This is a genomic window from Pedobacter sp. MC2016-14 (genome assembly GCF_020991475.1).
Taxonomy (GTDB): Bacteria; Bacteroidota; Bacteroidia; order Sphingobacteriales; family Sphingobacteriaceae; genus Pedobacter.
Window position 1 is genome coordinate 519,043 of sequence record NZ_JAJMPA010000002.1, and the last position, 57,671, is coordinate 576,713.

Here is a 57,671-nt window from a genome sequence, read left to right on the forward strand (position 1 = left end):
GCCTTAAGTTTTATGCTTATGGCAGTGATGGCGATGGGGAGAACAATGAAGAGAATATCAAAAACGATAAAAAAAGGAGAAATGCGTATGTGCTCTGGTCTCCAAATTCAAAATATTTTGTATTAAACAGGTCCGACTCCCGGAAGGTAAAAGACATGTGGGTTATCAATAGCATTGCTGCGGCAAGGCCAACCCTTGAGACTTATAAGTATCAGTTGCCTGGAGAAAAGGAATCTCCTGTTTATGAATTGTGGTTGTTTAACTTTGAGCTTAAAACCGGAAAAAAACTAAATGTGGCTGCTTTTAAAGATCAAACGTTATCAGCATGGTCTGCACCGGTACTAAACAAAGACCGCGATAATGAATTTAGGCCTTCAGTTTGGTTGGGTAACAATAGTAAAATTTATTTTTCACGTACCAGCCGCGATTTAAAAAGAATAGATGTTTGTACGGTAGACATCAGTTCTGGTAAAGTTGATCAGGTAATTGAAGAGCGTTTTAATACTTATGTGGAGGTTAATCGCCCTGGCCTGGTTAATGATGGAAAAGAGCTTATTCATTGGTCTGAGCGTGATGGATGGGGACATTTCTATTTGTTTGATGGCGCAGGAAAGCTGAAAAACCAAATTACAAAAGGCGCATTTCATTGTGAAAATATTGAGAAAATAGACGAAAAAAACAGGGTGCTTTATTTTACGGCCAATGGAAGGGAGGGTAAAGAAGATCCATACTACCTGCATCTTTACCGCATCAATTTTGACGGTTCCGGAATTAAATTGCTCAATGCAGGCGATTTTGACCATGGTGTAAGTCTTAATGACGAGGGACAGTATTTCGTTGATAACTTTTCCAGGGTAAATACGGTTCCAAAATCTGTACTTATAGACCATAACGGAACCAAGGTAATGGATTTGGAAACTACAGATCTTTCTCTGTTGATGGCTGCAGGCTATCAATTTCCTGAGCCTTTTAAGGTGAAAGCAGATGATGGTATCACAGATTTATATGGGGTAATGTATAAGCCCTTTGATTTTGATCCGGCCAAAAAATATCCCATTATTGAATATGTATACCCAGGCCCGCAAACAGAAGCGGTAAATAAATCTTTCAGCAGAAGTATGGACCGTACAGAGCGCCTCGCCCAGTTTGGATACATTGTAATTACTGTTGGAAACAGAGGGGGCAATCCTTCAAGATCTAAATGGTATCACACTTATGGTTATGGAAATTTGCGCGACTACGGTTTAGCAGATAAAAAAGCTGCGGTTGAACAGCTATCCTACAAGTACAATTACATAGACGCCAGTAAGGTAGGCATTACCGGCCACTCGGGCGGTGGATTTATGTCTACTGCCGCAATGCTGGTTTATCCGGATTTCTTTAAAGTGGCCGTGTCTAATGCAGGAAATCATGACAATAGTATTTACAATCGTTGGTGGAGCGAGAAACATCATGGGGTAAAGGAGATGGTGACGGCAAAAGGAGATACAACTTTTACCTATGCCATTGATAAAAATCCTGACTTAGCTAAAAATCTGAAAGGGCAGTTGATGATTATGACTGGTGATGTAGATAATAATGTAAATCCCGCAAATACCATTCGTTTAGCCAATGCTTTAATTAAAGCGGGTAAAAGATTTGAGTTTGTGATCTTGCCTGGACAGCGCCATGCTTTTGGCGACTATACGGAGTATGCTTTTTGGAAACTTGCTGATCATTTCAATAAATACCTCATGGGAGATTTCAGCAATGCAGGGCAGGTAGATATTCTGGAGATTGACCGGGAAATAGAGATGAACGGAAAATCCGGAAGATAAAAAAAGGGCGGCCTTCATGTCATGAAGGCCGCCCTTTTTTACGAGTATCTATTTTTAGAAATAGAACTGAACACCAATTTTTGGTGCAAAGAAGTCCGCGCCGATGTTAAAATCTTTGCTTCCGCTGATTTTGTCACCATTTGCATTTTCTAACTTATTGTCGTTATAGCTAATGCCTTGAACAGCAAACTCAATACCGAAACTTTTAGTTGGAAAGAAAGCAAAACCTGGAGATAAAGCAATACCTATAGTGTTGTTTTTGCCAGTCTTGGTCATGTTGTCACCATTAACATCGCCAACTTTATTATTGCCAAATGACATTGGTACTGACAACTGGCCAAAGAATTTAAACTGATCACTCACACCTTTGTAGGCACGTGCAAAAGGACTTACTACAAAAGCGCTGGTTTGAACAGATGCAACAGTTGTATAATCTTTTGCATATTGGTATCCAATTCCGGTACCCACAGCAATATTGTTAGCCACAAAATAACCTACACTAGGAACAATTTGAAAAGTTTTGTCTGCTTTATTTGCTCCATCTACTTTTTCTGATTGGTACTGAACGGTTCCACCAACAACAAAATTTCCTTTTTCAGTTTGTGCCTGAGTAGTAAATGCAATTGCAGAAACTGCAAGTAATGATAATACTAATTTTTTCATTTTTTTATGATTTAATTTAAATCTGGTCAATGCTCTTTTGGTTTTATTTTCTGACCATTGTTGTCATATAGTCAATGTCAGTGCCAAAGTGTATCTGGGTCAGCGTGCCAAAAAACACACTTTTTCTTAACTTGCTAATTGATAGTAAAATGAGTTTTTGAAAAAATCAGCTTATTATTTTGAGCTGACAATAGCATTAAATTCTTATTAAATTAACTTTTTGATAACACAGACACTTTGACTTTTTTTGCGAATTTGTCAGTATTGTGGATGCGTTTTTTGTCAGTACAGGTGTAAATTGCCGAAATCATCGAGGAGAAGATTTCTTTAACATAATTAAAAAAATATCCTTATTTTCATAAATCAATATATGTCTTTAGTTGTTATAACCTTATGAGATTATCAATAGAGCGAAAACCAGTAAAAGTATATCCAGATCCCAAACGCGTTATTGCCAGATTTTTCTTTAATGGAGAAGAGCGCGCCAAAGAGGTGATTAAAAAGGTATTGGAGTTGTCTGATCAGGAAGTTTTTAGTATCATATCTCCGCTTTTGCAGGAGTATTCTAAAAGACACCGAAATATCACCAAAATCCTTGCGCGCAACTGCAAGCGGATAAAGCCTTGTATGGATCAGATAGAGGTTGATTATGAATCCCTCGACAAATATCAAAGACTGCTGATAGGATCTTATTTTACACATGAATACTCAATTGAATCTGCTGCCTTTTTTAATCCCTCTATTGTGGATGATCCGGATCAGTCGGATTTGGTAGAAGGTGAAAAACGCGTTATTATAAGCTTTAGGGCAGTCGGTGAAGGTCATATTTCTTCAGTGGTTTTCCGTCGTGCACTAATAGACCGGTTCAATAACATTACGGTTATGCCTGCAGGTAATTATATTGATGAGGCAGAAATCATTAAGAATGCTGTATACAACAAGAAGCTTTTTTTAAAGAAAGCCATTGAATCTAATATTGATACCAGGATCGTAAATGAGGTAGGGGATAAGCTGCAGGATAAGTTTGATTATACTGTATTAAGGCGATTGATCCTTGATTCTAAGAACCTTCAGGAAGATGATATTATGAAACTGGAGTACGATAAGGTACTTTGGTTATCAGATACTTATCATGAAATCAGTTTTTCAAGAGATACCGATATTTCAGATCGTGTAATTTTCCCGATTTCGGAATTTGAAAGAAAAGGAATAGAGGATGCCAGGTTTGTAAAATTTGTAAAGGATGATGGTTCTATTATCTATTACGCAACCTATACTGCTTTTGACGGGGCTATGATTATGCCTAAGCTTTTACAAACTACAGATTTTTACGATTTTAAAATCAGTCCTTTGCATGGTACAGGTGCCCAGAACAAGAACCTGGCCTTGTTTCCCCGAAAAATTAAGGGTAGATATGCAATGATGTCCCGGATTGATGGCTGGAACAACTACCTGATGTATTCAGATAAGATTACCGTTTGGGATAAGCCCGTTAAATTACAGCAACCTCAGTTTTCATGGGAGTTTATACAAATTGGTAATTGTGGATCGCCTATCGAGACCAAAGATGGCTGGTTAATTATTACGCATGGGGTTGGTCCTATGCGCAGGTATTGCCTTGGTGCTAGCTTGCTGGATCTTGAAGATCCTTCAATAGAAATAGGTCGTTTAAGTGAGCCTTTGCTCATTCCAAATACAGATGAGCGTGAAGGCTATGTGCCCAACGTATTGTATTCATGCGGTTCAATCATTCATAACAATACCCTTATTATTCCTTATGGACTATCAGATTATTGTTCTTCATTTGCTACGGTAGACCTGCAATTGTTGCTGGATAAGCTTAAGAACTCCAATGCACCCATTCCTATTGTAAACGAATAGGCACTTAAAAGTTTAAAATTTTATGGTAGAGGGCTACATAGTCATCTGCCATTTTTTTTGCTGAAAATTTACCAATCGCCCAGTCAGAACAGTATTGTCTGTTGATATTGGGTAATTCCTTTACCGCTTCAACAGCCTCATGGGTATCCTGAACAAGGAAACCCGTTTTGCCAGATTGAATGAGCTCTGGCATTGAGCCTCTGTTAAACGCAATTACAGGCGTTCCGCAAATCATGGCCTCCGCAACGCTCAGGCCAAATGGCTCGTCAAAATTGATGGGATGTAACAACGCAGAAGCATTTGATAAGAGCTTGTTTCTCTCTTCCGGACCTGCAGAACCTGTAAAAACAATATTTTCATCCAGCTGCGGTTGTATTCGTTCTCTATAGTAGGCCTCATCTTGTATAATTCCTGCAATGATTAGTTTACGACCACATTGCCGGGCAATTTCAATGGCTTCCGCGGTGCCTTTATCAGGGTGGATTCTGCCAAAAAAAAGTAGGTAATCTGCGGGTGTATGGTTAAACTGAAACTCATCTGTCTCTATGCCATTGTACACTGTTGCCAGGTAGTTAAGGTTTGGATGTCGGTTGGCATCACTAATAGATACATAACTGCTGCTCTTATTGTATTTTTGATAAACAGGAATAATTTTTTCGGAAGAGAAGCCGTGGATGGTGGTAATTACGGGTGTTTTAATGAGAGCTGAAAAGCTTAAAGGCAAAAAATCAAAATGATTGTGTATGATATCAAACTGATTTGACTTTTCCATCAGGTTGCTGATGTGCAAACATTCTATCACCTTTGCATCCTGATTTCGGTTTTCTTCGTAACCACTTTCTATTACCGAGTCAAGTTTGGCCTTCGTTAACGAGTCGCCGGTTGCAAAAAGCGTTACCTCATGCCCCGCTTTTACCAATCTCTCTGTTAGGTTTGAAGCCATTTGCTCCCAGGGACCGTAGTGGCGCGGAGGGGTTCTCCACGCCACGGTAGACAATACAGCTATTTTTAAACTCATAAATGAATTAAATAGCTTCTTTTTGCATAGCTGTCAATTCGCTGCTTTGAATGTATTGATATTCCGATTCCAATGCCTGTAATACCATCAGGTGCGAAATCCAATAAGCCAATGTGCTTTCTGCACCCTGGTTGCGGTTTACGCCGTATTCTTGTAGCCCATCTCCACAGCCTTTGGTTTCATGATCGTATAATGGTACCCGTAGACTGTTTTCTCCTAAAAACCACTGATAGCTTAGGTTCATTTGTTTAATGTAAACCAGGTCCTTTGTAATCAGATAAGCTTTAAAGTACATCAGTACCATGGCCATAGTCTCTATCGCTTGCTGATCGTATAAGGCCATGTCTCCACCGTCGCGGTACAACCAGCCATCATTGCCTACAGGATTTAAGTAGCCATGTATCAATGTTTTTTGGGTAAGGAATTCCATGCTTTCTAATGCAATATCCAGTGCTTCCTTGTCCTGGCTCACCTCGTAGTAAGAGAATAATGCCAAAGGCAATATTCCGTTATCATAGGTCATTTTCTCTTCAAACCAATGCCATGAACCAATTTTATTGGTTTTATAAGCATCTTTTAATGGGATAACAAGCATGTCCATTTGCGCCCTGATGTGCTCATCATAAGGGTGTGCTTCCATATATTTAGAAAGCCCGATCATTGTGTTTCCAATTCCCCTCAAGTGTTTCAGGGCTCTAAAGTGTGGTACTGACTTAAGGAAAAGATCGGTGCCAAACTCACGGTAAGAATTGTTGGGCGCATTGCTAATGAGGTAACCTAATGACCAAATGGTGCGGCCAAATGAATCTTCTGAGCCTACTTCATCCAGGTAGTTCCGGTTAAAACTAAGGAAGTTGCGGAAATTACCGTTGTCTAGCTGCATATATTGAATATAGCTGAGGTAAATCGGTAAAAGATCCAGTGCAACCTTGCTTTTATTTTGCTGGTAAGCTAAAATTGCCAGTATTAAAGCTCTCGCATTGTCATCAAGGCAATAGCCTTCTTTAAGGTTGGGGATGCCGTATTTAGCATGCTGTACAATTCCGGTATCATCTGTTAGCCTTTGAATATGTGCCAGGCTAAATGCAGGCATCATATCCGGGTCTATAATCTGCTTTCCGGCTTTTTCCATCTCTATTAGGTATTTAGAAATGGCTTCTTCCAATACATCAATAAAAACCTGCCCGGTCATAGGCCAGCGTAAATGCAAACCATATTCATAGGCATTGGCTTTTAGTTCTTTTAATTTACCGTTGTCGTCCAGCAGTTCATTAATGTTTTCGGCCAGGGCATTAGCATCCCTAAAGTCAAATAAGCGGCCGCGGTTGTCTGCAAGTAGCTCCTGCGCATGCCAATAAGGGGTAGATACCACCGCTGCACCCGCACCAACCGCATAAGATAATGTGCCACTTGTAATTTGCGCTTCATTTAAATAGGGGGTAACGTAAACATCACAAGCTGTCAGGTAATCGAAAAGTTCTTCTTCCGAAACAAATTTATTGATAAAAGTGAGGTTTCTTTCTACATCAAGTTTTTGGGCCAGACGTTTTAAGCTGTCGCGGTATTCCTCTCCCGAATTCCGGATTACGCCGGGGTGTGTAGTACCCAGGATAACGTACATTACGTCAGGATGATTTTTTACAATGGCGGGTAAAGCCTCAATCATTGTTTCCAACCCTTTATTTCGTCCAATTAGTCCAAAAGTGAACAGTACTCTTCTGTTTTTAAAAGGCAAAGACTGTTTTACAGGATTGTTTCTTTTGGCTTCCAAATCTGGTACACCATGTTCTATCAGCTGTATTTTGGAGTAATCTATTCCATAAATACTGGTTAAAAAGCCAACAGCTCTATGGCTCATCACTATAATTCTTGAAGAATGTTTGGCAATCTCACGGATAATGGTGAGCTGCATGTAGCTGGGGTCTTTTAATATGGTATGGAAAATGGTAATGAGCGGTTTTTTTAGTCTCGCCAGTAAAGGCAGGATGTATACCCCGCATTCACCTCCAAAAATTCCGAACTCATGTTCAAGTATACATGCATCTGCAAGACTGGTGTTAATGTAGTCGGCGCCCCTGATGTAATCTTTCTGATTCTCCTGTCGTATAATGTATTCTACTTCTTTAGGGTACTCATACGTGTTAATACTGTCCGAGTCGTTCATTGCCACTACAAAACTATCTTCGGATACAGTAGCTTTATCATGACCAATAGCCCGGAGTAAGTTGTTGTTGAAAGTTGCAATGCCACATTCGCGCGGCGGATAGGAGGAGATGTAAGCTATTTTCATGTGGTAAAATGGTTCTTAAATTAGGATTCTTGTAAAGCTTTAAATAGATAACAAATTTTTATGCTAATTGTTCAGTTCCGGATAAATTCTGGAATTTTTTTACCTGCGGCAAGTTAGAGTTTAAAATTGCATAGATTAGGATTTTTTGTTTTTTAGTTTATCCTATTTTTGTAAACATTTAAAGTTATGTAAATTATTAATTTGCTGTTATATAGTTTTTTATAAATAATAAAATGAAACTTTATTTTTATGATTAGGCTTTAAGTTTTCAAATTTGTAGTTTTGAATTGTTCTAAAATATCTGATAAAACTAATTTTAAAGCATATGAAAATTGAAAATCCTGACGTAGAAAGCAAAATATTCACTTCTGATGAAGCCTATAAAAAGTCACTTGATTATTTTAAGGGCGATGATCTTGCGGCAAGGGTTTGGGTAAATAAATATGCATTAAAAGATTCTTTCGGGAATATTTATGAAGGTAGTCCAGAAGATATGCATCACCGCATAGCAGCTGAAATTGCGCGTGTAGAGTTGCGGTATCCGAATCCGCTTTCCGAAGATGAGGTTTTTGATCTGATCAAAGATTTTAAATACATCATTCCCCAGGGGAGCCCAATGACTGGTATTGGTAATCCTTATCAGGTAGCTTCTCTGAGCAATTGTTTTGTTATCGGTAACGATGGTGATTCTGATTCTTACGGAGGCATCATGAAGATTGACCAGGAACAGGTTCAGCTGATGAAAAGGCGTGGTGGCGTGGGACATGATTTGTCGCACATCAGGCCAAAAGGTTCTCCGGTTAAAAATTCAGCACTTACTTCTACCGGAATTGTTCCTTTCATGGAGCGGTTTTCAAACTCCACAAGAGAGGTGGCACAGGATGGGAGAAGAGGTGCTTTGATGCTTTCTGTGGCTATAAAACATCCGGATGCCGAAGATTTTATTGATGCAAAAATGGAGCAGGGAAAGGTTACCGGTGCAAATGTTTCTGTTCGTATAGATGATGCTTTTATGAGGGCTGTAGAGGCCGGTGATGTTTATCAGCAGCAATACCCGGTGGGCAGTGCTGAACCTGTTTACAAAAAGAAGATCAATCCCGTTGCCCTCTGGAAAAAAATTGTACACAATGCCTGGCGTTCCGCAGAACCGGGTATTCTATTCTGGGATACAGTAATCCGGGAATCAGTGCCAGATTGTTATGAAGATCTTGGCTATAAAACGGTATCTACCAATCCCTGTGGTGAAATTCCGCTTTGTCCTTACGACTCCTGCCGCTTGCTCGCTATAAACTTGTTTTCTTACGTAGAGGCACCATTTACAAAAAAGGCCTATTTTAATTGGGAATTGTTTAGAAAACACATTCATGCTGCTCAGCGGATTATGGATGATATCATTGACCTGGAACTGGAGAAAATAGATGCCATTTTAGAGAAAATTGCGCAGGACCCTGAAAGCGAAGAACTGAAACGTACGGAGAAAAATCTCTGGATCAATATCCGCACCAAAGCAAATGAAGGTCGTAGAACTGGTATCGGCATCACCGCAGAAGGTGATTTACTTGCTGCTATGGGTTTACGTTATGGTAGTGATGAAGGTTCTGCATTTGCCGTTGAAATTCATAAAACCATTGCTGTGGAGGCTTACCGGGCATCTGTAACTGCCGCTAAAGAAAGGGGTGCCTTCGCTATTTTTGATGCAGAACGAGAAAAAAATAATCCATTCATTTTACGCCTTAAAGATGCTGATGCCTCACTTTACAATGACATGCTTGAATATGGAAGAAGGAATATTGCCTTGCTTACCATTGCACCAACAGGTACTACCAGTTTAATGTCGCAAACCAGTTCGGGTATAGAACCAGTTTTTATGCCGGTTTATAAAAGAAGAAGAAAGGTAAACCCTAATGATAAGGATGCAAGGGTAGATTTTGTAGATGAAGTTGGCGATTCCTGGGAAGAGTATGTGGTGTTTCACCACCGATTTAAACAATGGATGGAGGTAAATGGCCATGACATCAGTAGAAATTATACCCAAAAAGAGCTTGATGATCTTGTAGTACAATCGCCTTATTATAAATCTACCTCTAATGATGTTGATTATTTGAAAAAAGTAGAAATGCAGGGCGAGATTCAGAAATGGATTGATCACTCCATCAGTGTAACCATTAATATGCCGGCTGATGTAACCGAAGAGGTGGTTGGAGAATTGTATATGGCTGCCTGGAAAGCGGGTTGTAAAGGAGTTACCGTTTACAGAGACGGCTCACGTTCGGGTGTGCTTATCGCAAATACGGAAACTAAACCAGAGCCTGAAGAAACAGTGGAACTTGTGTTTCCTACTACTCGACCTGCTGTGCTGGAAGCAGATGTGGTACGCTTTCAAAACAGTAAAGACAAATGGATTGCCTTTATCGGATTGATTGACGGAAAACCATATGAAATTTTTACCGGTTTTGCAGATGATGAAGATGGCATCCTGATCCCCAGGTGGGTTAATGATGGCGTAATCATAAAAAACAGAGAAGCTGATGGTGGCTCGCGTTATGATTTTCAGTACAAGAACAAGCGTGGACACAAAACAACCATTGAGGGCTTATCTTATAAGTTTAATCCGGAATATTGGAATTATGCAAAGCTAATTTCAAGTACATTGAGGCATAGCATGCCGATTGAAAAAGTGGTAGACCTGATCAATAGTCTGCAGCTTGATGAATCTATCAATACCTGGAAAAATGGTGTCGCCCGTGCCTTAAAAAGATATGTACCGGACGGAACGGAAACAAAAAAGCAAAAATGTGAGAATTGTAACTCTACAAATCTGCATTATCAGGAAGGCTGCCTAACTTGTACAGATTGCGGATCTTCAAAATGTGGCTAATAAAAAATGGCTGCTTCCAAATAGGAGGCAGCCATTTTTATATACCGTAAAGGTTAAATTAGTGTTTAACTTCAGTAGTAGTAGTTTCAACTTTAACGGCAGTATCTTTTACAGTTGAGTCAGTAACAGTAGTATCAACAGCAGTAGTGTCAGTAACGATAGCTGAAGAATCAGTTAAAGTTGAATCTGCACCTGCTTCTTTTTTCTCAGAGTTACAAGCTGCTACTGATAAAGAGATTGCTAAAGCTAAAAAGCCAAATTTGAATACGTTTTTCATTTTGTTTATGTTTTAATATTTACTACTTAATACAGCTGCCTATAAAAGGTAACCCAACTAAAAGCATTTTTTTTTAATAACTTTGACGCATTAACAAATCTATTCATAAATCAGCTTAATGGGTAACTACGGCACAGTGAGATGGACCTGGCTTAAGCTAAGGCTGCTTAACTTTTTTACAGGTGAGTATGTTACTGATGCACTGCGCAATACCATCACAATAGTTCTTCCTATTACACTGCTCTTCATGGTTGGTAACCCTAAAGCTGCCATAGGCATAGGTGTAGGGACTTTGCTTATTAGTTTAACAGACCTTCCCGGAAATAAAAGAGACAAATTTGGTACGGGAGGCTTAAGTATCCTGGTTTTCTTTCTAACGGCCCTAATCATCTCTTCGGCAATCGGAAAGCCATGGCTTACGGCAACAGCATTTTTTGTGCTTACTTTTTTACTTTCCATGTTGTCTGTTTTTGGTAGCAGGGCAGGGCTCAGTGGTACCATGGCCATCATTTTAAGTACTTTTACACTTGGTCTGCATCCAGATGCACCGCTGTTATTTAGTTTTTATATCCTCATCGGGGCATTGTGGTATTATCTTATCAGCTTTATCCAGATTACCCTTTGGCCATACAGGTCGCTGCACCATGCTATTTTTGAATGTATCAACAGTACCGCATTTTACCTTCAGGCTAAAGCCAAATGTTACAATCCTCAAATCCCACTGGAAGAATGCTATCAGGAAGGTATTGGATTGCATATTGCTGTGAGCGAAAAACAAGATCTGGTGAGGAATCTGCTCCTGAGTGATAAAACAGCCATGAAGCCCTCGAACTTAAAGGGTCAACGGCTGCTGCTTGTTGCACAAAGCGTGATTGGACTGTATGAACAAGTAACGGCAATTCACTATGATTATAACTTTATCAGGCAAACACTTAAACCCTCAGAAAGCCTGCCACACATAGAGCAACTCATCAAAATCCTTGCAGAGAGCCTGGAACAGTTGGGTAGGGTGTTTCTCAACTCTTCTGCTTCTAAATATAAATTTAGTCGCCTGGCAGAATTTAATAAAATTCAGCATGTTCTTCAGCAAATTGCTCAGCAGGAAGATAAAGTTAACGCCACTATCCTGTTCAGGATTATTGAGAATATGGAAGAAATTGCCAGGTATATCCAGCAAATTCGGGAAGAGAAACTAAAAACCAGGTCGCAGTTAAGTCCTCAAAATGATCCTGCGGCCTATGCGCTTTTCTTGTCGCAGCAGCGGGTTAATTTTAGCTTGTTTAAACAGCACCTGTCTTTAAAATCGGCTACTTTCCGGTTTTCTCTCCGCCTGGCCATATCCTTTTTACTCGGATATGCTGTAATCCTGCTGTTCCCTCAAAGTAACTATAGCTATTGGATTCTCCTTACCATTGTTATTGTAGCCCGGCCCAGGTTTGCCATCACCTGGAAAAGAAATAAGGAGCGTTTATCTGGCACCTTTGCCGGCCTTATTGTTGGTTTACTGCTGCTATGGCTCATATCCGATCCTATCCTCTTGCTGATCATAGCAGCCATAATGCTGTTTGGTTTTTTTGCGTTTAACCGAATCCGGTATAGCATTAGTGTAATGTGTATCACACCTGCCGTAATGCTGTGTTTAACTTTATACCATGGACATACAGACCATATTATCACAGAGCGGGTTTATTTTACTGTTGCAGGTTGTGCCATCGCTTTTTTAAATGTCTATCTGTTTCCGATCTGGGAAAACAGTCAGCTAAAAACCTTAATTGCAAGTAATATTGAAGCCAATGTAATGTATTTAAAAGAAGTGCTTGCATGGATAAATGGAGAAGAAGCCAACATGAGTAAATGTGGCCTGGCCCGTAAAAATGCACATTTAAAATTGGCCCGTTTTTCTGAAGCACTCGCATTTACCACTTTTGAGCCTAAAAGTAAGCATGTAAACCTTATTGCCATGCGTGCTGTTCAAACCTTAATCTTTCGGATCAATGCTGTCATCACCTCATTGCAGTTGTCTGCCGCTGTGGAGTTGCAAAAGCAGGAAAATGAGCAACTGGCCGTACAGGTTATGAATAATTTGAATAACTGCCTGGAAGCTGACTTGATTGATGAACCGCCGTCAGGGCAGTACATTTACCGTGACTTTCCTCATCAGCTGGATTATTTACTCAGCCTGTCTGCCCAATTGGAAGCTCAGTTTAAAAAGAAATAAACCGGGCTTTAAATAAGTGCGGCTTTGGCGGCAAGCATCATGTGCGGACTAAAGCAGAGTAATTCCTGATCTGCTTCTGTAAGTTTGAGTAGCTCAAGTAAACGCTGCCTCTTAGCCGGTGTAGCCCAACTTTCAAAATACTTATTGTCCATCCATGCCATTCCTTCTACCGCAAAAAGTGCCAATGGATGAAGCCCGGCTAGTTTAAACTCGCTTAGGAGGGAGCTTGGGCTGTGAAAAAATGCTTGTGCAAGCATTCCCGGAAATGCTGCAGGTGGCTGGTGCTCACCGCTTAATAATTCCTTTTTGCACATGTCAAAGACTTCGGGAAGGTGAATCATGCCACTCTGTAAGGCAGCAACTGTAGAAGCGGCTTTGTTGATGGCGAAGCCAAGTATGGTTCCCCCGGGTTTTAAAACACGGCTTGCCTCCTTTAATGCGGCAATACGTTCATCCAGTTTTTGTAAATGATATAATGGGCCATGAAGAATCACCAGGTCTGCAGACTGGTCTGCCAAAGGCAAAGTACGGGCCTCGCCTAAAAAACTTTGAAACTTAAATTTAGATTGCTTAGATCGTTTTTCGGCCTGTTGTATGTGTTTGGCAACTGGATCTATCAAAACCACCTGATGGCCAAATGTAGAAAGCCAGCTGGCATAATGGCCTGGCCCGCCACCTACATCTGCAATGGTACCGCTTGCAGCAGGGAGGTAGCGGGAAATCAGGTCTTTATTTCTTTCAAATTCAAGAGGTCCCAGACCCAGTTTCAACCTGGATTCTTCTTCACTTTGTGTGTAGAAACTGGAAATTTCTGAGGCAATTAATCCCATAAAAATTGATGAAAGCTGGCTGTAATTTTTTTTAAGCTTTAACGCGCTCTACATACTCACCAGTACGGGTATCTATTTTAATTTTGTCGCCTACGTTTACAAACAAAGGAACCTTAATCTCTATACCATTTTCGGTACTTGCGTATTTCTGTGCCCCTGAAGAAGTATCGCCTTTAACTGCGGGTTCTGCATAGGTAATTTCCAACTCTACAAAATTTGGTGCTTGTGCCATAATAGGTTCTTCACTTTCAAACGAAACGATTACATCCATACCTTCTTTTAAGAATTTTGCAGAAGGTCCAAACAATGCTTTAGGGATGTTGAACTGATCAAAAGTATTGTTGTCCATTACAATGAAGTAATCACCTTCTTCGTAAAGATACTGAAAATCATTGGTGTCTACACGGCAAATTTCAACCTGCTCATCGGTTGCCAAACGGGCCTCCACAATTTTTCCAGTTTTAATGTTGCGCCATTTGCCAAGGTAAAAAGCGCCTCCTTTACCTGGTGTGCGGTGCAGGATCTCAATAACTGTTACCAATTCGCTGTTGAAACGTAAAATATTTCCGACTTTAATTTCAGATGCTTTTGCCATAAAAGATTTTAATTGTAAAATTTGAGCCCAAAGATATGCGCTTTTTCGAGTTTTTAAAGTCTTATGTGTTAAGATATATCTCAAGTTTCTACCAAACCATTCTTTATTTTTTGTAAATTAGGGCATGGAACTAAAACAGGATATTGCCGGTTTGGAAGATATCGTCCTTTTTGTCAATAATTTTTATACAAAAGTACAAGAAGACGAATTGATTGGGCCCGTTTTTAACGGGGTCATTAGCAACTGGCAACCTCATTTAGACCGTATGTATAGTTTCTGGAATGCAGTGCTTTTTGGTGTTCCAGGATTTAAAGGCAATCCCTTTGCCAGGCATGCCCCACTTGCCATTGAGGCCCGGCATTTTGACAGGTGGCTCTTGCTGTTTAATCAAACTATTGATGCTCATTTTTCTGGTGAAATTGCTGAGCTAACCAAAGTAAAAGCTCAACTTATGGCCGCTCTTTTTTTAAGCAAACTACAAAATATGAAAGGCGGGGCCAGCAGGGTTATCGTTTAAATTGTAGATTGCGGGACGAATTTATGATGTATGCCCAATAAGAAAGAAACGTTAACACACCAGGATAAAACCTTTTCAAATGTTGATTATGCCGAAAAGTCTTTGGAAAACAGGGAGTTTATTAAATGTGAATTTATAGGTTGCGATTTTTCAAAAAGCGACTTAAGTTATAACGATTTTATCGACTGCCACTTTAAACAGTGTAATTTCTCGCTTACAGTGGTTACAGGAGCAGGTTTTAGAGATGTAATTTTTACAGGATGCAAGATTTTAGGCGTAGACTTTTCAAAATGTAATAAGTTTTTGTTTTCCTTCTTGTTTGAAAACAGTCATATAGATTATGCTACATTTTACGGTACCAAACTCAGGAAAACGAAATTTATAGCCTGCTCATTAAAGGAAACAGATTTTGAAGCGGCAGATTTGACAGCCGCTGTATTTAGTGACTGTGATCTTACGGGGGCTACCTTTGTGAGGTCTGTACTGGAGAAAGCCGATTTTTGCACCGCCCGTAATTTTAGTATTGATCCTGCAGCAAACCAAATTAAACAGGCTAAATTCTCTGTTACAAACCTTGCCGGCTTGCTGCATAGGTATAACCTGGATATCAATTATGGTGAGTGATGCTGGATTGTCTTTTTGTGCCTATTGAATATAAAGTTATATTTGTACCTACCCAGGCTTATTGGTGTTTTCCTTAAAAATATAGACTTATGCTGAATACAAAAAAAACTTTAGCGCTGCTCCTTTTAAATCTTTCTTTTGCCTTAGCTGGCTCTGCTCAAAACACAATTAACAATTATAAATATGTGTTGGTGCCAGAACGCTTTAGTTTTCTAAAGCAGAATGATCAGTACACGTTAAATACAGTAACCAAAACCCTATTAGAAGATAAGGGCTTTAAGGTGTATTTTGATAATGCCGATCTGCCTTCTGAAATTGCAACCAACAGGTGTACTGCCCTGAACGCAGATTTGTTGTCTAAAAATTCTATGTTTGCCACCAAACTTACACTGGTGCTTAAAGATTGCAAAGGCAATGTCGTTTTTCAGGGTAAAGAAGGCGTAAGCAGAGAAAAAGAATACAACTTATCGTATAACATGGCTTTGCAGGAGGCTTTTAACTCTTTTAAAGAAGTTCCTTACGCTTATAATAGCCCTTCAGCTGCTGTTCCCAGTCCTGTTGCTTCAATTGTTCCCGCTCCTGTTGTGCGCGCAGCTCCTGCCGTTATTGCAGAAGCCTTACCTGCTGCAGGAACGGTATACGCCCAGCCTACGGCTACGGGATATCAGCTTATTGATACTACACCAAAAATCATCCTCAGCTTATTTAAAACCTCAGTTGCCGAGTATTTCATTGCCAGCAATGGTACGGTTAACGGACTTGTATTTAAAAAAGATGCAGACTGGGTTTTTGAATATTATAAAGATACCAAGCTGGTAAGCGAAAAATTACTCATCAAATTTTAAAGATTTGATTCCACATAAAAAAAGCCGCTTAGCGGCTTTTTTTATGTGGATATTATTGAGCTTCTGGTAATTTCCAGTCTGCTCGTTCAAAATGACAAGTGTAGCCGTAAGGGTTTTTCTGCAAATAATCCTGATGTTCCTGCTCTGCATTCCAAAAATCAGTTACAGGCACTACTTCGGTAACAATACTCCCCGGCCATACACCAGACGCCTCCATTTCCGATATCAATTTCCTGGCAGTTTCCCGCTGGCTTTCATTGGCATAAAAAATTGCCGACCGGTAAGATGTGCCGATATCATTTCCTTGTCTGTTTCTTGTTGTAGGGTCGTGGATCTGGAAAAAATACTCCAGTAAACCACGGTAAGTTAACACTGCGGGGTCAAAAACAACCTCAATGCCCTCAGCATGTGTTCCATGATTCCTATAGGTGGCATTAGGAACATCACCACCTGTATAACCAACCACGGTAGAGATTACACCTGGATAATGCCTGATCAATTCTTCAACGCCCCAAAAGCAACCGCCGGCTAAAATGGCTTTTTCAGTATTCATATGTTTTCCTTTTTGATGAGTATAAAGATACGGCTCAAATTTGTAAACAACAATCCTGTTTTTTGCAATCCTATAAGCAAAGCGTCATAATTTATTGTGAATATGAAAACTAATCAGCACATTTGAAACGCTAACCAATTAAACCTCATCTAATACGCTAATTATGAAATCGGCTATATCAAGCGATTCCGGACAGGAAAAAAACACTAAAATACTAAGTGCTGCGGTCATTGTAGCATCTCTGGGTTACTTTGTAGATATTTACGATCTGTTGCTTTTTAGTATCATCAGGGTGCCAAGTTTACAATCGCTTGGGCTCTCGGGTACGGCCCTAACCAATGAAGGGATTACGCTTTTAAATGTTCAAATGATCGGGTTATTGGTAGGAGGAATTTTCTGGGGTATTCTGGGCGATAAAAAAGGACGCTTATCTGTATTATTCGGCTCTATATTTATTTATTCAGTGGCTAATATTGCCAATGGTTTTGCCAATTCTGTTGAATCTTATGGCTTCTGGCGCTTTATCGCAGGCTTTGGCCTTGCCGGTGAATTGGGTGCCGGAATTACCCTGGTTGCCGAACTGATGCCTAAAGAAAAACGTGGTTATGCTACTACGGTAGTAGCTTCTATTGGGGTTAGTGGCGCTGTAGTGGCCTATTTTATTGCAGAGTATTTTAGCTGGAGGACTTCTTACTTTATTGGTGGCGGACTGGGGCTATCCCTTCTTTTACTTAGGGTAGGGGTTTCGGAGTCTGGAATGTTTGGCAAATCTAAAAAGGAGGAACATGTATCTCATGGCAATTTCTTTTTGTTGTTTTCAGACTGGGGTCGTTTTTTTAAATACATGAGGTGTATTTTTATTGGCATCCCACTTTGGTTTGTGGTAGGAATATTGATCACCCTCTCTCCAGAATTTGGTGTCGAACTTGGTGTTCTTGGTCCAGTAAATGGCGGTGCTGCGGTAGCTTGTTGTTACGGTGGACTGGTACTTGGCGATATTGCCAGTGGTTTGTTAAGTCAGGTGTTAAAAAGCAGGATCAAGGTAGTCTATACCTATTTATTTGTAGCCATTATTGCCATTACTATATTTTTCTTTTTAAAAGGGGTTTCAGTCTTCACATTTTATGCAGTATGCGTAGCTTTGGGTTTCTCAGTAGGTTACTGGGTTATTTTTATGACCATTGCTACAGAGCAGTTTGGTACCAACATCAGGGCTACGGTAACTACTACAGCACCCAATTTTGTAAGGGGAATGGTGGTGCCCATCTCTCTTTTATTTCAGTATTTAAGAACGCAACTAAACAATTCTGCCATACAATCCGGTGCCATTGTTGGCGTCATTTGTCTCCTTCTGGCCTTTTGGTCGCTCAGCAAAATGCAAGATACTTTTTCTAAAGATCTGGATTATACGGAGCAATAGCTGCGCTTTCCCAGCCAATTAGGGCTGTTTTGCGGATGTTGCCCCACATGTAACCACCAAAATCCCCTGTGGCCTGTATAACCCGGTGACAGGGGATGAGGAAAGCTACCGGATTACTGCCAATGGCTGTACCTACTGCCCTGGAAGCTGTCGGATTTTCTATCTTGCCAGCCAGGCTGCCATAGGTAGAGAGTTTACCCATTGGGATGTTCAGCAGTGCCTCCCATACCTTGAGCTGAAAATCTGTCCCTTTCAGGTGCAGTTTTATTTCAGGCAGCAGTTGCTGTTTGTTTCCAAAAATAGACAAGGCATTTTGCTGTAAATCCGTTGTCTTTTGCTCAAATGATGCATTGGGGAATTTATTTTTAAGGAGTAAAAGCGCAACAGCTTCCTCCTCTTCATAAAATGCCAGATAACAGATGCCTTTTGCTGTGGAGGCCACCAATACATTTCCGAACTGCGTTGGGGCAAAATGATACTGAATGAGCAGGCTTTTTCCTCCGTTTTTATACTCGGCGGGTGTCATGCCTTCAATATTGATAAATAAATCATGCAGCCTGCTGGTTCCAGAAAGTCCTGTGCCATGCGCTGCATCAAATAATGTAGCCTGTTGCGTTTTTAACAAAGCCTTGGCATGTTCCAGGCTAATGTATTGCAAAAACTTTTTTGGACTGGTACCTGCCCAATCCGAAAAAAGCCGCTGAAAATGAAAAGGGCTCAGGTTTATTTTTTCTGCAAGTTCCTCAAGATTGGGTTGCTTTTTAAAATTGGCTTTTATGTAGGTAATTGCGGCTGCAATTCTATTGTAGTTAAGCAGGTCCTGTTCGTTCATGTGCTGTAATTGATGGTACGAATATCGGCATACTTTTAAGATCTGGAAATCCGAAACTTGCTGAATTTCAAACCTGCATTTTTTCTATCTTTGACGAAATTTTAATTTACACCCCTGTAATGCTGACAGATGTTTTCGATCCATTCTCATGTTAAAGCAGGATATATAGCGCAATGAAAACACAGCAGGAGCGTACGCAATTTACAGGATATCAGGTCATCGTGATCGTGATGTTGGCCATGACCCAGTTTACGGTGATACTGGATTTTATGATTATGTCGCCGCTAGGAGATATGCTCATGAAGTCGCTCAACCTTAAGCCAGCTGCGTTTGGTATTGCGGTATCGGCTTATGCCTTTAGCGCGGGACTTTCTGGTTTACTCACCGCAGGCTTTGCCGATAAATTTGACCGTAAAAAATTGCTGCTGTTTTTCTACACAGGATTCATCCTGGGCACAATTTTCTGCGGGCTTGTACATACCTATCCTTTATTGCTTGCTGCAAGAATCATTACAGGGCTTTTTGGCGGTGTAATTGGTTCTATTTCCATGGCCATTATTGCCGATATTTTCTCCCTGCAGCAACGGGGCCGTGTAATGGGCTTTGTACAGATGGGTTTCGGGGCCAGTCAGGTGCTTGGTGTACCTATTGGATTGGCCATTGCCAATATTTGGGGATGGGAAGCTCCTTTTTTAATGACGGCAGCGCTGGCGGTCATTATTGCGGTATTCATTCTTTTCAAATTAAAACCTGTTACACAGCATCTTTTGGTGCAGCAAGACAAATCGGCTTTAAGCCATTTATGGCATACAGTTGCCAAACGTAACTATCGCATTGGCTTCGCAGCTACGGCTTTACTATCTATCGGAGGTTTTATGCTGATGCCATTTGGCAGTGCCTTTGCCATCAATAACCTGGGGATAAGTACAAAACAACTGCCTACGCTTTTTATGGTATCTGGTATAAGTTCATTGGTGATCATGCCTTTAATTGGCCGCCTTAGTGATAAAATAAGCAAATTTAAAATCTTTACTTTTGCCACCATTTGGTTAATGATAGTTTGTGTATTGTATACCAATTTATCCCTAACCCCATTTTGGCTGGTGCTGATTTTTAATGTTTTAATGATGATGGGTATGCTCAGCAGAATGGTTCCTTCAACAGCTTTAACGAGTGCCGTACCAGATCTGGCAGATCGTGGCGCATTTATGAGCATCAATGCTTCGCTGCAACAAATTGCTGGCGGTGTGGGTGCTGCGGTTTCGGGAATGATTGTGGTACAGCAAACCAAAAACAGCCCTTTAGAACATTACAATATGGTAGGTTATGTCATCGTAGTCATCTCGGCATTGAGTATCTTTTTGCTTTACCGGGTAAGTCAAATTATCAATCAAAAACCATGAAACACCAGTATAAATTATCTATCCAGTGGACAGGGAATAAAGGCCGGGGCACCTCAGATTACAAATGTTACGACCGCAGTTATACCCTGCAAATTGACAACAAAATTGATTTGGCGGGTTCAGCTGATCCAACTTTTCGGGGAGACAAGCATAAACACAATCCGGAAGACATGCTGCTGGCTGCCTTAAGTTCCTGTCATATGCTGTCTTTTTTGCATGTATGTGCAGTGGGCGGCGTAGTGGTGCTTGAATATACGGACCATGCTACGGGAGAGATGCTGACCAGTTCTGATGGTTCCGGTCATTTTACCTCTGTTACGTTAAACCCTGTAGTAGTGGTAGCAGAGGCATCCATGCTCCGAAAATTGGAGGCCTATCATGAAAAAGCAAATCAACTATGCTTTATTGCCAATTCGGTCAATTTTCCTGTACATCATCATGGTATTGCTACAGCCTTAGCTTAGGCAATAGCATTATTCTCCACAGCACAGCGGTAATCAAAACTGAATTTCTATCTTTGCAAAAATCATAAAAAATGAGTCAAATTGAACAATATCCAGTGTTGGAATACACTGTTAATCTGCTTAGCAAAGCAATTGTAGATTCCAAAACTGAAAAGAAATCTGAAAGTGTTTCTGTAATCAAAGATGGCAACAGCATTATTCAGCTAGAGCATGTTGCTGAAGGCGATAATGTTACCCTTATGATCAGCGATAAAAATGAAATCCTGCTGAGTGAAGATTTGTTGGAAGAGTTGCAGGATATTTCTGCCCCTGCCAGCGCAAGCGCAGAACTTAAAGCAGCTTTACAATCTTTGGTTATCGTGGTTAACGAATTGACCATTGAAACCAAGTTTATATTTCAGGCGGTTAAAGAATCTTTTGATACTTTAAGCACCAGTTATGAATTTATTAAAACCACTGCTAAGCATGCCAATGGCTTCAGTGCAAATTTCAAGTTTGGAGACCATAAATTTGAAGTAGTGGTTGTAAACGGAGCAGGCGAAGTTACTGTTGAAGCCAACTGTGATGGTGTTAAAGATCAAAAAGTAGCTGAAACGATTAAAGGAGACGTTGCGAAGGTAGCGTCAGCCTTGAATAAATTGTTTAAATAAGGCGGTTTTTCACTTTATCTAATTTTAGAAAATATCTGCAAGAAGGGGCTATTTTTTCCCTTCTTGCAGGTGCTGGCAATATACTTCCTTATTCAGTAGCTTAAATGCTGATTGTTCTGAACTTTTATTTTTTTTACAGAAGATTGTAAATTATAATAAATTTTATACATTTGTAATGAGAGCGTTAATTTAGATTGCGGGTACCGACTGATGTTTGTGCCCGCTTTTTTATGCCTTATATTTCCTTAGAAATCACCATCCAGTCATCAGAACCACTACCTTTATCAATCCAGGTGTCCATAACTTCGGCAATTGACGGAGTTGTGATTAGGGTTTGACCGCCAGCTTTAGCAGTATCTATCATAAGGCCTGCATCTTTACGGGCCATGGTCAGCTCCCAGGAAGGATTACTAAAATCACCAGCACTCATTTTTTTTATCCTGCCTGTTAAAGAAGTAGCAGGGTTCCATTCACTGAATAAGCTAATGACATCTTCAGGAGAAATATTGGATGCTTTTGCCAGTTGAAGGCTATCTGAAAGGCCTGCCGTTACAGCCAGGATAAAAAGGTTGCCGAGTAGCTTAATACCAGCTGCTTTTCCTTCCATCTCTCCAAAATCCATTACTTTCCCTGTCATTTTTGATAATTCTGGTTTTACAGTGGCAATAAACTCTTGGTCGCCAGATACGAGCATAACTCCAGAACTTTCCAACGCATTTATGGGGCCCATAAATACAGGTGCATGTAAATACCGGAAGCCGGCATCTTTCCAATGTTTTGTTCGCTTAATTGCGCCTTCTGCTGAAGTGGTACTGTGATCTATAATTATGGCTCCAGGTTTAAATCCGGCGGCAGCTTTTGCCAATACCTCATCCACGGCAGCATCATCCTTAAGTGTAAGGTGGATGATATCTGCTCCTTCTACAGCTTTTGCTGCTTCTTCAAATGCTTTGGCACCATCCGCTTCTAATACCAGCGCTTTTTCTGCTGTTCTGTTCCAAACCTGTACCTGCTCTCCTTTGGCCAGCATTGCTTTTACAAAGTTTGAACCCAATAATCCGATCCCTAAAAATGCTTTCATCTTCTATGTTTTATTTGTATTATAGTATAACAACGGTTTGAGGCCATATGTTGATACAATTTAGTTGAAGTTATTTAAGCTATTTATTATTATTTCATAAAATATTATTGAGTTTAATGTGTTGAAGAAGCATTATGGTTTTACCATCCCTAATCTGGCCATCTCCAATCATTTGCATCGCTTTTTCAATATCCAGTTCCAGCACCTCAATATTTTCTTCTTCATCTTCCAGCCCGCCACCTTCATTTACCTTCATTTCTTTTGCGTATTCGGCAATAAAAAAGTATAAAATTTCGGTTACCGAACCTGGTGACATGTAAGCTTCAAATACTTTTTTTACTTCTGTGATTTTGTATCCGGTTTCTTCTTCTGTTTCACGTCTGATGCAGTCCTCTGCATTGTCCCTGTCCAACAGACCGGCGCATGTCTCTATCAGCATTCCTGTTTCATTGCCGTTAACAAAGGTTGGGAGGCGGAACTGCTTTGTAAGAATTACCGTTTTTTGTACTCTATTAAAGAGCAGGATTGTTGCTCCGTTCCCTCTGTCGTAGACTTCTCGGCTCTGGGTTATTTTTGCGCCATTCTTTTTAGTGAACTCGTAGGTTATCTTTCTAAGTACATACCAATTGTCCGATAGGAGTTGGGTATCTATAACTTTTATATTATCAATCATGTAGCAGAATATTGTAAGTAAGTAATCTTTGGATTACAAATTTAGGCTATTTTCAAAATTGACTAACGGCGATAGCATCAATTTCTACCTTCATGCCATCAATTGCCAGGCAGGGTACAGGAATCAGTGTGCTTGCTGGATAAGGTACAACTTTCCAGATTTTCTTTAACTCTTCGTTATAAATTTGTAGTTTTTCCAGGCTGTGGTCGACAATAAGAATGGTGAATTTGGCAACGTTTTCTGGTTTTAGGCCATTAGAATTGAGGATTGTTGTGATGTTTTGGAGTGCGAATTTTACTTGCGTCCTAAAGTCGGAACTCAGCTTGTGGTTTTTATCTTCTGCTCCACTTTGACCAGAAATAAAAAATAGCGTACTATTTTCTGGTACAATTGCAGTGTGACTGAACCCATATGGAGTTGGGTCAAAAAGGTTTTTATCATTAGTAAGATGAAATTTTCTCATTGGTAATTTTTATTTTGATGCAAAGCTAGTGTCGCACTAAATAAAAAACGTTTACATATGTTGATCCTTTCCAGGTTTTTTAACCTTCTTCCTTCCTGATTCTACTTAACTGCGTTGGTGTAATACCCAGATAGGAGGCAATTTGATGTAATTTCAATCTATTGAATAAAGCCTGATTTGCTTTAAGTGAGTGATAACGTTCTTTAGCGGTTTGCCATTTTAAATCAATTTCCATCTGTTCTTTTTTGATTACCCAATTATGTTCAAGGTATTTCAGATAAGCAAGTGCCAAGTCGTGGTATTTTTCGATAAGTTGTCTGAATGCTCTTGCCGGAAATATAACGAGTGCTGATTCTTCTAAAGCGGTAATGGTAAAATTGCTTGGTTGGCCATTTATAATCGAAGCGGTTGAAGCAACAAAACTATTTTCTTCAAAAAAGATCTTGTAAATAATATTTCCCGCATCATCGGAGGTATGGTAACCGAGCAGTCCGCTATGGACAAAATAATAATGCCTTGCAGATTCCCCGGCCTTCAAAATATCCTCATTCTTTAAAAACTTTTCAAGTTTGCAGATCTTGAGCAATTCAACCTTCGTTTGTTCCGCTAGAGGATGATAAAAAGAAATATTTTCAATCAGACTATTCATTGGTAGGTAAAGTTATAAAGTAACTACAAAAAACGGGAACTTCTATACCGGACTGTTCCCGTTTTTTAATGATGAAAACTAATACAGTACAATTATGTTTAGGAAGTATAACTTTAGCTTATGAAGAATGTACTTTGTTTACTTGTCTATATCTTTTCTATAATCATGTTGCAAAGTGCTTGTGTAAGTCTTAAAATACCTAGGCGTAATGATTTAGTGCCATTACAAGCACCCATGTTGATTGGTAAATATCCTGCCATAATTGAAAGAAAGTTAACTTTATATTCTGGTAAAGATACCTTACTGCCAACAATCATCTGGTATCATTTTAAAAACTCCCCGGGTAAAGATTCGGCTGAACTGGCTCAGGCTACACATATGGAATTGATACTTAAGGACGCGAAACATATAAGTTCTACACTATACAAAGATGATGTGGCCTTAAAAACAGATGTCATAAGAGGTCGCCTGAAAAAGGGATATTTTAGGAAAAAACATCAGCTGTCTCTAAGTGGGATACCTCCGTTTTATTGGTCTATATCTTCTAATAAAATGCAATTGGGACTAGGTAAGGAGCATCAGCTGTTTATTGACCATGCCGATGAAACGAATGGCAGTATTCTGATCATAGTTGCGGGAACTCCTGGTATAACCAGCAGCTTAAGCGTTCCGCGCTATGTAAAATAGATTTTACCGCATAAAAAAGGAGCCCCAAAATCATTTGATTTCAGGGCTCCTTTTTTATGGAAAATTTAATGTATTATTTCAATTGGAAAAGCAGTCCGGCATTGAAACCTGACCTGCTGTTTTTAAAGCTTTGATCAACGTCATTCTGTTTAAATACATCTGTGAAGCCTTCTTGTCCATCAAGTTCTAGAATGATTTTAACACGGTTGGCAACAGGAAGTTTAACACCTATTCCGTAACCTAAACCAATGTCTGTATTATGTGTATATGGTTTAAGGTCATTGCTAAAGCGACTATCCTTTGAACTTAGTAGAATGCCGGCATAAGGTCCAAAGTGAAGATACCAGTTTCTTTTACGACCAAAATGCCAGTTTGCCATCAATGGTATACTCAGGTAATCAATGTTGAAATTGGTTTTAAACTCCTGACCGCTGTCAGTATCTCTGACGAAGCCATCAGCCCAGCCTTTTTGGTCATAAGTTAATTTGGTTTTAATACTCCATCTGTCAGAGAAGAAATAGTCGGCAATAACACCAGCGTTAAAACCACTTCTATAACTGCTGTTTGTATTTGTACCACTAGTTACGGTAGCCGCGTTATAACCTACGTTGAACCCGAATTCAAAACTGCCTTTTTCTTGAGAAAGAGCGTTAAAATAACATACTACTGCAAGTAGTACCAAGCTTAATTTTTTCATATATTTTCGTTAAAAGATTTCACGAAAATATACATAGTTTTTAAGAATACATAAAGAGAATTGAAGTAGCAATATTAATAATCAAAGTCTTCCCGATCTGTGTTTAAGCTAAGATCATCCTCTGTATCATGATTTAAATCTAGATCATCATTTTCTACCTCATTATCCTCTTGATCAGGATCTGGAAGCTCATCTCCGTCGGGAAGACCATCTTCTGTACTTCGATCTTCCAGCGCGTTTTCATCCCGTAGTTTATCTTCTTCTTTTGGATCTTTTGATGGTTCAAATTGATGTTTCATATAAATAGGATTTGTGAAAGATTTATGAGTATAACGTCTTTGAATAAAATATGTTTGTAGTTGACAAAACTTACTAAACAATAAATTGTAAAACCTGATTGTTTAGGCGCTATTTTTGTTTAGGTTTATAAATGGAGTCCAGAGACCATTGAAAACGGGGCAGAAGCTGTGCCTTAACAGTCAAATCTAAATTAATTAAATTATGGAGTGGTATTTAAAAGTGCTTAAAAGTTATGGTGATTTCCGCACCAGATCAAGAAGGAAAGAATTTTGGATGTTTGTGTTATTTCAACTTATAGCGTTAATAATTACTAGTATTATTGACAATGTATTAGGTACGACTTTTAAAATGGACACTGGCTTTGGGGTTCAAAGTCTTCCGTATGGATATGTATACATGTTGTATGCTTTAGTGACACTTGTACCAGGCATTGCGGTTACAGTTAGACGTCTTCATGATGTAGGCAAATCTGGCTGGTTCTATTTTATTGCACTTATACCTATTGTTGGTGGGATTTGGCTACTTGTGTTGTTATGTACAGATAGCGAGATTATGGAGAATAAATGGGGACCAAATCCCAAAGGAGATATTTTAAATCCCGATCATTTTGGAACGAATGAAGTTCAAAATTTCTAAATATAAATAAATTAAAGAGGCCACATACGTGGCCTCTTTAATTTAAACTAAGCTGGTAACCAACTCACGTTTCTTTTTCATGTGCCTTTGCAAGGCCGACCCTGCATAATGCGGGTGCCGGCGCAATTCATTTACATTGAGGCGGAGTGCCTGGCCGTTACGCCAAATGTATTTGCCTGCGGTAAGTACTTTTCCATTGATGGCATGGGTAATGCTGCTGTCATCAACTCCTGTTTCAATACCTGCTAAATAGGCATTCTTGAATGATTTGATCCATCTGCCATCCAAATCATACTGAGAAATAGTGGTGTCAGATTTGATTCTTGGATTTACTTTAATTTTCTTTTTGATTTCTTTGCTCCAGATGAAGCCGCCGTAGGTTAAGCCCTCACCACGAATTACTTTTCTTATACCTTGATAATGAAAGCCTACCGCCTTACCTGCCGTTTTTGTATTGGTGTAGGTGTTCAATAGATTTCCTTCAAGGTCATACTGCCCAACAGTGTGTTGTTTTCCGGCAAGGGGAGAACTTGGATGCCAGCGCTCTTTTAATAAAGGAGTAAGGTCAATACTTGGCTCTGCGCCTCGCCTCCAGATATAACCGCATGCAGTAAGTGCTTTTTTGCCCTGGGCTGCGTAGGTAATAAATTGTTGTGAACTGTTCATTGCCTCTGCGGCAATTCTAGCGTTGGGATAAGTTTCTAGTAGGTCTCCACTTAGGTTGTACCGGCTAATAGTTGCAATTAACTTTTTACGTTCTATCATAGCATTTATCCGATTGAGATTGCGAATTTAAACATATGTATTTGGTGAATATTTACATCAATAACTCAAACACACGAAGAATATTATGTGTTTATGAATATTAATTATAAATATATTGATATTTTATATTAAAAAGACCTTTTTAGCAAAATTTATCTCCTTTGAGCTCTGTTTTAAAGTTTGTATCCTAAAGCCTGGGCTGATGTTTGCATGATTGGCAGCATCGGAAACCGTAGTCTGTTTAATTTTATATGTGCCAAAATTAAGCTCGTTGAATTGTACCTTCATCCAGCGGGAAATATTTAAGATCACCTATTTAATTAAGGTTTTCAGTTGTTCAGGAAAACAATGTTGATTTCTAGCTTTTTGAATGGTTTTTTAATTGAGTTCTTTAATAGAGAATTCTATAGGTGGAATTATTGTTAATTAGAAAAGCCCATCCTTTGGGAGATGGGCCTTCCTATTCTTAACAGTGAGCTTGTTATTTGTTGTTCAGAAACACAAACTTATGGTCAAACATGTCTAATTTAATTTTGCTTTCCTTGTCAATTTTATCGGCCAGGATCTCTTTAGACAACTCATTGAGGATGCGTTTTTGAATAACCCGTTTTAAAGGCCTTGCTCCAAACTGAGGGTCGAAACCAAGTTCGGCAAGCCAGTCTAAAGCTTCTGTGGTGGCCTCCATTTCTATGCCCATATCTGCAAGGGTTTGCTGTACTTGTTTAAACTGCAACTCAACAATGTTCCTCACTTCAGAACGGTTGAGTGGTGTAAACATGATCAGCTCATCTATACGGTTTAAAAACTCAGGTCTGATGGTTTGTTTCAACAATTCAAACAGCTCATTTTTAGTTTTAGCAATTACTTCATCTCTATTGTGCTCATCCAGCAACTTAAAGTTATCCTGAATCATGTGTGCACCAATATTGGAAGTCATGATGATGATGGTGTTCTTAAAATTCACCGTACGACCTTTGTTATCAGTTAAACGTCCATCATCCAGCACCTGCAGCAATATGTTAAATACATCTGGATGGGCTTTTTCAATTTCATCCAGCAATACTACAGAGTAGGGTCTGCGGCGTACGGCCTCAGTAAGTTGACCACCTTCATCGTATCCTACGTATCCTGGAGGCGCTCCAATTAACCTGGATACTGCATGCCTTTCCTGGTATTCGCTCATGTCTATCCGGGTAAGTGCGTTTTCATCATTGAACAGGAACTCTGCCAGGGCCTTAGCAAGCTCGGTTTTACCTACGCCCGTTGTGCCCAGAAAGATAAAGGAGCCAATAGGTTTGCGTTTATCCTGCAAGCCTGCTCTTGACCGGCGGATAGCGTCAGAAATGGCTTCAATGGCTTCATCCTGACCTGCTACACGTTTGTGCAGTTCATCTTCCAAATGCAGCAATTTTTCACGCTCACTGGCTACCAGTTTAGTTACAGGGATCCCTGTCCACCTGGCTACCACACCGGCAATGTCATCTGCCGTAACTTCCTCTTTAAGCATCCGGCTCTCGCTCTGCTGATTCTTTAAAGTTTCTTTGTATTGCGCTACTTTGTCTTGGGCTTCTTTTATTTTTCCATAACGGATTTCTGCCACGCGACCGTAATCACCTGCACGTTCTGCCTGATCTGCTTCGAGTTTGTAATTCTCTATCTCTTCCAGCATGTTGTTCATGCCGTCTACCACATCTTTTTCACCCTGCCATTTGGCTTTGAGTTCATCACGTTCTGCAGATAGATTGGCAATTTCTTCGGCCAGGGCGGCTACTTTTTTATCGTCTTTTTCTCGTTTTATGGCTTCGCGCTCAATTTCCAGTTGCATGATCTTTCTGTCCAGCTCATCTACGTTTTCTGGTACGCTGTCCATTTCCATACGCAACTTGGAAGCCGCCTCATCCATAAGGTCAATGGCTTTATCTGGAAGAAAACGATCGGCAATGTAGCGTTGCGACATTTCTACTGCTGCAATAATGGCTTCATCCCTGATCCGTACTTTGTGGTGGCTTTCATAGCGTTCTTTTAATCCACGCAGGATGGAAATTGCATCCAGTGTATCCGGCTCGCCAACCATTACCTTCTGGAAACGGCGTTCTAAAGCCTTATCTTTCTCCAAGTATTTCTGGTATTCATCCAAAGTAGTTGCACCTATAGCACGCAGTTCTCCACGGGCAAGGGCGGGTTTTAAAATATTTGCTGCATCCATTGCACCTTCACCACCACCTGCGCCAACCAGGGTATGGATCTCATCTATAAACAGGATCAGGTCGCCATCACTTTGTGCTACTTCTTTAACCACTGCTTTTAAACGTTCTTCAAACTCACCTTTATATTTGGCACCTGCAATTAAGGCACCCATATCTAGTGAGAAGACAGTTTTAGATTTTAAGTTTTCTGGTACATCCCCTTTAATGATCCTAAAGGCAATCCCTTCGGCGATGGCAGTTTTACCCACACCAGGCTCTCCAATTAAGATAGGATTGTTTTTGGTGCGGCGGGAGAGGATCTGAATAACACGCCTGATTTCTTCATCACGGCCAATAACCGGATCCAGCTTGCCTGATTCTGCATACTCATTAAGATTACGGGCATATTTATTCAGAGCGTTAAAAGTAGCTTCGGCATTTTGATCAGTTACCCGGTTATCACCCCTAAGTTCGGTAATTGCTTTTTTAAGGTCTTTTTCGGTTACGCCCTGTTCTTTCAGTAATTTTGAAGTTTGATCGTTAACGGCTAAAAGTCCCAATAAGAGGTGCTCTACAGATACAAACTCGTCTTTAAACTCTTTTAAATAAGCCTGTGCTTTTTGTATGGCCGAATTGGCACCAGAGGATAAATATACATTGCTTCCGCTAACCTTAGGGAATTTAGCAATTTGTATGTCCAGATTCTGGTTCAGTGTATTAAGGTGGACATTTAATTTTTTTAGTACGTAAGAGACTACGTTTTCATCAACAGTGAGCAGACCTTTTAGCAGGTGTGCTGTTTCAATAGCCTGGTGCTGATTGCCCTGAGCTATTTCAGAAGCCTGTTGAATTGCTTCCTGGGCTTTTATTGTAAAGTTGTTGAAGTTCATATGTGCTTATTCACAAAGTAAATGCCATCCTCTCTTTTAATTAGCAATCGGAAATTCTGTCGCGTTGTTAAGTTTTTGAGTGACTAAATTACTGTTTTGTAGTTGTTTGCACTGAAATTTTGTCGCTCGTAGACGTTTTTTAGATTTTAGGGGGTAACATTTGGGCGTATCGGCTGATATCAATGTAAAATCAATTAAACAGATGAAGAAGTTGATATATGCGTTGGTGAATATTCCTGTTTCAATACTGACGCAACAGTTCCCGGAAGCTCCGATGTGTTTTTACATGTTGAAAAATGCAATTTCTTCATGGCTCGCTACGGCTGGTTATAAAACATTACTGGCTATGGATTTGAAAACACATGCCTGTGAATTTAGAACTAAGCAGCCGATAGTGGTAACTAAGGTGGGGTACAGGGCCTGGCGGGCAGGTATTGTTTACAGCATTTCTTTTTGGGAGCCTAATTGTGAATTTTCGCTAAGTACTTGTATCGTTGAACCAAAAGATATCAAAAACATCCAATTTTTCTCGCTTCAGGAGCCGATATGCCTTAGTCCGGAAAAGACTTATTATATCAGCAGAACTTACCTCAGTGGTGGCCCAAATGATGACATTACAGATTATGTAGGCTGGTTAAGTAATAACGTTGGATCTGCGATTTGTCCATTCATTGAGGGCGTGATTCAATTATCAAGGGGCTTTTTTAGTGATGATATTAACCCGTTTAACAGTGAATGCACTGCTAATATCTCTACAAGTTCTCTGTTGCCTTTATTGGATTTTGAATACCGATTGCTGTAACCTGATGTTATCACTTAAAAGTCATCTCTTTGGAATGAATAGGAATATCGGGAAAAGTCGATATATCTTTGTGGCATGGAACAACTGGAGATTTTCAAAGCCCTGTCTAATAAAAGCCGACTGCAGATTTTGGCTTGGCTAAAAGAACCGGAGCAGCATTTCCCCTCACAGGAGCATGCCGATTTCAGGACTGTTGGGGTATGTGTGGGTCAGATTCAGCAAAAGGCGGGGTTGACACAATCAACAGTTTCAGAATACCTGTCCATATTGCAGCGCGCGGGACTAATAGAATCGACCAGGGTGGGGCAGTGGACCTATTACAAAAGAAATGAGGCAGCTTTTGCTGCCTTGAGCAATTTAATTAAAACGGAAATATAAAATTATCAATATGAGTACAGCAAATTTATTCAGGCCGTTTAACCTGAAATCCTTAAATATTAAAAACAGGATAGTAATGGCGCCCATGACGCGCTCATTTTCACCTGATGGTGTGCCTACAGCCGAGGTTGCCACTTATTATAAAAAAAGAGCAGCCGGAGAGGTAGGCTTAATTTTGTCTGAAGGAACTGTGATTGACCGGCCTTCATCATCTAATGATGCAAACATTCCTCATTTTTACGGTACAGCTGCCTTAGCAGGATGGAAAGGCGTAATTAATAGTGTACATGAGGCTGGCGGGCAAATGGGGCCGCAAATCTGGCATATGGGCGTAATGGAGAATCACCATTCTGGCTGGAAACCTGCTGTTCCTTTTGAGGGACCATCGAGCTTTAACAGACCGGGATTTGAGAATGGTGTAGCCATGACTGATGCCGACATTGCAGATACCATTGCAGCTTATGGACAGGCTGCTGCTGATGCTAAGGCCCTGGGATTTGATACTGTGGAACTTCATGGCGCCCACCAATACTTAATAGACCAGTTTTTTTGGGAAGGTACAAATAACCGTACTGATGGCTATGGTGGTAAAACGCTTGCAGAGCGGACTCGTTTTGGTGTAGAGGTTATTAAAGAAGTGCGTAAAAGAGTGGGTGAAGATTTCGCTTTAATTATTCGCCTGTCACAGTTTAAACCTGCTGCTTATGATTTTAAACTTGCAAAAACAGAAGCAGAGATGGAGCAATGGTTAACACCGCTTGCGGACGCTGGAATAGATATTTTTCATTGTTCTCAGCGTCGTTTTTGGGAGCCCGAGTTTGAGGGTTCTGACTTAAACTTTGCCGGCTGGGCTAAAAAAATTACCGGAAAACCAACCATTACGGTAGGCTCCGTTGGTTTGGATGGCGATTTTTTTGGTGCATTTGCAGGCGAAAGCTCACAGCCAAGTTCTTTAGATGAGCTGATGCGCAGAATGGATAGGGGTGATTTTGACCTTGTTGCGGTGGGAAGGCCTTTGCTGGCAGATCCGGAATGGGTAACAAAAATCAGGGAAAACCGTTTAGATGAATTGGAGGGTTTTACAAAAGACGCGCTGGCCAGATTGGTTTAGCTGCATAAAAAAGGCGCTGGTTTACATTTAACCAGCGCCTTTTTTGTTAGTGGCTATTAACCCAAAACTTCTTTTAACCTTGAAGTTTGATGGTCTGCAAGTTTTTGCAATGGTCCTGCGGCCAGCATTTTCATCATCATATTTAAATCTGCTGATAAAATATGTGTAGCAGTGGTGCCACCATTTTCATTGGCTTGTACTGTCCATTTCAATTCAATATCAAAGGGTGCTTTTTCTGAAGGAATGGCTACCAGTTCTTGATTGGCTATCCTGCTGGAAATTTTTATGGCTAGCTTAGCCATATTTTGAATCGTAAAACTAGCCTCGTCTTCCGTAGAAGACCAGTTGTAGATGTTTTCGGGCATCAATTGCTGATGGTTATTTAAATCAGCTAAAAAGGCGTAGACTTTTTCTACGGGTGCATTCAGCTCAGTGGCACTTTCAATGATAGTCATATGTTAATTAAGATTTTTCTTCTAATGTTGAACCCCATTCTGCAGGGTTTTGACGCCATTTGCTCAGCAGGTCTACATCATTTTGCGCAATAAAGCTGTGTTCTGCTGCATATTCTATTAATGTATTGTAGTTAGAAAGTGTAGCATAACGGCACTTGGCTTCTTTAAAGTTTTCTTCTGCTTTGTCAAAACCATAGGTAAATATTGCCACCAGGCCCGCAACTGATAAACCTGCATTTCTTAAGGCTTCTACAGCTTGTAAGCTGCTTTTTCCTGTGGAGATCAAATCTTCAATTACCACTACGCGCTGTCCTTCTACAATTTCGCCTTCAATAAGACTTCCGGTGCCATGTTCTTTCGCTTTTGCACGTACGTAGGCAAAAGGAAGACCCAGTTCCTGGGCTACCAGTGCTCCCTGAGGAATACCAGCAGTAGCTACTCCAGCAATCAAATCAACAGAGCCAAACTCTTCCTGAATCAGCTGTGTAAGTTTTTGTCTGATGTATGTTCTTACTGAAGGGTGAGATAATGTAACCCTGTTGTCGCAATAAATTGGCGACTTCCAGCCCGATGCCCATGTAAATGGATTAGCAGGTTGCAGTTTTATTGCCTTTATTTGTAATAAAAATTCCGCTACCTTTAATTCAATATCACTTTTATTATACATGGCCCAAAAATACATAATATATCTAAACGATAGCAGTCTGTTATTAACGGATTCTCTTGCCGGACAAACTAGCGAAATTCAACAACTTGATGTACAGGATTTTGATTTTTTAACATTTTATAAAAATCTGAATGGTAAAGCTGGTAAAGATTATGTTTTAATTGCAGAAGATCCGAAATCTATCCTGCAAAAGATCAAGAAGCAGACCTTTAGAATTAAAGCCGCAGGGGGTCTGGTGCAAAATTCATCAGGTAAATTTCTATTTATTTTTAGAAATAAACGATGGGATTTGCCAAAGGGAAAGGTGGAAAAGAAAGAAAAAATGAAAGAAGCCGCCCTTCGTGAAGTAGAGGAAGAATGTGGTGTTAAAATAAAAACCAATGATGAAAAGATCTGCCGTACCTACCATGTGTATCCTCTGGACAATAAGATTGTACTGAAGAAAACGAATTGGTACAGTATGACGGTAAAAGGAAGCCCTAAATTGGTTCCTCAGCTTGAAGAAGGTATTACCAAAGCAGTATGGCTTGGAAAAGAAGAACTGAAACCAGTTTTGGAAGATACTTTTCCACTGATTTTAGAAGTATTGAAAGCTGGTGGCTTAATTTAAGTTGTTTGCTTTAAAAATTCCATCGCTGCTTGTGGCATAAAAGCACTTACATCACCATTGTTGCGGAGAATATCCCTGACAATGGTGGAGCTGATGGCTGAATATTCTGGCTTGCTGAGGATAAAAATAGTTTCCATTTGGGGCATCATAGTCTGATTGATTTGTGCGATTGCTTTTTCGTATTCAAAATCTGCAACGGATCGAAGCCCACGTACCATATAACTGGCATTAATCTTTTTGCAGAAGTCTACCGTAAGCCCTTCATAAAGCGCTATTTCTACATTTTTATCTTCAGAAAAAACGGCTTTTACAATTTCTTCCCGTTTTTGCGCGGTTAAAAAGCCTTGTTTTGAGCTGTTTAATCCTATACCAATCACAATTTTATCAAATAATGGCAGGGCACGTTTTAAGATATCTACATGGGCAATGGTAATGGGGTCAAAAGAACCGGGAAACAATGCTATTTTCATGTTAAGGGGTTTTATGCTCAAAGAAACTAAATGAAGAATTGCCATACCTCCGGGTTTCTTTGTAACCTGGTTGTGCGTTTAATTTCAATAAGGATGGGTGCTCTACAATAAGTATTCCATTGGGCGTTAACAGGTTGTTTTGTGCAACAAGTTGAGGGATCAACGGAATGGTAGGTAAATCATAAGGGGGGTCTGCAAAGATGATTTGGTATGACTTTTTATGGTTTTCCAAAAATTTAAAAACATCTCCTTTTTGCACGTCAATTTCATCAAGTTTATGCTTCTCTATCATTGATTTTACCCAATATACACAGCCAGAATGTTTATCAACCGCAGTAACGGTTGCCGCAGCACGGGAGGCGAATTCAAAACTGACATTTCCGGTACCACAAAAAAGGTCAAGAACGTTACAGCTTTCAAAGTCATAAGTATTGTACAGGATATTGAAAAGGGCCTCTTTGGCCATATCTGTTGTGGGCCTTACCGGCAGACTTGCAGGCGCCTCAAAGCGGATACCTTTTAATCTTCCTCCAATTATTCGCATAGGTTGAGCGCTAATAAATTTGTGTAATATTGGGTCGGCATATCATCTAGCAAGCTTAAATCCAGACCGGTGTATTCCGGCGTATTCAGACTGATTTTTTCAAAATACTTGCTGATTACATTATGGTTTGAATCTTCATTGTGAATAATACCACTAAGGTAAACATTGCAAAGGCTTTGATCTACCTGCAATTGCTGACAGATCAGCAAAAGGTAGTAATTGAACTCTTCGCTGTTTTCAATTTCAAATGCATTGTAAAAAACCAGTTTTTGGTCTGCTGTATATACAGCTTGAAAAGAACCTGCAGTAAAGTCTAAGAACAAGCTATTGCCGCTGAAGGTACGGTTTAAGGCAAGGGTAGGTGCAAGGTGATCATAACGCTTAGCGCTTTCAAGACAAGCATTTAAATTTTCTTCTATAAACTGACGAAATGTGAATATAGATTTAAAGCCAAAAGAGGTATGGGGCTGTACGTAAATGTTGGCAGAAGACTCTTCTGCGAAATATCTGGTATAGCTGTTTATTGTGCTGATATCAAAGATTTCATTTGGTATAGCTATAGAATTTACAGTATATACCGAGATCTTGATGTTGGCAAAAGGCAATTGTAAATATTGATCTTCTTTAAGTGCTGTGGCCATATTGCGGGCAACATCAACACATTCTTGCTGGTCGTAAACCAGAAGCAGCTTTTTACTGGCAGGATGAATAATGGCGTAGCTGAAGCTATCTAAGCTTGCCTTTACTAGTAAAGTGCAAGCGGAGGTCGCATTTTGGTCAAATTCCGGGTCTACCAGTAAGATGCTTTTTTTATTGATCATGTATTTCTTATAATCAGGTTATCTTAGCAAAATTAATTCTTTTTTCTATAACCACACCATAGCATATTTGTAAAATGGATAAAGCCGAACTAATTGCCTCTTCGTACCCTTTTAAGCCAACGGCAGAGCAGCTGGTGTTTTGTACTAAAGTTGCAGGGTTTTTAGCTGCTGAATTGGATGATGCCTGCTTTATATTAAGGGGCTATGCGGGAACTGGGAAAACTACTTCTGTAGCAGCGCTGGTTAAATCACTTAACCGGTTTAAGTTGAGGGCAACTTTACTGGCCCCTACAGGGAGGGCGGCTAAAGTGATGGGCAATTATACAGGCAGAACAGCATTAACCATCCATAAAAAAATCTACAGAAAGCGGGTGGCTGCCGCTATAGATATGTCTTTTCAGCTGGCGCCAAACCTGGCAGAACATACTTTGTTTATTGTTGATGAGGCATCTATGATTGCTGATGAGTGGAACACGCAAAGTGGATCTTCTTTTTTGAAAGACTTGTTAGAATTTATATACAATGGCAAGAACTGTGGGGTAATCTTTGTAGGTGATACAGCACAATTGCCTCCGGTTGGTAGTATAGATAGTCCGGCTTTAAATAAAAGCTATTTACAGGATAACTTTGGTCTGAGGGTTACAGAGGTAGAATTAAAAGAGGTGGTGCGCCAGGAAAAAAAATCAGGCATACTGGCCAATGCTACGATGCTTCGGAAAATGATTCATGCGCATGAACAGGACGAAATGCCGATTCCTAAATTTAAGACCAAAGGTTATAAGGATATTTTTAGAATGACGGGTGTAAAACTTGTTGAAGGGCTGGAATATGCTTATGGTAAGTTTGATATAGAAAATACCTTAATGGTTTGCCGGTCTAACAAATCTGCGAATGTATACAACCAGCAAATACGCAGCCGCTTGTTGTACCGTGAGGAAGAGTTGACTGGTGGTGACCAGATTATGGTGGTGCGCAACAATTATTTCTGGCTGCCCGATAATGAATCTACTTCTTTTATTGCCAATGGGGATATGGCCAGAATAACACGGGTAAGAAATGTTGAGGAACGTTATGGTTTTAGGTTTAGTGAGGTGCAAATGGAGTTCTTGGATTATCCAGATGCAGGTGCAATTACCTGCAAGGTGATGCTGGATACTTTACAAGCAGAAAGTCCTAATCTTTCTTATGAGGAAAGTAAGAAATTATTTGAAGGCCTTTCTTTGGATTATGAACACATTACCAATAAAAGAGAGCGTTTAAATGCCATAAAAGATGATCCTTATTATAATGCGTTGCAAATTAAATTTGCCTACGCAGTAACCTGCCACAAAGCGCAGGGCGGACAATGGGATGCTGTGTTTGTTGATCAGGGTTACCTGACGGATGAAATGATAGACCTTGACTTTTTACGCTGGTTATATACAGCAGTAACAAGGGCAAAAAGTGAACTATTCCTGGTTAACTTTGCACAAACCCTTTTTACAGAGCCGCTTGAAGATCAATATTAACTTATAAAAAAACAGCGCCGAATGGCGCTGCTGTACTATTTTAATGTAATGTTTGCTTTGGCCAGGGTATGCGCACTAAAGTATCCCAATGCGCCATTATTGATGTTTGAAGGCGGATTGCCAGGGGTTACCCCACCGCCAGGCCCGTTTTGGGTTTGCTGACTTAAAGTGCTCCAGTAGGTAAAAATATTTTTATCAATGCATTGCATCTCTACATCTGCTTTATCACCTATGGCCAGCTCTTTGTTATCGTCTTCACTATAAAATAAAATGCTGGTTACTTCATTACCATCAGTAAAACGATCGTTTTCTGTAAATACTTGTTTGGTTTGTATGCCATTCACTTTTAAAATGAAACGGTACTGGTTCGCAACTGCCACCGGGTCTTTATAATGAACTTGGACTTGTTTGTTATCATCTCCACCAAACGTAATGTTTTTTATACTTAGGGAATCGATGGCTACCGGCTGGGGCATGGTAGAAAGAGCTTTGTAGATTGTGTTTTTTACAGATACATTCATGGTATAGGTACGGCCGCTTTCTCCCTTCAATGCAGCTATGGTGTAAATTCCAGGACTACTTTCTGTATAAGTATAGGAATGGCCGGCGTCATCGGTAACATTTACAATGGCACCGGTAACTGCGGGGTAGATATTGCTGGAGGTGTAAGGAACAGATTCCGTAATTTTAATGGTTTGGGTACCCAGCTGATCTGTCAGGCTCCCTTCAATTACCAATACGCTTGCCGGAGTATCCAGTTTTACATCAATAACCTTTTCGCAGGCACTTAGAGAGATAGCGATGATGATGAAGCAAAAGAATTTGATATAATTGAGCATGGCTGTTAAAATTTGAAGTTATAAGTTACTGAGGGAATGATACCGAATAAGCTGATCTGTACAGCTTCAGTTTGTGATGGGTCATCCTTTTTGTCGCGGAACTGAATGGCATAAGGATTTTGCCTGTTTAAAGCATTGTACAATCCAAAGCTCCAGCTGGAGCGGTATTTCTTTGTTTCTTTTGCTTTTAGCGTAGCGCTAACATCCAGGCGGGAAGTATAAGGCATTCTGCTGGCATTTCTTGCGGTGTAGTAGTAGGTGGTAAGGCCACCGATGTTATATTTTCCGGCCGGATAGGTTACTGCATTTCCGGTACTGTAGATGTAGTTGGCTGAGAAAGTCCAGCGTGGGCTTACGTTATAAATTCCCACCAGAGAGAGGTCATGCGTACGATCTTGTCTGGCCGGAAAATAGTTGCCATTGTTAATGCCCTCAAATTTACGCTCCGTTTTTGCCAGCGTATAACTGATCCATCCGGTAAGCTTGCCTCTTGTTTTTTTAGCATACAATTCCAATCCATAAGCGCGGCCTATTCCATATAGCAATTCAGATTCTACTTCATCATTAGCAATAAGTTCGGCCCCATCTTTATAGTCTATTTGATTTTGCAGCCACTTGTAATAAACTTCTGCAGAAAATTCAAATGCATTGTCTTTTGCATTTTTAAAATATCCTAAAGCCACCTGATCTGCAAGTTCTGGTTTAATGTTGTTGCTGCTCATTACATATTGATCTGTTGGTGAGCTGGTGTTGGCATTGGTTAAGATGTGGATATTTTGAGTATTGCGGTTGTAAGCGGCCTTAATGGAGTTTTCATCGTTTAAGCTATAGCTAAAAGACACACGCGGCTCTGGATAAAGGTATGTTTTTGCTGGCCCTGGGTTAAGCAGAGAGAACGAACTGAGCCTAAGACCGTACAAAACGTTTAATTTTTCTGTTAGTGTCCATTCATCAGAGACATAAGCGGCAAGTTCAAGTCCGTTTCGTTTTCGTAGTGACAAGGGGTTGAAGGAAGAATTGCCGGCAGTAGTAATATCTGAAGGTGCTATCTGGTGATGGGTTGCCTGCATACCAAACCGTATAATGTGGTTTTTAGCGTAATATTGCAGGTCTTCTTTGATGTTGAAATCACGAATCAGGGAAGTTATCCTGGCATTGTTGTCATCGCTTAGTAACTCAATAGCATAACTGTATTTATTGAAAATAAAGGAAGTATTGGAAAAAAGCTTATCATTAAATACGTGATTTAGCCTAACTGTAGCGGTTGTATTACCCCAGTCGTTGGCAAAAAGGTCTTTGATGCCTATGTTGTCCTGCCCAAAATACCCAGACAGATAAAGCGTATTTTTATCATCAAATTTGTAATTTATTTTTGCGTTAATGTCGTAGAAATTGAGCGTATTTCCTTTAATTGAAGAATCTGGTGAAGCTTTAAGCAGCAAATCTATGTAGGTACGGCGGGCGCTAAACATAAATGAACTTTTATTCTTTACTATTGGGCCTTCTGCTTTAATGCGGGAAGAAATCAATCCAATGCCACCTTCAAATGCATACTCTTTATCGTTACCATCCTGCATTTTAACGTCAAGCACCGAAGATAATCTTCCACCGTATTGTGCTGGCATCCCACCCTTATAGAGACTTACATCTTTAATGGCATCTGCGTTAAAAGTAGAGAAAAACCCAAGTAAATGCGATGAATTGTATACAATAGCTTCATCAAGAAGAATAAGGTTCTGATCGGCTGCACCACCACGTACAAAAAATCCTGTACTTCCTTCACCACCTGATTTAACGCCGGGTAGTAGCTGAATGGTTTTAAGTACGTCTTTTTCTCCAAACAATACGGGCACATTGTTTAAATCCTGCATGTTAAGTTTATCCAGACCCATTTGCGGACTGCGTACATTTTCATTTTTACGGTCGCTGGACCTAATTACTACTTCTTCTAAGTCTGATGCTGGCTTAAGCTCTGCATTTACTTTTAATGCAGCACTGAGCGTGATTTTTTTTGTATATGACTGATATCCGGCATAGCTTACAGTGAGGTCATAAGTACCCTGACTATTGGTAAGGGAATAAAAGCCGTAGGCATTTGTCATAGCTCCAGAACGGTTTTCAGGATTCTGAATTTTAACAGTGGCACCGATGAGTGTTTCTCCGGTGGTCGCATCTCTAACGGTGCCGCTTAAAGTAAATTGTTGTTTTTTTGTTGTGGGTTGCTGAGCATTTGCAGCAAATTGGAAGAGAAACGCAATGGCAATACAAAGGGCAAGTGCATAGTAATAGGACTTCTGTCGCATAGATTAGTATGTTGTTGTAATTTGATATATAGACGCAAATATGAGCTATTAATTACAACAACATACAAATTTAATATAGCCGGGTTAGCATCAGCTACTTTCCTTTTTTAACGTTTACTTTCTTTGCGTCTTTTGCTGTTGCTGCATCTTCAGGTTCGGGTCCCCTGGGTTTTTCTCCTTTGGCAGCAGTTGTTTTTGTTTTATCAGTAGTTTTCATGCTGTTGGTTTTTAGGGTTAATTGTTATGAAGATTAAACAAAGCAGATGTTGCTTGGTTTTAATTACTTTTGAATATGGCAGACACTTTTCAATACAGTTTTATCAAATCTGAAGAGGAATTTTCCATTTTTGTGGAGAGCATAGGGCTGTTTGGAAATTTCTCTGGATCGGATAAAAACCTGGTTGTATTGCCTGATGGGCGAATTGATCTATTCTTTATGCAAACCTCGACAGATCACTTTCAGGTATTATTGATGGGTCTGGAAACCGAACCAGAGCAAAGAACCGTCCCCTCTGGCATGTACGCTTATGCGGTGAGTTTTACCCCTCTGGGTTTAGAATATGTGTTGCAAACCAGTATTGCCGATATACTAAATACAGCAAGGAAGCTACCAGTTCACTTTTGGAATAACCAAAAAGAGAACTTTAAAGATCTGGATACATTTAAAGATTTTGTAATGGAAAAGATAACCGCACTTATACCTCAACAAATTGAGGAGAGGAAGCGTAGGCTTTTCGATTTGATTTACGCGTCTAAAGGAGAAATGAGTGTTGCTGAACTTTCTAAACGTGTTGGTTGGAGCAGCAGACAAATTAATCGTTATTTTAATGCCCAATTTGGCTTGTCTTTAAAGGCTTACAGTGACATTCTACGGTTTAGAGCATCTTTGGAGCATATAGCTGTAGGAAAGCTATTTCCTGAACTTGATTTTAGTGACCAAAGCCATTTTATTAAAGAGATTAAAAAATATTCGGGCGTTTTGCCTAAAGATTTATCGAAAAACAAAGATGACCGATTTGTACTATTATCTGTCCTGAAGCAGAAATAATTTTGTGTCTTCAAATAAGAAGGATATGAAATTAGAAAATAAACAAATTGCAATTATTGGCGCCGGTCCGGGAGGGCTTACCTTAGCCAAACTTCTTCAGCTACAGGGAGTGGTAGTAAAAGTGTATGAAAGAGATCAAAATGCAAATGCCCGGGTACAAGGCTCTCCATTAGATTTACATGAAGAATCTGGCCTGGCGGCATTAAAAAAAGCAGGTTTGTTTGATGTCTTTAAAAGCAGTTTTATGCCGGGTGCAGATAAAAAGCTCATTATGAACGAGCAGGCCGAGGTGCTGTTTAGCGATCATGAGTATAAGGTGGAAGAAAATTTTGGAGATCAGCATTTTCGTCCTGAAATAGATCGGGGAGTGCTGAGAAGTATTCTTCTGGAGTCTTTAACCGCAGATACTGTTTTTTGGGATAGCAAGTTTATAAATATGCAAATGCAGCAGGAGGGTTGGTTGCTCACTTTTGGTAATGGTTCAAGCGCATATGCTGATCTGGTTATAGCGGCCGATGGTGCAAACTCTAAAATTCGGCCATATTTAACTGATATTAAGGCTTTTTATACGGGTATTATCATGATGGAGGGTAATATTTATGATGCGGAAAATAATGCAAGTCAAATTAACGCTTTGCTGAAGGGTGGCAAAATAATGGCTTTTGGAAAAGAGCAAAACCTGCTTTTAGGACAAAAGGCGAATGGTGAGATTGGGTTTTATGCCAGTTTTAAGGCTAATTCGGACTGGGTAGGTGACAACGATCTTTCAAAAGCAGACCGCAAGCAGCTGTTAGCCTGGTTTAAAGAGAAGTATCAGGGATGGGCTGCTGTTTGGGATGAACTATTTGAGCAAACGGAATTACCTATTGTACCAAGGCCCATATATTGTATGCCTCTAGATCAATCCTGGGCTTCGATGCCTAACCTTACTATGCTTGGCGATGCAGCGCACGTAATGCCACCTTTTGCGGGCGAAGGGGTAAATATGGCTATGTTGGACGCCTTAGAGTTGAGTGAGTGCCTGGTTTCGTTACAATATGGTGCCATTTACGAAGCTATTGAAAGCTATGAGCGTAACATGTGTAAAAGGGCTTCTATCATCGCAAAAGAATCTTTGGATAATGGCCAAATGATGCATGCCGAAGATGCTTTAGAAAATATGCTGGTTTTTTTTAGTGGACATGAACATTGAGCGGTAAACATTTGCTATATTCTGATATTCCAGAGGAATGCTCAAATCTTCAGACCAGATAACTGTCTTTAGCAAATTATTAAATATTTCCAAAATACAAAAAGGCCCCTTGAGATGGTCTCAGAGGCCTTTTTTGGTGGAGCTGAAGGGGTTCGAACCCTTGTCCAGTCGCGTGGCAAATTATGCCTTCTACATGCTTATTTTCCAATTGGTTTTCGGGATCAGACGGGCTGGAAGCCGACCTTATCTTTCTCCTTAGATACTTTATCTCGCAAATGTACCGTACCCTTACAAATGCCAGCGTCGTTATTTCGATGCCCCTGATTCCGGCCTAATAACGCAGCAGCCAGAGGGACAAAAGCTATCTAATTCTAAATTAGGCAGCTAAGGCGTAGTTATTTTCGCCAATCAAAGTGTGAACGTTCTCTTTAAAGTGCTCTCCGTACAACGCACTGCATGCTTACATACGTACCTCCGCCCTGTCAAATCCAAAACAGCCCCGGTACCATATCTGATGGTGTGTGGGTAACTAATCCTTTCCAACCATCAGACTGCAAAAATACAAAATTTATACCAAACTCTACGCAAAATTATAAGCGATGCTAAATTGTAATCCTTCCGCCGGCAACCGGAATGGTAGCGCCGGCAATGTAACTTGCTTCCTCACTGGCTAAAAATACATAAGCTGGCGCAACTTCTACGGGTTGCCCAGGCCTGCCCATAGGCGTATCCTTTCCAAAGTTTTCAGGTTCGGGCATGGTAGAAGGAATAAGTGGCGTCCATATTGGCCCAGGTGCTACTGCATTTACACGAATCCCTTTACCCTGCATCAGTAACATTTGTGCCAGATTTGCTGTAAAATTTTGTATCGCCCCTTTTGTAGCTGCATAATGAAGTAGCACAGGGGAGGGAGAATAAGAATTTACGGAGGCCGTATTAATGATGCTGCTGCCTGGTTTCATGTGTGGCTCGGCAGCTTTGCAGAGGTAAAACATGGCTGTGATGTTGGTGTCAAAAGTTCTGCGCCATTCTTCAGCGGGGATCTCCTGCAAGGTATCTCTGCCCATTTGAAAAGCCGCATTGTTAATCAGGATATCCACCTGCCCAAATTCGGCAACAGCGGTATCAATGATGTGCTGGCAGTGACTTTCTTCTCTGATATCGCCCCGTACCAGGACTGCTTTTCCTCCGGCCTTCTCTACAAAGGCTGCTGTTTTTTTAGCATCATTATCCTCTTCGCTGCTCAAATAGCTAATGAGTACATCAGCACCCTCTCTGGCAAAGGCAATGGCAATTGCTTTTCCAATTCCAGAGTCACCGCCAGTAATTACAGCTTTTTTACCGGTAAGCTTTCCGCTGCCTTTGTAAGATTCTTCGCCATGATCGGCTTTTGGTTCCAACTGGTTTTCTGTACCTGGTGTCTCTTGTTGCTGTTTTGGGAAAGGGGGGACCGGGTATTTTTTTGCCGGATTAACAGATTCATTTGTTGTTTTCATAGGTAAAAGGATTGATTACCAGATTTAACAAGTCGGGCTGTAATTTGTTCCCTAAAATTTATATTGGGTCAACTGGCTATCCAAATGCCTAATTCGCAATTAATGTGCTATAATTTATGTAGTTTAGTAAAACATATTTCGCCTTATGCGTATTATGGTTGTTATGGATTCAAAACGTTTTACCAAATGCGCATTTGTTGTGTTATTGCTGGCCCCGATTTTAGTATCGGCACAGAACCCCACGAACGTTTTACAGCAGAACACTGTAGTTAAAAGAGATACCGCTAAACAAACGGATCTGATAGATTTAGCTAAAGCACTCTTTAAAATTAGTCCTAAAAAAATACGGACAGAGCGTGACAAAAAGGTGTATTTTTCTTTTCTGCCGGTTAGCAGTGCCGTTCCCGGTGGAAGTGGACGAGCGCTGATTACCAGTACAACCGCTGCAACTTATCTTGGGCCGAGGAAAACCACAAACATATCGTCAGCCACATTTACGCCGTACCTTAACTTTAAAGGACGATATGGATTGCCTCTTCGCTCCAGTATTTGGCTACCAAATAATGAGTGGCTGATACAAGGCGACATACGCTTTCTTGTATATCCACAATATACCTGGGGATTGGGAAGTCAGGCTGCAAATGCTACCCCAACGCTGGTAGATTATAACTACATCCGTTTTTATCAAAGTGCACTCAAACAAATAAAGCCCTACTTTTTTGCAGGTCTGGGTTACAATCTGGATTACAGGTTTAACATTGGTACTGATGACCCGAATGTAAATTTAAAGCAGTATACAAAATATGAATACGGTACAGAAAAGAATTCATTTTCATCAGGATTAAGTCTTAACCTCCTTTATGATACGCGTAACAATTCATTGAATCCACTTCCGGGAATGTACGGGAATTTCATTTACCGGGTAAATCCAGGTTTCCTTGGAAGTAACAATTCATGGAGTTCAGTTTATCTGGATGTAAGAAAATATATCTCTTTAAACCCTGCAAAGCCCATTCAACAAAATACACTTGCATTGTGGTCTTACATGTGGACGAGCCTCAGCAATAAAGTACCATACCTTGATTTGCCTAGCGTAGGCTGGGATCCGTTAAATAGATCTGGTCGTGGTATGGAACAAAACAGGTACCGTGGAAAGTCTTTATTTTACCTGGAAGCAGAATATAGAAGAGACATTACCAATAATGGTTTACTGGGGTTTGTGGTTTTTAGCAATGTCAATAGCGTTAGTGGTTCAGGAGCGCTCTTTACCTCATGGAAACCAGCCGCAGGAACAGGCTTACGCGTTAAGTTTAATAAGGCCTCTAAAACCAATATCGGTATGGATTATGGTTTTAGTAAAGGGTTTAGTGGTTTAACCTTCAATATCGGCGAAACTTTTTAAGCTTATTTTAGCCTGGCATTGTATACAAGCAGGCCGAAAGGGATTTTAGGTTCAATCCATGTTGACTTTGGAGGTAGAGAATTGCCTTTTTCTGCCTGTGTAATCAATTGTTCAATGCCCATTGGGTAAAGGGTAAAAGCAACAGCATCAGGTTCTTTTGAAAGTTTGTATAGCATTGCAGGTAAACCCTGATCTGGACCATAAGAATACAGCCTTTGGTCGTTTCTAGGGTCTTGTATGTCAAATAACGGTTTCAGAACTTTTTCCTGAAGAATGCTAACGTCCGGATTATTCTTCATTTCATATAAATCTGTCTTAAGCGATAATTTAAACCGTTTGCCTTTATAAAAAAGTCCGATGTGATGAGGCTGGTCCGCCAGGATTGCTTTACCATTTGTGCCCGCAGTGATAGCAAACCACTTTCCAATGGTGTCAAAAAATAATTTCTCGTTGATTGGGCTTTTAGGGATCACCAATCTGTGGAACGCGCTGATCCGGATTTGTTCAGTAGAAACGTAAAGTGTAGAAATCCACTGTTTTTCGGTTTTATGTTGCTCAGCAGCTGCGGCCATTCGGTGATGGCCGTCGGCAATGTATACCTTATCAAGTTTTAAAAAAGCTTCTCTAAATTGCTTGATGAATTCTGGTATAGTTACCTTCCAAATTCTATGATATTGATTGTTTTGGTAAAAAGATTCTGGCTCATAATTGGTTGTAATGGCCCCAATTAGTCGGTTAATGGCTGTAGCCGGTCTGTAGCACAGTAGCACTGGCGATCCTTCCAGTCCTGCGTTTTCCCGTTGCATCCTTATTTTTTCCTCGTTGTTGCTGATCGTGCGTTCATGGCAAATGATTTTTCCGTCTGCCATGTCTTGAACGTCTGTAAGCGCCCAAATACCTGTTTGGCTTCCAAGGGCCGTTTCTTGTTCGTAAATGTAAATAGCGGGTTGCTCATCTACAGTATAATTTCCCATCTCCAGCAACTCGTCCAGCTGGCTGTTTTTGTTTTCTGGTAAAAAGTTATATCCGTTGGTGCGGATGGCACGAAATGCGTTGATGTTAGCCATGTTTAGAAATAGAATCTGTATGTATTTTTTACACTAAGTAGTTTTGGTTCAGGTTATACTGTTGTTTTAATGACCTTGTCAAAGGTATTTGATTTTGTACATAGGGAGGTAGTTTTTGATCCAAAAAAAAGGCTGCAACATCTTTCAATGTGCAGCCTTTTTAACGCTTAACCGGAGTTTAAACTTTTCCGGGATATTGTTGCAGTGCTATGGTCAAACAATCCATTGCTTTATTTAAGTCATCGATGTTCAACACATAGGCCATCCGAACTTCATTTTTACCAGAACCCGGAGTGGAATAAAATCCGGTAGCAGGCGCCATCATTACCGTGGCACCATCATGGCTAAAACTTTCCAGCATCCACTGACAGAATTTATCAGAGTCGTCTATAGGAAACTTGGCTACCACATAAAATGCACCACCCGGATTAGGGCAAAACACACCTTCAATGCCATTTAAACGAGATACTAAGGTGTTTCTACGTAAAGTATATTCTTTATTTACGGCTTCAAAATAGCTGTCAGGCGTATCTACAGCAGCTGTTCCTGCAATCTGTTCTACCATACCCGGACTTAATCTTGCTTGTGCAAACTTCAATCCTGATTTAATCACTTCTTTATTTTTGGTAATTAAGCAACCTAACCTTGCGCCACAGGCACTGTATCTTTTAGAAACGGTATCCATAATCACTACGTTTTCCTCCAATCCATCAAGATGCATCGGTGAAATAAATTCTTTACCATCATAACAAAATTCACGGTAGGCTTCATCAGAGAACAAGAAAAGATCGTATTTTAAACACAGTTCTTTTAAGGCTTCCAGTTCTTCTTTAGAATATAGATAACCGGTTGGGTTGTTCGGGTTGCAGATGATGATGGCTTTGGTTTTAGCCGTAATCAGTTTTTCAAATTCTGCGATAGGAGGTAAGGCGAAACCATTTTCAATATAAGAAAGGATTGGCTTAACCACAACATTGCTCATACAAGCAAAGCCATTGTAGTTTGCATAAAATGGCTCTGGGATTATAATTTCATCACCTTCATTTACACAGGTTTGCATGGCAATGGTAATGGCTTCAGAACCACCCATGGTTACCATAATGTCTTCAGGAGTAATATGATAACCCAGTTTATTGTAATACTCTGCGAGTTTAGTCCTGTACTGTATAGTGCCTTCAGAGTCTGTGTATGCCCAAACGTTGAAATCAATATTTTTTATGGCATTGAGCATTCCTTCTGGTGTAGCAATATCTGGCTGGCCAATGTTTAAATGGTAAACTTTCTTACCATCTTTTTTGGCCTGCGCTGCAAAAGGAGTTAATTTTCTAATTGGTGAAGCGGGCATATGAAGCCCTTTTTCTGAAATATGTGGCATGCTGCAAAAATAAAAAACCCCGATGATTATCGGGGCTTTTAAAAATAATTATTTAAATAGTTTTAAGCAGGTATTATTTTGTGCTCGCGGCAACTGTTTCTCCTTTAATATACAACACTTTTGTAGTGGTTTTTGCATTTGAAGTAATGGTAATGCTCTTAGAAAAAGGAAGAGGAGAACCTGCAGGGTTATAAGTCACTTTTATAGAACCAGCTTCACCTTTTTTAACCGGGGTTTGTGTGTATACAGGCACAGTACATCCGCAGGTAGTCTCTACTTTAGTAATGATCAAAGGCTCATCACCAATATTCGTAAACTTAAAGTCTACAGAAACTGGTTTACCCAGTGGTACTTTACCGAAGTCATGAGATTCTTTGTCGAACTTAAATTCGGCAGGTTTAGTTTGCGCTTGTGTGGCTATTGTGATGCCTAAGATAAAAGATAATAGAATGATTAATTTTTTCATGACTGTTTGTTTTAAACAAAAATAACATTTTATTACTAAACAAGAACTATTCCAATAGATATATTACAAATACCGATGTAAGTCATAATTTGAGATTTTATGTATATTTGCAGATAATCAATTTGCTTATGATGCCTGATGTAAACCTGACAACAAACCCTATTGATGCTGCTGAATTGAGTTTTGACGATTTTAAATCCATTGTGATCAATGATTATAAAATCGCTTACGAAAGCAGACAAGCCAGCATACTTGGGCGCAAGGAGGTGTTGACAGGTAAGGCTAAATTCGGCATTTTTGGCGATGGGAAAGAACTGCCGCAAATTGCTATGGCCAAATCATTTAAAGAAGGTGACTGGCGCTCTGGTTATTACCGCGACCAAACATTTGCATTTGCTACAGGTATTTGCACCATGAAGGCTTTCTTTGCACAATTGTATGCTAATCCAGACATGGATGCAGAACCTGCTTCGGTAGGCAGGCAAATGAATTGCCATTTTGCTACCCGATCTTTAAACGAAGATGGTAGCTGGAAGGATTTAACAAAAATCAAAAACAGTTCTTCAGATATTGCACCTACAGGAGGCCAGATGGCTCGTTTGGTAGGTTTGGCCTATGCCTCAAAATTATACCGTCAAAACCCTGAATTGGACTATTTAAAGGATTTTTCTGTAAATGGAAATGAGGTTGCATTTGGTACTATAGGTAATGCCTCTACCTCCGAAGGGGTGTTTTTCGAAGCCGTTAACGCGGCCGGGGTACTCCAGATTCCAATGGCCATTTCTATTTGGGATGATGGATACGGAATTTCTGTACCTGCAAAATACCAAACTACCAAAGAAGATATTTCTGAGGTGCTGAAAGGTTTTCAGCGTGATGAAGATAATTTAGGTTACGAAATTTTTAAAGTTAAATGCTGGGATTACCCTGCCTTGTGCGAGGCTTATCAAAAAGCCATTGACATTTGCAGGGAGGAACATGTGCCGGCGTTGATCCATATTACTGAGGTTACGCAGCCTCAGGGTCACTCTACTTCTGGTTCTCATGAGCGTTATAAAGACAAACAACGCTTAGACTGGGAAAAAGAATATGACTGCATTCTGCAAATGCGTAAATGGATGTTGTCTTCTGCTATTGCGACTGATGAAGAACTTTTGGTCTTAGAAAATGAGGCTAAGAAGATGGTTAGAGATGCGCAAAGGGAAGCTTGGGTAGAATTTTTAGCGGATATTAAAATAGAAAAAGATCAGGTGATTGAAGTGATCAATAACCTGGCTAAAGGTAATTCGGCATTAACTAAAATTACTTCCGTACTTGCTAATACTACTGATGCCCAACGTAAGGAAATTATTTCTGCTGCCAGAAAAGCATTAAGGTTAACCATTAACCAGGTCTCGGAAGAAAGAGATTTGTTGATGAAATGGTATTATAAAGAAAAAGAAGTAAACGAAGACCGATACAATTCCAAATTGTTTACGGATGGAAAGGAAAGCTTGTCATCTGTAGAAATTATAGCACCAGAATATACAGAAGACAGCAAAATGCTGGACGGCAGGGAAATTTTAAATGCATGTTTTGATGCTAATTTTGCTAGAGACAAACGACTGGTTGCCTTTGGTGAAGACCTGGGCGCAATCGGAGATGTAAACCAGGGCTTTGCTGGCTTGCAGGCAAAATACGGTGAACTTAGAATTACCGATACGGGAATTAGGGAAATGACCATTGTAGGACAGGGCATTGGTCTTGCGTTACGTGGTTTGAAGCCCATTGCAGAAATCCAATATCTTGATTATTTATTGTACGCCATAAATGTTTTGAGTGATGACCTGGCCAGTTTATCTTACCGTACTAAAGCCGGACAAAAAGCACCGGTAATCATCAGGACGCGCGGACACAGGCTGGAAGGGGTGTGGCATTCTGGTTCACCAATGTCTATGATTTTGGGCTCTTTAAGGGGTTTACACATCTGCGTACCACGTAATATGACCCAGGCAGCAGGTATGTATAATACCTTGTTAAGGGCTGACGAACCCGCATTGGTTGTAGAGTGTTTAAATGGCTACCGGTTAAAAGAAATGTTGCCGGTAAATGTTGGAGAATATACGGTGATGCTGGGAAAGGCAGAAATTATAAGAACGGGTACAGATATTAGTATTGTTTCTTATGGTGCTACGCTTAGAATTGTTGAAGAAGCAGCTGAAGAACTTGAGCAGATGGGAATTTCTGTAGAAATTATTGATCCGCAAACCCTACTGCCATTTGATACTGATCACGTTTGTGCAGCTTCATTGAAAAAGACAAATAAATTATTGATTGTAGATGAAGATGTTCCTGGAGGAGCCAGTGCCTTTTTGTTGCAGCAAATATTAGAAGAGCAAAAAGGATATTATACATTGGATGCAGAGCCTAGAACATTAGCTGCTAAAGCACACCGAACTCCTTACGGAACGGACGGTGATTACTTTAGCAAGCCTTCTGTTGATGATGTAGTAGAAACTGTATATCAGATGATGAGCGGTTATAATGCCGCAAAGTTTCCTTCAATTTTTTAGTTTAGCGTTACCGCTTTATTTCTGAGTAGCATATCTGCAATAACCAATGCGGCCATTGCCTCCACAATTACTACGGCGCGTGGCACAACGCAGGGGTCATGGCGGCCTTTACCTTTTATTTCTGCCGCTTCGCCGGCTGCATTGATGGTTTGCTGGTTGTGCATAATGGTGGCTACAGGTTTAAAGGCAACCGTGAAATTGATTTCCATTCCATTTGATATTCCTCCCTGTATCCCACCAGAAAAGTTGGTAAGGGTTTTGGGCGCACCATCAGTAGCTAAAAATACATCGTTATGTTCTGAACCCTTCATTTCACTACCTGAAAAGCCAGAACCATATTCAAAGCCATGTACCGCATTGATGCTCAGCATTGCTTTACCTAAATCTGCATGAAGTTTATCAAAAACAGGTTCGCCCAGGCCTGCAGGGCAGTTTTGAATAATACAGTTTATTTTTCCTCCAATGGTATCGCCGTCCTTTTTAATCACCTCAATGCATTCAATCATCTGTTTTGCTGTAGCCGGGTCTGCACAACGTACTATGTTTTCCTCTCTCAATTCCAACAATTCAGCAATACTTGCCGATTTTAAATTCGGGGCGTTGATGGTACCAACAGCAGATACATGGGCAAAGATTTGTATGCCATAGTGGTTTAACAACATTTTAGCAATAGCACCGGCAGCTACCCTGGCTGCGGTTTCCCTTGCAGAGGAACGTCCGCCGCCCCTGTGGTCTCTTATTCCATATTTGGCATCATAAGTATAATCTGCATGAGAAGGACGGTAAACGTCTTTATTGTGTTCGTAATCCTTAGATCGATGGTCTTCATTTGGAATGAGTAAGGCTATAGGTGTCCCCGTGCTTTTACCTTCAAAAATGCCTGAAAGAATTTGTACCGTATCACTCTCTTTACGCTGGGTAGTGATTTTGGATTGCCCTGGTTTTCTTTTATCAAGTTCGGCCTGTATAAAATCCAGGTCAATGGGTAAACCTGCCGGACAACCATCGAGGATTACACCAATGGCCTGTCCGTGAGACTCGCCAAAGGTTGTTATTTTAAAGAGTTGTCCAAATGTATTTCCAGCCATGTTTTTTTCTGTTATCGTTAATTTAAAAAATCTGCTAATTGAATTCTCTGACGCTAAATCCTGCCTTTTCGAGGTCCTTCCAAAAATCCGGGTAAGATTTCTCTACCACCTGATAATCTTCAATTTCTACCTCTTTGATCAATAGGCTTAGCGGTGCAAAAGCCATAGCCATACGATGATCGTCATAGGTTTTAATGGTAATGTGTTCAGGGAAATTTAAATTTGTGCAATCTAAGGTGTAAACCTCATTATCTTCCAGCAGTTGCACACCTATTTTAGCCAGTTCATTTTGCAGTGCCTTAATGCGATCTGTTTCCTTAATTTTCAAAGTTTCCAGCCCCGTAAACCTGAGGTTTAGACCTTTTGCTGCAGCACAAACAATAATAGTTTGAGCCAGATCGGGACAATCCTTCAAGTTTAAAAAACCGTCGATTGTTTGCGGCTCAATTGCTGAAGAAATTTCAATTCCGGTGCCTTTTCTGATGGTTTGTATGCCAAGTAATTGCATGATTTCCTGAATCCTGCTATCGCCCTGTAAGCTCTGTTCCTTTAGGTTTGGCAGTGTAACCACAGATTGATTTGCCAATGCAGCAATACTGTACCAATATGAACAGGCACTCCAATCAGGTTCTACCGTTAAATTGCTCTCCTTATAAGATTGGTGACTGATATGAATGGTATTGTTGGTCCATTCATGCTGTATCCCCGCTTCTTCTAGCATTTTTAAAGTCATTTCCAGGTATGGCCGGGAGGTAAGTTCACCTTCAATTTCAAGAGAAAGACCAAGTGGCAAGGCAGGGGCAATAAGCAACAAGGCAGATAAATACTGACTGCTGATGTTACCGGGTATTTTAACCCTATTGGTAAGCTGTTCAAAACCACCGTCAATGTGGAGTGGAGGGAAGCCTTCCTGACCTGCGTAACCGATACTTGCGCCAAGATGCTGTAATGCATCTACCAATAATTTTATCGGTCGCTCTTTCATTCTGCCAGATCCGGTGAGTTGAAACTGCCTGTCAACAGTAGATAGATAAGCCGTTAGGAAACGCATGGCGGTGCCCGCATGTCCCACATCAACCGTTAGCCGCTCTACCGAACCATCGCTGATATTTAACTGCGTTAAAATACCATTTAGAATAACAGTATCGGCCGCATCAGATAAATTGTGGACCTTAACCTGTCCTTTTGCCAAAGCCGAAAGAATCAATGCCCTGTTGCTTTCACTTTTTGAACCGGTTAAGGTAATCTCCGTATTAATATCTTTTGTTCCTGAAAAAGAAACGATTGCATTCTTTTTTGATGAAACCATAATGATGGCTTTAGGCTTTAACTTCAGTATGAGCCTCTGCAGCAATTCCCTGTGCTACTTTACCCGCATTCATAATTTCTGTTTGCTTGCGGATAGATTCACCGTGGACCATTTCCAGGAATTTTTCTACAAAATTGGTATCTAATTTTAAAGCACGTGCAAAAGAATGACCTTTTTTAATGATGGCATCCCAACGGTTAACTTGTAAAATAGTCACCTGATTATCGCGTTTAAATTCACCTATTTTACCTACAATTGCCATACGTTCGCCAAGTTTTTGAAGTAACAAATCGTCTATTTTGTCAATTTGCGCACGCAATCCTGCAAGTTGATCGGTAACTGCTTCATTTTTAGCTTCCGGACTACGCACCGTTAAACGGTCTGCCAGTTCACTTAATGCAGCAGGAGTAACTTGTTGTTTTGCATCAGTCCAGGCAACAGAAGGATCCAGGTGAGATTCGATCATCAAACCTTGCATATCTAAATCCAACGCTTTCTGAGCAATGTAAGGAATCAGTTCGCGGTTACCGCAAATGTGGCTTGGGTCATTAATAATTGGAAGTTCAGGACATAAAGTTTTTAGTTGAATCGCCAGCTCCCACATTGGTTCGTTACGGAATGAGCTTTTTTCAAATGAAGAGAAACCACGGTGAATAGCACCTAATTTAGTAATGCCAGCGCCATTAATACGTTCTAATGCACCTACCCACAGTTGTAGATCTGGGTTAACCGGATTTTTTACCAGTACTGGGATGTCTACGCCTCTTAATGCATCTGCGATTTCCTGAACAGTAAAGGGATTTACAGTAGATCTCGCACCTATCCATAAAATGTCAACACCAGCAGCCAAAGCTTCTTCAACATGTTTAGCATTGGCAACTTCTACAGCAGTAGGCAGACCAGTTTCAGCTTTCGCTTTTTTTAGCCATTCCAATCCAATACTACCAATGCCCTCAAATTCTCCAGGACGGGTACGTGGTTTCCAGATTCCCGCTCTTAAAACAGATACTTTACCGGTAGCGGCCAATAAATTAGCAGTGGTAAGCAATTGTTCTTCGGTTTCCGCACTGCATGGACCAGAGATAATTAAAGGTTGGTTTTTTACGTCTATCCAGCTCTCTAATGGTTGGATGTTTAAATTTAATTTCATTTCTAGGATATTAATATGGTGAATGGGTTGTTTACTATTTGTGTTTGTTTATACTTTGTCGTTTTTCTGATATTCGCCCATGATGTTAAAATTCACGGTGTATTTTAAAGTCTGACGGACCGCCTTTTCATAATTTTCGAGGTTTGTCCATTCCAGGTCTACATAGAAATAGTACTCATTGCGTTTTCCTAAAACAGGCATACTTTGTATTTTAGTTAGGTTTACTTCCTGTTCTGCAAAGATGTTGAGCACTTTAGATAAGGCGCCTACATGATTGATGACCTGGAAACAAATCGACGCTTTATTGATGTCTTTAACCGCCTCGGCTTTGTTGTTTTTAAGGACCAGAAAACGGGTGTAATTCTTTTTATTGGATTCTATCCGGCGTTCAATAATGTTTAACCCATACAATTCGGCAGCGAGGGAATTTGCAATGGCTACGGTATCGGTAAGTTGCTCATCCCTGATCCTTTTTGCGCAAGCTGCGGTATCACTGCTTTCAATTACCTGTATGTGTGGGTATTCGTCAAGGAAATCAATACATTGACGTAATGCAATAGGGTGAGAGGTGGCATATTTAATGTCTTCAAATTTAACACCAGGCAAGGCCATCAAGTGTAATTGGATAGGCAGGTATACTTCACCTACAATGGCAAAATTGTATTCGCGGATTAAAGTGTAATTAGGTAATAGACTACCTGCAATGGAGTTTTCTATGGCCATGATTACATAGTCTGCTTCATTTTGCTCGAGTTTTTCACAAGTTTGCTTAAACGAATTGCATTCTATGGTTTCAATGTCCCGGCCAAAGAATTTAAATGCGGCCTCTTCGTGAAAAGATGCTTTGATACCTTGAATTGCTACTTTTATTGCTGTCTCCATTTTTTGCTTAAAACAAAAAAGGTCCCGGCGTTATGCCGGGACCTTTCATATACATTATCTAGTTATTTTTGATTTCTGCATATCAGTCCCGGCTCTTACTAAAGTAGTAAAAGTAACCAAACCAATATGTAGTAACGTTGTTTTTCATTAGTTTTATTGTCTTTCAATTGTTATGAAGCTCTCCTGAGTTTATTGTTGTTTGCTAAATGCAAACTCAGAACGGTTTCATTAGTTTTATTGTCTGAATCCTAAGATATCCAGGTGTTTTTATTTTTAATTTTCCAAATGTAGTAAACAATTTTAATTTGTCAATAGGAAAATGAAAATATTATGAATTGTAGGCCAGGTTATAATAGTTTAGGCTCGCCACAATGTCTTGTTCTGTTACCCTGCAGTTGTATTCACATTTGCCAATTTTAGCCAGTAGCGAGAAAAGGATTTGTCCATGCTCATTCTTTTTATCACTTTGCATTAGCTCATTTAATTGTTCAAAACTCTCTGGTGCAATGGTGTATTTAGGGTAAATGCTGGTAATGTAACTGCAAATATCTTCCAATTCTGCCTCAGTCAGGCTACTGTTTTTAACAGACAAGTGCGCCTCGCAAATCATGCCGATGGCAATCGCTTCTCCGTGCGTAAGCGGCTTATCGTCATTGCTTAAGGAATAGCTTTCTACGGCATGGCCAATGGTGTGACCAAAGTTTAAAATCTTGCGCAGGCCTTTTTCCAATGGATCTTCTGTAACTACCTGATTTTTTATTTCTACAGAATGATATATAAGATCAGCATCTGGGTTCTTATAATCACTTAATTTAAGTTGTTTATAATAAGCTTCATCTGCAATTAAGCCATGTTTAATAATTTCTGCAAAACCAGATAACAGTTCCCTTTCAGGAAGGGTTTTTAGAAATGCAGTTTCAATAAATACAGCTTGAGGTAAGGTAAAAGTCCCCACCATATTTTTAACATTATCAATGTCAATTCCGGTTTTTCCACCAACAGAAGCGTCAACCTGGGATAATAAGGTAGTAGGAATGTTGATGAAATCGATACCTCTTTTGTAAGTTGAGGCCACAAAACCACCCATATCGGTAATTACACCACCACCAAGGTTAATCATCAGGCACTTTCTATCGGCTCCAAAATCCAGCAGGGTTTTCCAAATGCCGATACAGAAATCGATATTCTTATTTTCCTCTCCGGAATCTGTTTCTACCAGGTCGAAGGAGCTAAAATCGTCCAGCATTTCCTGAAACAAAGGAAGACAAGCTTCTGAGGTATTGCTGTCCGCAAAAACGAAAACCTTACTGTATTTTTCTTCTTCCAGCAGTGCG

Annotated in this window: 55 protein-coding genes and 1 other RNA gene (2 of these 56 only partly in view); 22 read left to right on the forward strand and 34 right to left on the reverse strand. The window is 40.2% G+C overall.

The window, feature by feature from the left end:
• On the forward strand, positions 1-1,817 hold the 3' portion of the coding sequence (locus tag LPB86_RS14400) for a DPP IV N-terminal domain-containing protein (protein WP_230645126.1). The gene continues 688 nt to the left of window position 1, outside the view; only the last 1,817 of its 2,505 coding nucleotides appear in the window; its start codon lies beyond the left edge, outside the window; it ends in the stop codon at positions 1,815-1,817.
• A 54-nt stretch (positions 1,818-1,871) separates the two neighbouring features.
• Here LPB86_RS14400 and LPB86_RS14405 read toward each other — a convergent pair whose 3' ends face one another.
• Positions 1,872-2,480 (reverse strand): outer membrane beta-barrel protein, encoded by a 609-nt coding sequence (locus tag LPB86_RS14405; protein WP_230645128.1) that lies wholly within the window; start codon positions 2,478-2,480, stop codon positions 1,872-1,874.
• Positions 2,481-2,873: 393 nt separating this feature from the next.
• Between LPB86_RS14405 and LPB86_RS14410 the strand changes: the two genes are divergently transcribed.
• Positions 2,874-4,361 carry a glycoside hydrolase family 130 protein gene (locus tag LPB86_RS14410; protein ID WP_230645130.1) on the forward strand — a complete coding sequence of 496 codons (1,488 nt, stop codon included), beginning with the start codon at positions 2,874-2,876 and terminating at the stop codon, positions 4,359-4,361.
• Positions 4,362-4,365: 4 nt separating this feature from the next.
• Here LPB86_RS14410 and LPB86_RS14415 read toward each other — a convergent pair whose 3' ends face one another.
• Together LPB86_RS14415 and LPB86_RS14420 are read right to left on the reverse strand one after the other, a co-directional pair.
• Positions 4,366-5,379: a glycosyltransferase family 4 protein gene (locus LPB86_RS14415; RefSeq protein WP_230645132.1), complete on the reverse strand. Its 1,014-nt coding sequence runs from the start codon at positions 5,377-5,379 to the stop codon at positions 4,366-4,368.
• Between the two features lie 7 nt (positions 5,380-5,386).
• A complete protein-coding gene (locus LPB86_RS14420) occupies positions 5,387-7,669 on the reverse strand; it encodes a glycosyltransferase family 4 protein (RefSeq protein ID WP_230645134.1) in 2,283 nt (760 codons plus the stop codon).
• Between the two features lie 325 nt (positions 7,670-7,994).
• Between LPB86_RS14420 and LPB86_RS14425 the strand changes: the two genes are divergently transcribed.
• Positions 7,995-10,547: an adenosylcobalamin-dependent ribonucleoside-diphosphate reductase gene (locus tag LPB86_RS14425; protein WP_230645136.1), complete on the forward strand. Its 2,553-nt coding sequence runs from the start codon at positions 7,995-7,997 to the stop codon at positions 10,545-10,547.
• 58 nt (positions 10,548-10,605) lie between these two features.
• Here LPB86_RS14425 and LPB86_RS14430 read toward each other — a convergent pair whose 3' ends face one another.
• Complete coding sequence (locus LPB86_RS14430; protein WP_230645138.1) at positions 10,606-10,824, reverse strand: hypothetical protein; 219 nt, start codon at positions 10,822-10,824, stop codon at positions 10,606-10,608.
• A 118-nt stretch (positions 10,825-10,942) separates the two neighbouring features.
• Between LPB86_RS14430 and LPB86_RS14435 the strand changes: the two genes are divergently transcribed.
• Complete coding sequence (locus LPB86_RS14435; RefSeq protein WP_230645140.1) at positions 10,943-13,042, forward strand: FUSC family membrane protein; 2,100 nt, start codon at positions 10,943-10,945, stop codon at positions 13,040-13,042.
• A gap of 8 nt (positions 13,043-13,050) precedes the next feature.
• Here LPB86_RS14435 and LPB86_RS14440 read toward each other — a convergent pair whose 3' ends face one another.
• Together LPB86_RS14440 and efp are read right to left on the reverse strand one after the other, a co-directional pair.
• Positions 13,051-13,872: a class I SAM-dependent methyltransferase gene (locus tag LPB86_RS14440; RefSeq protein ID WP_230645142.1), complete on the reverse strand. Its 822-nt coding sequence runs from the start codon at positions 13,870-13,872 to the stop codon at positions 13,051-13,053.
• Positions 13,873-13,903: 31 nt separating this feature from the next.
• Positions 13,904-14,467 (reverse strand): elongation factor P, encoded by a 564-nt coding sequence (gene efp, locus LPB86_RS14445; RefSeq protein WP_230645144.1) that lies wholly within the window; start codon positions 14,465-14,467, stop codon positions 13,904-13,906.
• 124 nt (positions 14,468-14,591) lie between these two features.
• Here efp and LPB86_RS14450 point away from each other — a divergent pair, with 124 nt between their 5' ends.
• The 3 genes from LPB86_RS14450 (at position 14,592) to LPB86_RS14460 (ending at position 16,453) form a co-directional block, all read left to right on the forward strand.
• A complete protein-coding gene (locus tag LPB86_RS14450) occupies positions 14,592-14,984 on the forward strand; it encodes a group III truncated hemoglobin (RefSeq protein ID WP_230645146.1) in 393 nt (130 codons plus the stop codon).
• A 30-nt stretch (positions 14,985-15,014) separates the two neighbouring features.
• A complete protein-coding gene (locus LPB86_RS14455; RefSeq protein WP_230645148.1) occupies positions 15,015-15,608 on the forward strand; it encodes a pentapeptide repeat-containing protein in 594 nt (197 codons plus the stop codon).
• An 89-nt stretch (positions 15,609-15,697) separates the two neighbouring features.
• Entirely contained in the window at positions 15,698-16,453 is a 756-nt protein-coding gene (locus LPB86_RS14460; RefSeq protein WP_230645150.1) for a hypothetical protein, read from the forward strand.
• Between the two features lie 52 nt (positions 16,454-16,505).
• On the opposite strand, the gene msrA is transcribed toward LPB86_RS14460, so the two are convergent.
• Complete coding sequence (msrA, locus tag LPB86_RS14465) at positions 16,506-17,006, reverse strand: peptide-methionine (S)-S-oxide reductase MsrA (RefSeq protein WP_230645152.1); 501 nt, start codon at positions 17,004-17,006, stop codon at positions 16,506-16,508.
• 163 nt (positions 17,007-17,169) lie between these two features.
• Between msrA and LPB86_RS14470 the strand changes: the two genes are divergently transcribed.
• The gene (locus tag LPB86_RS14470; RefSeq protein WP_230645154.1) at positions 17,170-18,426 is read left to right on the forward strand and encodes an MFS transporter; all 1,257 of its coding nucleotides are present in this window, start codon (positions 17,170-17,172) and stop codon (positions 18,424-18,426) included.
• On the opposite strand, the gene LPB86_RS14475 is transcribed toward LPB86_RS14470, so the two are convergent.
• Positions 18,398-19,258, reverse strand: coding sequence for a methylated-DNA--[protein]-cysteine S-methyltransferase (locus tag LPB86_RS14475; RefSeq protein WP_230645156.1), 861 nt, complete (start codon positions 19,256-19,258; stop codon positions 18,398-18,400). The genes LPB86_RS14470 and LPB86_RS14475 overlap by 29 nt on opposite strands.
• Positions 19,259-19,431: 173 nt before the next feature.
• Here LPB86_RS14475 and LPB86_RS14480 point away from each other — a divergent pair, with 173 nt between their 5' ends.
• The 3 genes from LPB86_RS14480 (at position 19,432) to LPB86_RS14490 (ending at position 21,775) form a co-directional block, all read left to right on the forward strand.
• A complete protein-coding gene (locus tag LPB86_RS14480) occupies positions 19,432-20,661 on the forward strand; it encodes an MFS transporter (protein WP_230645158.1) in 1,230 nt (409 codons plus the stop codon).
• Positions 20,658-21,125, forward strand: coding sequence for an OsmC family protein (locus LPB86_RS14485; protein ID WP_230645160.1), 468 nt, complete (start codon positions 20,658-20,660; stop codon positions 21,123-21,125). Before LPB86_RS14480 ends, LPB86_RS14485 begins: the two co-directional genes overlap by 4 nt.
• Before the next feature lie 71 nt (positions 21,126-21,196).
• Positions 21,197-21,775: a hypothetical protein gene (locus tag LPB86_RS14490; protein ID WP_230645162.1), complete on the forward strand. Its 579-nt coding sequence runs from the start codon at positions 21,197-21,199 to the stop codon at positions 21,773-21,775.
• 235 nt (positions 21,776-22,010) lie between these two features.
• Here LPB86_RS14490 and LPB86_RS14495 read toward each other — a convergent pair whose 3' ends face one another.
• From LPB86_RS14495 to LPB86_RS14510, 4 genes are all read right to left on the reverse strand, one after another.
• On the reverse strand, positions 22,011-22,856 hold the full coding sequence (locus LPB86_RS14495; RefSeq protein WP_230645164.1) for an NAD(P)-dependent oxidoreductase: 846 nt from the start codon (positions 22,854-22,856) through the stop codon (positions 22,011-22,013).
• A gap of 94 nt (positions 22,857-22,950) precedes the next feature.
• Complete coding sequence (gene nudK / locus LPB86_RS14500; RefSeq protein WP_230645166.1) at positions 22,951-23,529, reverse strand: GDP-mannose pyrophosphatase NudK; 579 nt, start codon at positions 23,527-23,529, stop codon at positions 22,951-22,953.
• A 52-nt stretch (positions 23,530-23,581) separates the two neighbouring features.
• Positions 23,582-23,992: a RidA family protein gene (locus LPB86_RS14505; RefSeq protein ID WP_230645168.1), complete on the reverse strand. Its 411-nt coding sequence runs from the start codon at positions 23,990-23,992 to the stop codon at positions 23,582-23,584.
• A gap of 79 nt (positions 23,993-24,071) precedes the next feature.
• A complete protein-coding gene (locus LPB86_RS14510; protein ID WP_230645170.1) occupies positions 24,072-24,641 on the reverse strand; it encodes a Crp/Fnr family transcriptional regulator in 570 nt (189 codons plus the stop codon).
• Between the two features lie 120 nt (positions 24,642-24,761).
• Between LPB86_RS14510 and LPB86_RS14515 the strand changes: the two genes are divergently transcribed.
• On the forward strand, positions 24,762-25,328 hold the full coding sequence (locus tag LPB86_RS14515; RefSeq protein ID WP_230645172.1) for a hypothetical protein: 567 nt from the start codon (positions 24,762-24,764) through the stop codon (positions 25,326-25,328).
• Between the two features lie 73 nt (positions 25,329-25,401).
• Here LPB86_RS14515 and LPB86_RS14520 read toward each other — a convergent pair whose 3' ends face one another.
• On the reverse strand, positions 25,402-26,025 hold the full coding sequence (locus LPB86_RS14520) for a porin family protein (protein ID WP_230645174.1): 624 nt from the start codon (positions 26,023-26,025) through the stop codon (positions 25,402-25,404).
• 74 nt (positions 26,026-26,099) lie between these two features.
• Positions 26,100-26,324 carry a hypothetical protein gene (locus LPB86_RS14525; protein ID WP_230645176.1) on the reverse strand — a complete coding sequence of 75 codons (225 nt, stop codon included), beginning with the start codon at positions 26,322-26,324 and terminating at the stop codon, positions 26,100-26,102.
• Between the two features lie 202 nt (positions 26,325-26,526).
• Between LPB86_RS14525 and LPB86_RS14530 the strand changes: the two genes are divergently transcribed.
• On the forward strand, positions 26,527-26,961 hold the full coding sequence (locus LPB86_RS14530; protein ID WP_230645178.1) for a DUF805 domain-containing protein: 435 nt from the start codon (positions 26,527-26,529) through the stop codon (positions 26,959-26,961).
• A 42-nt stretch (positions 26,962-27,003) separates the two neighbouring features.
• On the opposite strand, the gene LPB86_RS14535 is transcribed toward LPB86_RS14530, so the two are convergent.
• Together LPB86_RS14535 and clpB are read right to left on the reverse strand one after the other, a co-directional pair.
• The gene (locus LPB86_RS14535) at positions 27,004-27,726 is read right to left on the reverse strand and encodes an NUMOD1 domain-containing DNA-binding protein (RefSeq protein ID WP_230645180.1); all 723 of its coding nucleotides are present in this window, start codon (positions 27,724-27,726) and stop codon (positions 27,004-27,006) included.
• A 481-nt stretch (positions 27,727-28,207) separates the two neighbouring features.
• Positions 28,208-30,802, reverse strand: coding sequence for an ATP-dependent chaperone ClpB (gene clpB / locus LPB86_RS14540; protein ID WP_230645182.1), 2,595 nt, complete (start codon positions 30,800-30,802; stop codon positions 28,208-28,210).
• Between the two features lie 202 nt (positions 30,803-31,004).
• On the opposite strand from clpB, the gene LPB86_RS14545 reads away from it, so the two are divergent.
• From LPB86_RS14545 to LPB86_RS14555, 3 genes are all read left to right on the forward strand, one after another.
• Entirely contained in the window at positions 31,005-31,604 is a 600-nt protein-coding gene (locus tag LPB86_RS14545) for a hypothetical protein (protein WP_230645184.1), read from the forward strand.
• Between the two features lie 75 nt (positions 31,605-31,679).
• The gene (locus LPB86_RS14550; protein WP_230645186.1) at positions 31,680-31,982 is read left to right on the forward strand and encodes a helix-turn-helix transcriptional regulator; all 303 of its coding nucleotides are present in this window, start codon (positions 31,680-31,682) and stop codon (positions 31,980-31,982) included.
• A 10-nt stretch (positions 31,983-31,992) separates the two neighbouring features.
• Positions 31,993-33,093 carry an NADH:flavin oxidoreductase gene (locus LPB86_RS14555; protein ID WP_230645188.1) on the forward strand — a complete coding sequence of 367 codons (1,101 nt, stop codon included), beginning with the start codon at positions 31,993-31,995 and terminating at the stop codon, positions 33,091-33,093.
• 56 nt (positions 33,094-33,149) lie between these two features.
• On the opposite strand, the gene LPB86_RS14560 is transcribed toward LPB86_RS14555, so the two are convergent.
• Positions 33,150-33,548 (reverse strand): SRPBCC family protein, encoded by a 399-nt coding sequence (locus tag LPB86_RS14560; protein ID WP_230645190.1) that lies wholly within the window; start codon positions 33,546-33,548, stop codon positions 33,150-33,152.
• Between the two features lie 7 nt (positions 33,549-33,555).
• On the reverse strand, positions 33,556-34,215 hold the full coding sequence (gene pyrE, locus LPB86_RS14565; RefSeq protein WP_230645192.1) for an orotate phosphoribosyltransferase: 660 nt from the start codon (positions 34,213-34,215) through the stop codon (positions 33,556-33,558).
• Between pyrE and LPB86_RS14570 the strand changes: the two genes are divergently transcribed.
• Positions 34,214-34,825 carry an NUDIX hydrolase gene (locus LPB86_RS14570; RefSeq protein WP_230645194.1) on the forward strand — a complete coding sequence of 204 codons (612 nt, stop codon included), beginning with the start codon at positions 34,214-34,216 and terminating at the stop codon, positions 34,823-34,825. The two genes, pyrE and LPB86_RS14570, sit on opposite strands and share 2 nt — an antisense overlap.
• Here the strand turns inward: LPB86_RS14570 and coaD are convergent.
• From coaD to LPB86_RS14585, 3 genes are read right to left on the reverse strand one after another with little or no spacing between them, the layout of a single operon-like run.
• Entirely contained in the window at positions 34,822-35,295 is a 474-nt protein-coding gene (gene coaD, locus LPB86_RS14575; RefSeq protein ID WP_230645196.1) for a pantetheine-phosphate adenylyltransferase, read from the reverse strand. The genes LPB86_RS14570 and coaD overlap by 4 nt on opposite strands.
• A gap of 1 nt (position 35,296) precedes the next feature.
• A complete protein-coding gene (locus LPB86_RS14580; protein ID WP_230645198.1) occupies positions 35,297-35,839 on the reverse strand; it encodes an RsmD family RNA methyltransferase in 543 nt (180 codons plus the stop codon).
• Positions 35,830-36,660, reverse strand: coding sequence for a DUF3822 family protein (locus tag LPB86_RS14585; RefSeq protein WP_230645200.1), 831 nt, complete (start codon positions 36,658-36,660; stop codon positions 35,830-35,832). Before LPB86_RS14585 ends, LPB86_RS14580 begins: the two co-directional genes overlap by 10 nt.
• Before the next feature lie 74 nt (positions 36,661-36,734).
• On the opposite strand from LPB86_RS14585, the gene LPB86_RS14590 reads away from it, so the two are divergent.
• Complete coding sequence (locus LPB86_RS14590) at positions 36,735-38,168, forward strand: ATP-dependent RecD-like DNA helicase (protein WP_230645202.1); 1,434 nt, start codon at positions 36,735-36,737, stop codon at positions 38,166-38,168.
• A gap of 35 nt (positions 38,169-38,203) precedes the next feature.
• On the opposite strand, the gene LPB86_RS14595 is transcribed toward LPB86_RS14590, so the two are convergent.
• From LPB86_RS14595 to LPB86_RS20860, 3 genes are all read right to left on the reverse strand, one after another.
• Positions 38,204-39,007 carry a DUF4249 domain-containing protein gene (locus LPB86_RS14595; protein ID WP_230645204.1) on the reverse strand — a complete coding sequence of 268 codons (804 nt, stop codon included), beginning with the start codon at positions 39,005-39,007 and terminating at the stop codon, positions 38,204-38,206.
• A 5-nt stretch (positions 39,008-39,012) separates the two neighbouring features.
• Entirely contained in the window at positions 39,013-41,310 is a 2,298-nt protein-coding gene (locus LPB86_RS14600) for a TonB-dependent receptor (RefSeq protein ID WP_230645206.1), read from the reverse strand.
• Positions 41,311-41,404: 94 nt separating this feature from the next.
• Positions 41,405-41,527 carry a hypothetical protein gene (locus tag LPB86_RS20860; protein WP_255695550.1) on the reverse strand — a complete coding sequence of 41 codons (123 nt, stop codon included), beginning with the start codon at positions 41,525-41,527 and terminating at the stop codon, positions 41,405-41,407.
• Positions 41,528-41,602: 75 nt separating this feature from the next.
• Here LPB86_RS20860 and LPB86_RS14605 point away from each other — a divergent pair, with 75 nt between their 5' ends.
• Both LPB86_RS14605 and LPB86_RS14610 read left to right on the forward strand, forming a co-directional pair.
• Positions 41,603-42,358 carry an AraC family transcriptional regulator gene (locus LPB86_RS14605; protein WP_230645208.1) on the forward strand — a complete coding sequence of 252 codons (756 nt, stop codon included), beginning with the start codon at positions 41,603-41,605 and terminating at the stop codon, positions 42,356-42,358.
• Positions 42,359-42,383: 25 nt separating this feature from the next.
• Positions 42,384-43,550: an NAD(P)/FAD-dependent oxidoreductase gene (locus LPB86_RS14610; protein WP_230645210.1), complete on the forward strand. Its 1,167-nt coding sequence runs from the start codon at positions 42,384-42,386 to the stop codon at positions 43,548-43,550.
• Between the two features lie 134 nt (positions 43,551-43,684).
• Here LPB86_RS14610 and ssrA read toward each other — a convergent pair.
• Positions 43,685-44,051: a transfer-messenger RNA gene (gene ssrA / locus LPB86_RS14615) on the reverse strand.
• A gap of 101 nt (positions 44,052-44,152) precedes the next feature.
• Entirely contained in the window at positions 44,153-45,046 is an 894-nt protein-coding gene (locus tag LPB86_RS14620) for an SDR family oxidoreductase (RefSeq protein WP_230645212.1), read from the reverse strand.
• A 163-nt stretch (positions 45,047-45,209) separates the two neighbouring features.
• On the opposite strand from LPB86_RS14620, the gene LPB86_RS14625 reads away from it, so the two are divergent.
• The gene (locus LPB86_RS14625; RefSeq protein WP_230645214.1) at positions 45,210-46,448 is read left to right on the forward strand and encodes a BamA/TamA family outer membrane protein; all 1,239 of its coding nucleotides are present in this window, start codon (positions 45,210-45,212) and stop codon (positions 46,446-46,448) included.
• Positions 46,449-46,450: 2 nt separating this feature from the next.
• Here LPB86_RS14625 and LPB86_RS14630 read toward each other — a convergent pair whose 3' ends face one another.
• From LPB86_RS14630 to LPB86_RS14640, 3 genes are all read right to left on the reverse strand, one after another.
• Positions 46,451-47,515, reverse strand: a complete 1,065-nt coding sequence (locus tag LPB86_RS14630) for a DUF1015 family protein (RefSeq protein WP_230645216.1) — start codon at positions 47,513-47,515, stop codon at positions 46,451-46,453.
• A gap of 178 nt (positions 47,516-47,693) precedes the next feature.
• On the reverse strand, positions 47,694-48,890 hold the full coding sequence (locus LPB86_RS14635; RefSeq protein ID WP_230645218.1) for a pyridoxal phosphate-dependent aminotransferase: 1,197 nt from the start codon (positions 48,888-48,890) through the stop codon (positions 47,694-47,696).
• 73 nt (positions 48,891-48,963) lie between these two features.
• Positions 48,964-49,356 carry a DUF1573 domain-containing protein gene (locus tag LPB86_RS14640; RefSeq protein ID WP_230645220.1) on the reverse strand — a complete coding sequence of 131 codons (393 nt, stop codon included), beginning with the start codon at positions 49,354-49,356 and terminating at the stop codon, positions 48,964-48,966.
• 128 nt (positions 49,357-49,484) lie between these two features.
• On the opposite strand from LPB86_RS14640, the gene LPB86_RS14645 reads away from it, so the two are divergent.
• Complete coding sequence (locus LPB86_RS14645) at positions 49,485-51,908, forward strand: thiamine pyrophosphate-dependent enzyme (protein ID WP_230645222.1); 2,424 nt, start codon at positions 49,485-49,487, stop codon at positions 51,906-51,908.
• Here LPB86_RS14645 and aroC read toward each other — a convergent pair.
• The 5 genes from aroC to aroB form a co-directional block, all read right to left on the reverse strand.
• On the reverse strand, positions 51,905-52,996 hold the full coding sequence (aroC, locus tag LPB86_RS14650; protein ID WP_230645224.1) for a chorismate synthase: 1,092 nt from the start codon (positions 52,994-52,996) through the stop codon (positions 51,905-51,907). The two genes, LPB86_RS14645 and aroC, sit on opposite strands and share 4 nt — an antisense overlap.
• Positions 52,997-53,030: 34 nt before the next feature.
• The gene (aroA, locus tag LPB86_RS14655) at positions 53,031-54,305 is read right to left on the reverse strand and encodes a 3-phosphoshikimate 1-carboxyvinyltransferase (protein ID WP_230645226.1); all 1,275 of its coding nucleotides are present in this window, start codon (positions 54,303-54,305) and stop codon (positions 53,031-53,033) included.
• A 10-nt stretch (positions 54,306-54,315) separates the two neighbouring features.
• A complete protein-coding gene (locus LPB86_RS14660) occupies positions 54,316-55,455 on the reverse strand; it encodes a chorismate mutase (protein WP_230645229.1) in 1,140 nt (379 codons plus the stop codon).
• A 48-nt stretch (positions 55,456-55,503) separates the two neighbouring features.
• Positions 55,504-56,337 (reverse strand): prephenate dehydratase, encoded by an 834-nt coding sequence (locus LPB86_RS14665; protein WP_230645231.1) that lies wholly within the window; start codon positions 56,335-56,337, stop codon positions 55,504-55,506.
• 328 nt (positions 56,338-56,665) lie between these two features.
• On the reverse strand, positions 56,666-57,671 hold the 3' portion of the coding sequence (gene aroB / locus LPB86_RS14670; RefSeq protein ID WP_230645233.1) for a 3-dehydroquinate synthase. 62 nt of this gene lie beyond the right edge of the window; only the last 1,006 of its 1,068 coding nucleotides appear in the window; the start codon falls outside the window, past its right edge; its stop codon occupies positions 56,666-56,668.

Coding starts and splice junctions, on each gene's coding strand:
- LPB86_RS14405 (WP_230645128.1), bottom strand. CDS start 2,480: ATGAAAAAATTAGTATTATCATTACTTGCAGTTTCTGCAATTGCATTT.
- LPB86_RS14410 (WP_230645130.1), top strand. CDS start 2,874: ATGAGATTATCAATAGAGCGAAAACCAGTAAAAGTATATCCAGATCCC.
- LPB86_RS14415 (WP_230645132.1), bottom strand. CDS start 5,379: ATGAGTTTAAAAATAGCTGTATTGTCTACCGTGGCGTGGAGAACCCCT.
- LPB86_RS14420 (WP_230645134.1), bottom strand. CDS start 7,669: ATGAAAATAGCTTACATCTCCTCCTATCCGCCGCGCGAATGTGGCATT.
- LPB86_RS14425 (WP_230645136.1), top strand. CDS start 7,995: ATGAAAATTGAAAATCCTGACGTAGAAAGCAAAATATTCACTTCTGAT.
- LPB86_RS14430 (WP_230645138.1), bottom strand. CDS start 10,824: ATGAAAAACGTATTCAAATTTGGCTTTTTAGCTTTAGCAATCTCTTTA.
- LPB86_RS14435 (WP_230645140.1), top strand. CDS start 10,943: ATGGGTAACTACGGCACAGTGAGATGGACCTGGCTTAAGCTAAGGCTG.
- LPB86_RS14440 (WP_230645142.1), bottom strand. CDS start 13,872: ATGGGATTAATTGCCTCAGAAATTTCCAGTTTCTACACACAAAGTGAA.
- efp (WP_230645144.1), bottom strand. CDS start 14,467: ATGGCAAAAGCATCTGAAATTAAAGTCGGAAATATTTTACGTTTCAAC.
- LPB86_RS14450 (WP_230645146.1), top strand. CDS start 14,592: ATGGAACTAAAACAGGATATTGCCGGTTTGGAAGATATCGTCCTTTTT.
- LPB86_RS14455 (WP_230645148.1), top strand. CDS start 15,015: ATGCCCAATAAGAAAGAAACGTTAACACACCAGGATAAAACCTTTTCA.
- LPB86_RS14460 (WP_230645150.1), top strand. CDS start 15,698: ATGCTGAATACAAAAAAAACTTTAGCGCTGCTCCTTTTAAATCTTTCT.
- msrA (WP_230645152.1), bottom strand. CDS start 17,006: ATGAATACTGAAAAAGCCATTTTAGCCGGCGGTTGCTTTTGGGGCGTT.
- LPB86_RS14470 (WP_230645154.1), top strand. CDS start 17,170: ATGAAATCGGCTATATCAAGCGATTCCGGACAGGAAAAAAACACTAAA.
- LPB86_RS14475 (WP_230645156.1), bottom strand. CDS start 19,258: ATGAACGAACAGGACCTGCTTAACTACAATAGAATTGCAGCCGCAATT.
- LPB86_RS14480 (WP_230645158.1), top strand. CDS start 19,432: ATGAAAACACAGCAGGAGCGTACGCAATTTACAGGATATCAGGTCATC.
- LPB86_RS14485 (WP_230645160.1), top strand. CDS start 20,658: ATGAAACACCAGTATAAATTATCTATCCAGTGGACAGGGAATAAAGGC.
- LPB86_RS14490 (WP_230645162.1), top strand. CDS start 21,197: ATGAGTCAAATTGAACAATATCCAGTGTTGGAATACACTGTTAATCTG.
- LPB86_RS14495 (WP_230645164.1), bottom strand. CDS start 22,856: ATGAAAGCATTTTTAGGGATCGGATTATTGGGTTCAAACTTTGTAAAA.
- nudK (WP_230645166.1), bottom strand. CDS start 23,529: ATGATTGATAATATAAAAGTTATAGATACCCAACTCCTATCGGACAAT.
- LPB86_RS14505 (WP_230645168.1), bottom strand. CDS start 23,992: ATGAGAAAATTTCATCTTACTAATGATAAAAACCTTTTTGACCCAACT.
- LPB86_RS14510 (WP_230645170.1), bottom strand. CDS start 24,641: ATGAATAGTCTGATTGAAAATATTTCTTTTTATCATCCTCTAGCGGAA.
- LPB86_RS14515 (WP_230645172.1), top strand. CDS start 24,762: ATGAAGAATGTACTTTGTTTACTTGTCTATATCTTTTCTATAATCATG.
- LPB86_RS14520 (WP_230645174.1), bottom strand. CDS start 26,025: ATGAAAAAATTAAGCTTGGTACTACTTGCAGTAGTATGTTATTTTAAC.
- LPB86_RS14525 (WP_230645176.1), bottom strand. CDS start 26,324: ATGAAACATCAATTTGAACCATCAAAAGATCCAAAAGAAGAAGATAAA.
- LPB86_RS14530 (WP_230645178.1), top strand. CDS start 26,527: ATGGAGTGGTATTTAAAAGTGCTTAAAAGTTATGGTGATTTCCGCACC.
- LPB86_RS14535 (WP_230645180.1), bottom strand. CDS start 27,726: ATGATAGAACGTAAAAAGTTAATTGCAACTATTAGCCGGTACAACCTA.
- clpB (WP_230645182.1), bottom strand. CDS start 30,802: ATGAACTTCAACAACTTTACAATAAAAGCCCAGGAAGCAATTCAACAG.
- LPB86_RS14545 (WP_230645184.1), top strand. CDS start 31,005: ATGAAGAAGTTGATATATGCGTTGGTGAATATTCCTGTTTCAATACTG.
- LPB86_RS14550 (WP_230645186.1), top strand. CDS start 31,680: ATGGAACAACTGGAGATTTTCAAAGCCCTGTCTAATAAAAGCCGACTG.
- LPB86_RS14555 (WP_230645188.1), top strand. CDS start 31,993: ATGAGTACAGCAAATTTATTCAGGCCGTTTAACCTGAAATCCTTAAAT.
- LPB86_RS14560 (WP_230645190.1), bottom strand. CDS start 33,548: ATGACTATCATTGAAAGTGCCACTGAGCTGAATGCACCCGTAGAAAAA.
- LPB86_RS14570 (WP_230645194.1), top strand. CDS start 34,214: ATGGCCCAAAAATACATAATATATCTAAACGATAGCAGTCTGTTATTA.
- pyrE (WP_230645192.1), bottom strand. CDS start 34,215: ATGTATAATAAAAGTGATATTGAATTAAAGGTAGCGGAATTTTTATTA.
- coaD (WP_230645196.1), bottom strand. CDS start 35,295: ATGAAAATAGCATTGTTTCCCGGTTCTTTTGACCCCATTACCATTGCC.
- LPB86_RS14580 (WP_230645198.1), bottom strand. CDS start 35,839: ATGCGAATAATTGGAGGAAGATTAAAAGGTATCCGCTTTGAGGCGCCT.
- LPB86_RS14585 (WP_230645200.1), bottom strand. CDS start 36,660: ATGATCAATAAAAAAAGCATCTTACTGGTAGACCCGGAATTTGACCAA.
- LPB86_RS14590 (WP_230645202.1), top strand. CDS start 36,735: ATGGATAAAGCCGAACTAATTGCCTCTTCGTACCCTTTTAAGCCAACG.
- LPB86_RS14595 (WP_230645204.1), bottom strand. CDS start 39,007: ATGCTCAATTATATCAAATTCTTTTGCTTCATCATCATCGCTATCTCT.
- LPB86_RS14600 (WP_230645206.1), bottom strand. CDS start 41,310: ATGCGACAGAAGTCCTATTACTATGCACTTGCCCTTTGTATTGCCATT.
- LPB86_RS20860 (WP_255695550.1), bottom strand. CDS start 41,527: ATGAAAACTACTGATAAAACAAAAACAACTGCTGCCAAAGGAGAAAAA.
- LPB86_RS14605 (WP_230645208.1), top strand. CDS start 41,603: ATGGCAGACACTTTTCAATACAGTTTTATCAAATCTGAAGAGGAATTT.
- LPB86_RS14610 (WP_230645210.1), top strand. CDS start 42,384: ATGAAATTAGAAAATAAACAAATTGCAATTATTGGCGCCGGTCCGGGA.
- LPB86_RS14620 (WP_230645212.1), bottom strand. CDS start 45,046: ATGAAAACAACAAATGAATCTGTTAATCCGGCAAAAAAATACCCGGTC.
- LPB86_RS14625 (WP_230645214.1), top strand. CDS start 45,210: ATGGATTCAAAACGTTTTACCAAATGCGCATTTGTTGTGTTATTGCTG.
- LPB86_RS14630 (WP_230645216.1), bottom strand. CDS start 47,515: ATGGCTAACATCAACGCATTTCGTGCCATCCGCACCAACGGATATAAC.
- LPB86_RS14635 (WP_230645218.1), bottom strand. CDS start 48,890: ATGCCACATATTTCAGAAAAAGGGCTTCATATGCCCGCTTCACCAATT.
- LPB86_RS14640 (WP_230645220.1), bottom strand. CDS start 49,356: ATGAAAAAATTAATCATTCTATTATCTTTTATCTTAGGCATCACAATA.
- LPB86_RS14645 (WP_230645222.1), top strand. CDS start 49,485: ATGATGCCTGATGTAAACCTGACAACAAACCCTATTGATGCTGCTGAA.
- aroC (WP_230645224.1), bottom strand. CDS start 52,996: ATGGCTGGAAATACATTTGGACAACTCTTTAAAATAACAACCTTTGGC.
- aroA (WP_230645226.1), bottom strand. CDS start 54,305: ATGGTTTCATCAAAAAAGAATGCAATCGTTTCTTTTTCAGGAACAAAA.
- LPB86_RS14660 (WP_230645229.1), bottom strand. CDS start 55,455: ATGAAATTAAATTTAAACATCCAACCATTAGAGAGCTGGATAGACGTA.
- LPB86_RS14665 (WP_230645231.1), bottom strand. CDS start 56,337: ATGGAGACAGCAATAAAAGTAGCAATTCAAGGTATCAAAGCATCTTTT.